Source organism: Candidatus Phytoplasma tritici (assembly GCF_000495255.1).
GTDB classification, from domain to species: domain Bacteria; phylum Bacillota_I; class Bacilli_A; order Acholeplasmatales; family Acholeplasmataceae; genus Phytoplasma; species Phytoplasma tritici.
The window spans coordinates 115343-173013 of sequence record NZ_AVAO01000001.1 but is presented as its reverse complement, the minus strand read 5'-3'; the positions used below and the strand labels follow the sequence as shown (position 1 = coordinate 173013).

Here is a 57671-nt window from a genome sequence, read left to right as displayed (position 1 = left end):
AACTTTTTTCAAATTATTTACAATTATTACTAAATTTTTATTCGAAGATTCTTTAACAGATATTTGACTTTTAAACTTATTTGAAGATGCGCTATTGATATTGATTATATCACAACATTTTTGAGTAATATCATTTAATTTTTCAACATCATTAGGATTTATTGTTATCCCTAAATTAAATAAATTAATTCTATTTAAAGCCAAGAGAGAAAAATTTTCACAATCCACAAAATTAAATTTCTTATTTTTTACTTCTAAAATTTCATTAGATTGTTTTTGTTGTATATTTGTTGTATTGTGCGCAAAAATTTTTTTACTAAATATTAATGAGGAAAAAATCATAATTAATGTTATTAAAATCAAAAAAACTAAATAATTATTTTTAACTAATTTTTTTAACAATTATAGATCTCCTTTTTTATTTAATTTTTATCAACACTTGAATTAAAATATCTTCATGTAATTATATTTTAACATATCTAATAATATTACAAATTAAAATATTGCACTGTTCCGTTTTTTTAGACAAATTTTGTCTCTAAAATTATTCTTTAAGACTAAAAAATTAATTAAATAATTTCATATCTTTTCAGACTAAAGAAAATATTTTTTTAAATTTCAAAGGGGGTGCGCAACTGGAGGGTTATTTTTATTCTTCTTTTATTTGTGTGTACTTATAATTTTTGTTAGCGCTTAAACGCGTTAAGGGATTGTGTTTGGTTTATTTAAAAAAATCTTTTTATTATAATGGAAAAGAAAAATAAGAAGTTATTTATATATCGAAAAATAATAATAAATAAATTATACAACAATAATATCGAGTATCGAGTATCATTCGAGTATCATTATCGATATAATATAATAAAAATATCATTCCTTAAAAAGGTTTGGTTTTGACAAAGAATTTTAGATATTGAAAGTGTTATAAAACTGTTAGTGAAGATTTTTATTGGAATTTGGATATATATTTATACATGGAATGTGTTTTTTTAACCCGATAGCTTTGTGTTTATTTTTGATTAAAATATTTTGATGTGTCGAACTAAACAATAATTTATGTCATTAAAATAAACTAAAAAGTAAGCTAAGTTCGCTTGCGAAAATTAGAGTTGAAATTGAACTTGGGACCAGTAGTTAACAGGGACTTCATGATAGGAAAAGAAAACATTCCAAGATGTTGATATTTTTTTTGTTTTCGTCAACATAAGGTTATTTAATTTCTAAAAAGTGTTGTTTTTAGAAATATATCTATCAAGTGATTAAGAAAATATTTAGACTTCATCATCCGTAAAGATTTTATCAGGAAAATTTAATTTAGTTGTTTTTTTCAAAGAAACTGCGTTCTAGTGGTTAAGTTTTATTACTGTGTTCAGTGTATTTATTGCTTGTAAAAGTTATTCCAAATATTTTATCATGGACTAATTTTTCTAAGGTTCTAATTTATCATTTCCAGTGATACTACCTATTTCTGATGCATTAATGTATTTTTGTCTATGTTTATACAATTGCGAGGTTCTCTTTAGTTTAGTTTGGTTATTTGCATTTTTTTGCTCCCTTTTTTAAAATTGGGTATAAAAAAAGACTCTCATAATAAGAGTCTTAGTTGGGATTTTAATAATTAGGGGGGTTTAAATAATTATTTTAACTGTAATTAAGGGGCAAAATAATGCACTTTAGGGGGGTTATTTTAGATTTTGGTGTTGAGATTATTATATAATTAATGGTTAAACACAAATTATAATTGTTTAGTCATATGATTTTATCCCCTTAATCTTGTTTTGTATGATTCTTCTTTTTTTAATTGGGTTGAAGTGGAGGTAACATATATTTGTGATTGTACTTCCATGTTTGTTTTCTTTATTAGTATCATATTCAACTTCATACACGAAAAAGTCTTTATCTTATTCTAGGAGATATTTAGGGCATTGGTAATTTAGTTCTATTTAGTGGTTTATTAAGTCTCGAATTAAAAGATTTTTAAACTGAGAATCATCATTTTTATGTTCGGGGGCGAATGTTCGAAAATAATCAATTCTAAAGTTTTTTACTTCCTATTTATTGAAAGGTTTTTTGATGAAGGGTTAATTAACTTCCAATCCCTAGACTCTATTTTACAAAGGGTCTTTTTTATTTGTCATTAAAAAATATAACATAACAAAACAATAAAACAACAAAATAAACAAAATACCTTCAATATTTCTAATAATCCATGTTATAATAAGGTGAATTACTAAAAATTATATATTATTTATTAACCAAAAATTTTTACCAATTCTTTAATAAAAAAATTAAAATATATATAAAAATAATAGGCATTTTATAATAAAAATGTTATAATAAAGCTGTAAATGCAAACAATGGAGGCAAAGATGTATCACATTCCAATAGGAATCTCAGGAAGACACACTCACCTATCACAAGAAACAATTGATATTTTATTCGGTCAAAAAAATTATCAACTCACTTTTTTCAAACAACTCAAGCAAACAGGACAATTTGCAGCCCAAGAAAAAATTGATGTTATTAGTCCATCAGGAAAAATTCTTCCACAAGTTCGGATTTTAGGACCCACAAGACCTTTTGACCAAGTAGAAATTAGTCAAAGTGATGCTCTAAGACACGGATTTACAGCTCCTGTTAGATCTTCAGGCGATATTAAAGGTTCAGGCAAAGCCACTTTAATAGGTCCCAAAGGTCAAGTAGACATCGAAGAAGGTGTTATTATTGCCAACAGACACATTCATTTATCTAACCAAGATGCAAAAAATTTTGGCATTACTGACAAACAAATGGTAAGTATTGAAATTGAAAGCACTAAACCTGGAATCTTAAAACAAGTTTTGTGCAGAGTCCACCCTGATTTTAAACTTGAATGTCACTTAGATACCGATGACGGCAGTGCTTTTTTACTCAAAAATGGCGATACTGTTAAATTACTGAAATAAATCATTAAACAAAATAAAAAAATAATTTTTTTAACTTAAATTCTTGCGTTATAAGGATCTTGCAACTAACCCCCAAAGACCTTATAACCTATATTTATTTTCACCCCTTAGCAAAACTAAAAACATAACTAACAATTATTTTATTTTTTTATTGAACGAAAGACATAAATTTCCTTTCATTTGTGTCTTTCGCTCAATAAAAACTATTCTTAAAAACGCAAACAACAAGAAAGAGGTAAAACGGATAAGGATAAAAATTACAAAACCCAATAAACTTAATTAAAAATTATCCTCAATAAAATCAATGCAAACAACCAATCCATCTTTTAAAAAGTTTCTCAGATCTGAAGTTTTTCGTGACCCTATCTACGGTTATATTTATCTGGAATACGAATTGATTGAAAAATTAATTGATACTTCCGTTTTCCAAAGATTAAGACGTATAAAACAATTAAGCGGTGCTAACATCGTCTTTCATGGAGCAGAACATTCTCGTTTTACACACAGTTTAGGTGTTTATGAACTTGCAAGACGGTTTTTAAAAATCACAAATATTAAAAAACACTTTTCTGAAACCCAAAAATTAATTTTACTAGTATCTTCTTTGTTACATGATATTGGACACGGTGCTTATTCTCATTCTTTTGAAACCTTATTTGACGTAAACCACGAAACACAAAGTGCACGCATCATAAAAAATAACAAAGAAATTAGAGATTTATTAGACAAAATAAGCCCTAATTTCAAAGATGATGTAGCTAGTGTGATTAAAAAAACAAAGAAATTTCCCTTAATAGAACAAATTTTAACTAGCCAAATTGATATTGACAGACTAGATTATTTAGAACGAGATTCTTATTTTACAGGTGCCACTTATGGGCATATCGATTTAGAACGTTTAATGCGTAGCATGATAATTGAGCCTCATCCTAGCAAAAATAACGAAAAATGTATTGCCTTTAGACAAAGTGGTGTTTTTGCTATTGAAAATTATTTAATTAACCGATATCATATGTTCTGGCAAGTATATTATCATCCAAAAGTAAGAGCTTATAGCGCTATTTTAGAAAAAATTTGTAAACGTTTATATGATTTACTACAAAATAACTATCCTTCAGACCCATACATCCAACCTTTTTATAATTTTGTAAACAATAAAACTGAACTAGATAAATACTTAGCAATTGATGATTATTATATGAATGGTTTAATTCTACATCTTAAAAATAGTAAAGATGCCATTTTAAAAAATTTATGTAATGATTTTCTCAATAGACGTATTTGGCACATTTTAGATGATAACGACCAAAACCAAGAACAAATTGCACACATTAAGCAACAATATCACAGTCAAAACCCCAATTATATTAAATATTATACTTCAAGTAATGCTGCTTTTCAAAATGCTTATTCCGAAAGTAAGCCTAAATTTGAAACCAAAATCTTAATTAAATCTCAAGGAGGACTCAAAAGTCTTAAAGAAGAATCCCCCATTATTAAAAGTTTAATCAAAAGTAGTCCTAAACAAGATAATAAATTTTTTTATCGCCCTTTATAAACTCGAAACTCCCCCAAAACAAATTACCCCAATTCGCAACTATCCTACAAACCCAAAAAGCCAACATCAATGTCAATTTTATTTAAGGAAATCAAATGCATCACACAAACAAAAAAAAATACGGTCAAAATTTTTTAACAGATGTTAATTTATTAAACAAAATTGTAACTAAGGCTTCCATCACAGACAAAAATGTTTTAGAAATTGGACCTGGCAAAGGTGCTTTAACCAAAATTATTGTCCCTCAAGCTAAACATGTTTTAGCCTATGAAATTGATGCTACTCTCAAACCTTTTTTAAATTTTGAAAATAATAACAATATTAATATTATTTATGATGATTTTTTAAAAAGAGATTTATTAAAAGATTTTGATCATTATTTTAGTACTAACTCTCAATTAAGTTTAATTGGTAACTTACCTTATTATATTACCTCACCTATTCTTTTTAAAATTATTGACACTCCCCAAATTAATGATGCTACTATTATGATTCAAAAAGAAGTAGGAATGCGTTTACTGGCTCAACCCAATAACAAAAATTATAACGCTTTATCTGTAATTATTCAATTTATATTTAGTATTGAAAAAATCCAAGAAGTTAAAAGACATATGTTTTTTCCCGCACCCAAAGTAGACAGTATTGTTATCAAACTTACTAAAAATAACAAAATTTGCCCTACTTTCTTGCAACAATTTATCAAGTTTGTAAAAACCTCCTTTAAACAAAAAAGAAAAACTTTACTCAACAACTTATCTTGTCAATTTTTGTTATCCAAAGAAACCATTATTCCTTTTTTCTTACAACATCACATCCCTTTACAAATTAGAGCCGAACAGGTAACTTTAGAAACTTTTCAAAAATTAACTGTTAAATGGTTTATTTTTTTTAATATTTCATAAATATAATAAAACTTTTCATATTTATAAAATAAATCACAAAACTAATTAGGAAATAATTTTCCCTTTTTTTCTGATATTAAACATCAATATCAAAAAATTAAATATTAATCTTTTTAAAATTAAAAAACCATTAAAATATTAACTGCATCAAATAATTATTTATATTTTATTTGTAATTTGTATCATTAAACAAACCATAAATAATAAATAACGAATAATAATTTAGCATTTAATATAAAATGAAGCAAAACTGGAGGCTTAAGAAATGAAAGTTACTGATGTAAAAATTAGAAAAATCAACGGTGAAAGTAGATTAAGAGGAGTTTCTTCAATCACTTTTGAAAACCAATTTGTAGTTAATGACATCAGAATTATAGAAGGAGAAAGGGGTATATTTATTGCTATGCCAAGTAGAAAAACTTCCAAAGGAAACTTTAGAGATATCGCTCATCCCATAAATTCAGAAACCCGTCAACTAATTGAAAATTGCATCAAAACCAAATACCAAGATTTGCTAGATAACCCTCCACAAGAAGAAGATTTTTCTCAAAATTCTGAAAATTAATAATTATTATCTTTAAAAAATTCCAGATTTTTTTGGAATTTTTTTTACATGTTTTGAATTCAAAACGCCATTTTATTAAAAAACTTTTTCAAATGCAAAACTAAAAAACACCAAACTAAAAACCCACTCATCACAAACACACTTTAAATTACTAAAATATTTATCCAAAAAAAATAAGCAAAGAGGTACAAAAAATTTGTTTTGTTGCAGAAATTCTTCATCCATCCAAAATCACGAAAACAACGATAAAAAAACATTAATTTGTTTTGTTATAGGAACATTTTTATATAGTTTATTTGCTCTATATTTGCATTATTACAAAAACACAAACACATTAATATTAGTCCTTGTTTCTTTGGCACTTTTATTTTTAATCGGCTATCATGTCATTTTAGAAGGTTTTATAGAAACTTGGCAAGATACTTGCAAATTTAAAAAATTCACTCCCAACATTCATATTTTAATGACTTTAGCTGCTCTAGGAGCTTTATATTTACAAAACTACAACGACGGAATTTTATTAATTGTCATATTTTCAGGAGCTTCTTTTTTAGAAGAATACGTCGAGGCAAAAAGTCAAAAAGAAATCAAAAATCTCTTAAAACTTCAAGTAGCAGAAGCAAGATTACAAAAAGAAGACGGCAGTACTGAAATTATTCCTTCCAAACTACTCAAAATAAATGATTTGGTCTTAATTTTACCAGGCGACCAAATCCCTACTGACGGCGTCATTGTTTCAGGCAACCCCAACATTAACGAAGCTAACATTACAGGTGAAGGCATTCCTTGCGACAAACAACCAGGCGATTTTATCTACGGCAGTACCATTAACGGCAGCAACCATTTTGTTATGCGTGTCACAGCTACTAACGAAAAGACTGTTTTTGCACAAATTGTAAGATTGGTAAGCCAAACTCAAAACAACATTTCCAAAACTGCTACTTTAATTAAAAAAATAGAACCAATTTACGTAAAAACTGTTATGGCAATAGTTGTTGTTGTTGTTGGTCTTGCAGGAATAATACATTTTGCTGGACCAAGTAATTCCAATTCCCAATTTAGCGCATGGTTAAAAAAAACAATAATTTTTTTAACTGTATCATCTCCATGTGCCCTAGCTGCCGCTGACATTCCTTCCACTCTTACAGCTATTTCTAACCTCACTAAAAAAGGGATTTTATTCAAAAAAGGCAGATCTTTGGAAAAAATGGCAAACATCAAAGCTTTTGCATGCGACAAAACAGGCACCCTTACTGAAGGCAAACCTCAAGTAACTGATGTTTATGTAGCAACCAAAATCTCTGAAGAAAAGTATCACAAATATTTAGATATATTATTAGGAATGGAACAAAAATCTAACCATCCTTTAGCACTAGCTATTAGAAACCATTTCCACCATAAATCTCATCTACAAATGGAAATTACTAACTCAGTTGGCATCGGTCTTGAAGCTTTTTATCAAAACAATCATTATAAAATTGCCAAAGCTACTGCTTTTACAAAAACCCCAATCTCTGAATCTTTACAAACCCAAACTCAAAAATTTTTATCAGAAGGTAAAACCATCGTTTATTTTAGTTGTAATAATCACATTATTATGGTTTTAGCACTTTTGGATAAATTGCGTCCTCAAGCTTATCATTTGATGCAATACTTCAACAATAAAAACATCTATACTGCAGTAATTACAGGAGACACCCAACAAAGCGCTTGCATATTACAAAAAAAACTTCATCTAAAAGCAGCTTGGGGAGATATTCTACCTGCCTACAAACTAGAAAAAGTTCAAGAACTACAAAAAGAAAAAGGCACTACAGTGATGGTAGGTGATGGTGTTAATGATGCTCCTGCCCTTACAGCTGCTGATGTAGGAATTGCAATGCAAAACGGTACTGATGTGGCAATGGATGTAGCAGATGCAGTTTTAATGAAAAATGATTTATCAAAAATTATCTATACTCACCAAGTAGCTATCAAACTACGCAAAATCATCTGGCAAAATATTATTTTTGCTATGTTAGTAGTTTGTATCTTGAATCTTTGTAATCTTTTTGGAGACATGAATTTACCTTGGGCGGTCACTTGCCATGAGGGAAGCACAATTTTAGTTATTTTCAATGGATTAAGACTTTTACAAAACCCCAAAAACCCCAAACTAAAAGACAAAAAGACTAATAAAAAATCTTTTAATAAATAATTTATTTAAAACAAAATAAAACTTTATTAACCTCATTATAAAAGAAAGTATAAAGACAAAAAAACCACCCCAAAAGAGTGGTTTTTTATTTACATATTTTAAGATAGATTAAAAGTATAATTTAAAAAGAGTATTAATTTTGAATAAAAGTTGTTACAATATATAAAATATATAAATTATTTAATCTTGTTCAAATGTTTTATCACGTTTTAATTTAAGATAAAAAGTTGCAAAAATTAATAATGTAATGATAAAACAAATAAAATTACTAAGAAAAATACTCAAACCTACTCCAATTACACCTTGATTTAAAAAGTGTTTGGAAAAAAGAACAATAAAAAAGATACGAATTAAAGTTCTTAAAAAATTCAGATAAACTGAAGGTCCTACGCGTTTGAAAGCTAATAAAAAATTAAACATAATAATAGAACCACACGATAACCATAAACTAGTTGTTTCAAAAAATAATAGTGTACGGAAAGCGTCTTGTTCCAAAATAGGAATATTTTCCCAAGGACTACCATGAAATAATGGCAAAATTATTTTATAACCAAAAATATTAATCAAAGAACCTATCAAAGCCAAAACACACATACAAAAAATAATTTTTTTGAATGCTTCAAAGACTCTATTAAGGTTATTATGGCCTAAATTTTGAGATATAATAGCATTTTGGGAATCAGAAAAAGAATTAAGAGCATTATAAAAGACATTATTGATAGTCACTGCTAAAGCTAAATTAGCTCCAATTTGAGAACTACTAATTCCTTTAGGATCACCGTACCATTCTTTAACAATGATACTTACAATTAATTTTCCAACACTATAAATGCTAATACTAGCACAAACAGGAATAGCTAATTTGGAAAGTTTTTTCAAAAATTCTTTATCAAAACTGATTTTGGATAAAATAATACGGAAGGGATTTTTACTATCAAAAAATAAAAACCACAAAGCAAATAAAGTAACAATTCCGTTAGAAATCAAAGTAACCAAAGCCAAAGAAACCATGGAAGAATTCCAATAATGAAAAAGAACAAAAGAAAAAATAATTTTAATAGAAGCGTTCAAAATATTTAAAAAAAGGGCAATTTTGTTATTACCTTTGGCACGCTCCAAACTTAAAAAAACTGTATTTATAATTATACAAACAAGTGACAATATAATAAGATTATAATATTTAATACCTTCATTGTTTTCAATTGCATTTTGACTAATTTTTAAAATATTAGTTGCAATAAAACTTTTGAAAACAAAAATGCATAAAAAAACTAAAATAAAACCTGTTAAAATGGAAAGAACAAAAGTTTTTGCCAAATAAAGGTGCATTTTATTAACATTATTTTGTCCATAAGCGCGCCCCACTAAAATAACCCCTCCTGTGGCAATAGAAATACCAAAAGGAATAAGAATACCTTTAAATATATGTACGCGACTTACAAAAGTGAGTTGATTATCTGAAATTTGATTTCTTTTTAAAATAAAAAGGTCAATAGCATCTGATGCATTTTGAAAAATCCAATAAATAATAATAGGAAAGGTAAAATAAAAAATGACTTTCCATAAGTTTCCTTCTAATAAAAATTTTCTATTTCTTTTTTCATTAATTAAAATTTGTGTTGTTTCTTTTGTTTTAACCACAAAAAACCTCCATCTAATATTTTGGTTAAGTCAAACAACTTGAAAATATGTGTAAATAAAAGCTATAACACATATTATATTTTATCAAAATTACAGGGATTTTGGGAGGCAAAAGGTTATATTTAGAGGGGGATGTATTAACTATTTTATTTATTTAGACAACTAACCATTTTTTACAGCTACCCTCAGTTTAGCCGAAATACTACGCGAATTATTTTGCATTTCTTCTTCATTTGGCAAAAAGGCTTTTTTAGTAATAACACTTAAAGGAGTTTGGGGCATAATTGTAATAGGTAATTTTTTAGGTAAAATAAAAGTACTATATTTTTTAAAAAAATGTTTAACAATTCGATCTTCTAACGAATGAAAACTAATAACTACTATCCTGGCATTTGGTTTTAACAAATCAAGACTTTGTTCCAAGGCTTGTTTTAAAGATTCTAATTCTTGATTAACTTCAATACGCAATGCTTGAAATATTTTTTTAGCACTATGTCCTTTTTGACGATTGCAAAATCGATCAGTGATGTCAACCAAATCATAAGATGTATGCAAAGGTCTTTGTTTAATAATTTCTGAGGCAACCAAAGAAGCATTTTTAACTTCACCATAAACCTTAAAAATATTTTTTAATTGTGCAAAGGAGTAATTATTTAAAATATATTGTGCAGTAATTGTTTGATTAATATTCATTCTCATATCTAAAGGAGTATTATGCAAATAACTAAATCCTCTTTGGAGATTGTCAATTTGACAAGAAGATAGCCCCAAATCAAATAAAATACCATCTAATTGAAAAACATTTCGTTGTGCTAATTGGGCTTTTAAATGCGAAAAATTGCTATGAATTATTTCAATTGGCAAATGTGGGGACAAGGTTTTTTTGGCATTTATGCAAGCTTCTACATCTTGGTCAAAAGAATATAAAAACCCTTGTTGCAAAAGATTTGTAATTTCTATAGTATGCCCACATTGTCCTAAAGTGGCATCTACATAAATACCTTCGGGCTTGATCTTTAAAAAATCTATGGCTTCCTTTTTGAGAACTGAAATGTGGTTAAAATGTGGTTTGTTCATGGATTTTACCTCACTTGCAAAGTTAAAAAATGTGATTCAAAAAAATAAATGATTAAAAAAAGAAAAGGAAAGTTAAATTACAATTATAAAAAAATAGTTAAATTACACAATATTATTTGTAATTTAACTTATTTTATCAATTGTGAAATAGTGTCTAAATATTAATTACTTAAAGACAAATTTAACTTTATCATTAATAATTTCTTCCAAAGCTTTACCAACTACTTTATTACACAAAAGTTCAGGCAATTCTTTTTTTTGAGATTCTATCACATGAGCAATTTTGCTTGCAATATGAACTAATTTGTATTTGGAATTAATTTTATCCAACAATTTATCAATCGAAGGATAGATCAAACCTTCCTTATTGTATTTTTTTTTATTTGGTTTACTATTGTTCTGCATAACCATTATCCTCCAATATTTTTAAATAATTACGAATACTGCGTTTCGTTTTGGCATGTTCTGCTCTAATAATTGCAATAATACGGTCAGCAGCATTAGATACTTCATCATTTACTACAATATAATCGTATTTGTGAGCTAAGTGAAACTCGTTATTTGCTTTGATAATTCGTTGTGCAATATTTGTTTCTTGTTCGGTGCCACGTTTTTTTAAACGATCATAGAGATCTTTTTTTTCAGGCGGAACCAAAAAAATAAAAACTGTGTTTGGAATACGCTTTTTTCTTAAATGAGTGGCTCCTTCAACTTCAATTTCTAAAAACACTTCTTTTCCTTGTTTTAAAAAATCTTGAATTTGCTTTTTAGGAGTGCCATAATAATGATCAATAAATTTAGCCCATTCTAAAAAATAATTGTTTTCAATCCTTTTTTCAAATTCTTCTTTAGTTAGAAAATGGTAATCTTTACCGTTTTGTTCACCTGGTCGCGGTTTTCTGGTAGTAGCAGAAACAGAATACACAAAATTATGATTAGTCATTTCAAACAAAGCTTTTCTCACAGTGGCTTTGCCAACTCCTGAAGGTCCTGAAAGAACTATTAAAAGTCCTTTTTTATTTAATTTCATGTTAACTTACCTTTTTTCTTAAATTTTATGAAAGTGCTTAATAATATTAGTTTGTGCTTAAATAATTTTAAAAATTAAAGGTTAAAATTAAAGTGGTTTGGATTAAAATACACAATCCCCAAAAAAAATCAATATTAATATTAATATTAATATTGATTAATTAACAATAATATTTAACAATTTGTTGGGAATATAAATCATATTTTTAATGTTTTTATGACACAAAAACTTATTAACTTTTGAATCTTGTAAAGCTAGAGTTTTAATTTGTTCTGAAGACAAATCACAAGGAAGTTCTAAAACAGCTCTTAATTTACTATTTACTTGCACAATAATTTTTACTTGCAGTTGTTCCAAATGGGTTTTATCATACAAAGGCCAAGTTAAAGCAACTAATTGGATGTTATTTTTCAAAATTGTTTGATTAATTTCTTCTGTCAAGTGAGGAGCAATCGGATTTAATAGTTGCAAAAAGGTCTGTGCTTGTTTTTTTCCTATTTTTTGATGTTTATAAACTTGATTGACAAAAATCATTAATTGACTAATAACTTTATTGAATTTCAATTTTTCATAATCTTGGGTTATTTGAAAAATGGTTTGATGATAAATAGCGTTTAGAGAAGTTTCAAAATTATTTGGCATTGCAAAAGAAAACATTTGATAAACTCTATTTAAAAAACGTTGTATTCCTTTGAAACCTTTTTCACACCAACTTTTAATATCTTCTAACGGACCCATAAACATGATATAAATTCGCAGTACATCGGCGCCATATCGTGAAAGCATTAAAGAAGCACTTACTCCGTTGCCTTTGGATTTAGACATTTTAGTGTGATCATGTCCCAAAATAATACCTTGATTAACTAATTTTTGAAAAGGTTCTTTGGTAGAAACTAAACCCAGATCGTATAAAAACTTATGCCAAAAACGTGAATAAAGCAAATGACCAACAGCGTGTTCTGTACCTCCAATGTATAAGTCTACTGGCAAATAATAGTCAAGTAGTTCTTTTGCTTTAGTGGTATTTAACGGGATTAGACCCAAATAATTTTTCAAAATATAGCCAATATAGTACCAAGAGCTACCTGCAAGTTGTGGCATGGTGTTAGAATCTCTGCGATATTTTTTGCCATCTTTTTCAAAATATAGCCAAAAATGGGCTTTAGATAGGGGTGATTCACCTGTGCCTGATGGTTTGATTTGTTCCAAAAAAGGAAGTTCTATGGGCAAGTTTGCATCGCTATCAGTATAAATTTCATTATTGGAATCATCATAATAAATGGGGAAGGGTTCTGCCCAATATCTTTGGCGCGAAAAAACCCAATCACGTAATTTATAAGTATAATGAGGATATCCATGGTTATTTTTTTCTAAAAATTGCAACATTTTAGTTTTGGCTTGTTCGTTATTAAGACCATTTAAAAAATCACTATTGATGTGAATCCCTTCTCCTGTATAAGCTTCGGTCAAGGGAGGTTGAGTTTGGTTGTTGGTAGGGTTTGCAAAATCAGAAGAAGGGGGAATTATAACTTGAATCATTTTTAAACCATGTTTTTGAGCAAACTCAAAATCTCTTTGATCATGATAAGGAACAGACATTAAAGCACCTGTGCCATAATGAGGAAGAACATAATCAGCAATCCAGATAGGAATTTTGGTGTTGTTGCAAGGATTAATTGCAAAACTACCTGTAAAAACACCTGTTTTGTCTTTGTTGATGTCTCTTTCTAAGTCTTTTTTTTGTTTGGTTAATTCCAAATAATTTTTAACTGCTTGTTGGTATTCGGGTTTGGTTAGTTGTAAGGCTAATTCGTGTTCAGGCGCTATTACTAAAAAAGTTACACCAAAAAGAGTATTAGGGCGAGTGGTAAAAGTTTTTAAAGTCATTTTTTGGTCAGAAACTAGGAAGGAGACGATTGCACCTTGTTTTTTACCAATCCAATTAACTTGCATTTCTTTAACATTTAAAGGCCAATTAACTAAATTAAGGTCGTCTAAAAGTCTGTCTGCATATTGAGTTATTTTTAAAACCCATTGTTTCATCTTTTTTTTAACAACTGGATGATTGTCTCTTTCAGAAAACATCCCTTTTTCATTAGAAATTACTTCTTCATTGGCAAGCACTGTTCCTAAATTAGGGCAAAAATTTACTTCTGTATTTTTGAGAACTGCTAGTCCTTTTTCGTAAAGTTTTTTAAAAATCCATTGAGTCCAGGAATAAAAATAAGGATCTGAGGTGGCAAGTTCTCTGTCCCAATCCACACTTTTACCAATACTTTGGATTTGTTTTTTAAAATTATTGATATTTTCATAAGTAAAAGTGCGGGGGTTTTTGCCTGTTTGCAAAGCATATTGTTCGGCAGGCAGCCCAAATGAATCCCAACCAAAAGGATGCAAAATATTAAAACCTTGCATGCGTTTGAACCTACTCATAATATCGCTTGCAGTATAACCTTCAATATGGCCTACATGAAGCCCTTCAGAAGAAGGATAAGGAAACATATCAAGACAATAAAATTTTTTTTTTGAAAAGTTATCTTGAGTTTTGAAAACCTTATTTTGTTGCCAATAAAGTTGCCATTTATGTTCTATTTTTTTAAAATCATAAATTAATTTTGTCATACTTGAAAGCCTTCTATATTTGTTTTAACTTTTATATAATGTGTTATAATGTGGGAATAAATTAATTAATTGTTTAAAATATGATTGAAAAAGAAAAAATGAGTTAGTTTAAGGGGTGTTTTTGGTGATGTAAAAAACGATATCTTGAACAGTTTTGAAATTTTGTAAAGTTGCATCACTAATGTTGATTTGAAATGTTTTTTCTACTTCCATAACTAGTTCTAAAGCGTCCAGCGAATCAAGTCCTAAATCTTCTCTAAAACGGGTGTCTAAAGTAATTGTAGAAGTGTCTAAAGATAATTGGGTGGCAATTAAAGCTTTAATTTTTTCTAAAACCATTTTTTATTTCTCCTTCAAAAAAGCAATAATTGCTTAATAATATTATACTAAAAAAATCTTTTTTTAATTGTTAAATTTGCCAAAATAAAAAAAAGTAAATGATTTACCTATGGTTTGGGTGTTTGAGTTTTAAAAAATAAGTTCTAAAATGAAATTATTTTGATTGTAAGTTATAAAACAGTTGTCCATGTCCATTTACAAGAAACAAACTAAAATATTTTATTCAAATAATTTAGTTTGCTAATGAGAAATTATTTAATTTTAGAAGTGTTTTTATTGAAATAAAATTTCGTTAACTTTTTTTTCGTCTAATTGATTTACTAACAAAGTTAAAAGTTTTACAGTGTTTATAATGTCTTGTTTGTGAACTACAGAAGTGTGAGAATGAATGTAGCGTACAGGAACACCAAAAGATAAGGAAGCCGCTCCTTCGCGCACTAAATGCATAGTTGCAGCATCAGTTCTACCACCACTGCCACTTATTTCTTGCACAGGGATATTGTTTTCAGCAGCAATTTTAAGGACAAAATTTCGCAATCCTTTGTGAGCGACTAAGCCCCCATCATAAACTAAAACTTGAGGGCCTTTTCCTAGAGTGTGCCCTTCTTTTTCGCCCCCTGGAACATCGTTTCCAATACCAGTATCAACAGCAATAGCAATTTGAGGGTGTACTTTGTGAGCGCTGGTTTGAGCTCCGCGTAGTCCTACTTCTTCTTGGGTAGTAAAAACACCAAAAAATTGATTATTAGTAGGATTGACATTTTGTAAAACTTGTATCACAATTGCAACTCCAACACGATTATCTAGGGATTTTGCAAGGAGGTAATCAGAATTTCCAAGTGTGCTAAATTCTATATAAGGAGTTACCATATCGCCAACGCGAACACCTAATTTTAAGGCTTCTTCTTTGTTTGCAACTCCAATATCTAAATACATAGAAGAAATGTTAATAACTTGATTGCGCTCTTGAAAAGACATTACATGCGGAGGTTTGCAACCAGTAACTGCTTTAAGAATACCTTTATCAGTATGAATTTGCCACACTTGAGCAAGCATCACTTGAGAAAACCAACCACCAAGAGTTTGGAATTTGATAAAACCTTCTGGAGTAATTTGCTTAACTATTAAGCCTATTTCATCCAAATGTCCTGCAAACATAATGCGAGGACCTGTTTTTCCTTTACAAGCAATCACAGAACCTAAATTATCATATTCTATAGAGTCTACTTGGTTTTGGATTTTGTCCACTACATAATTAGCAACTGCTTTTTCTTGACCTGGAATACCATTTAACATTGTTAAATCTTTTAATAAAGAAACTAAATCACTCATTTTTATTCTCATTTTTGGGTGCGCGTAAACTAGTGGTTTGGAATTGTTTAATTCCTGTAAATGTAAGATAAATACTGTGCATTAAAGATAAAAAAGCAAATAATTTTAAAATGATATCTTTTAATTTTTCAAATAAATTACTACCTAATCCGAAACAACCAAACCCAAATATTAAAAGATATAAAATGAAAAATGAAAAATTTTGTTTCTTGAAATAATTAATATTTAAATTGATGAACCCGTGAAAAACAAACATCAATGATAAACAATAGTTAAAAGTTAAAAGTTTGCCAACTAAAGGGTTTTTGGTTTTGAAATCATCAATATTTAACAAACCTAATCCTGGTAACAAAAAGGAAGTAACAATGACAAAAACAAAGACAAAAACTTCTAGAGCAAAGACAAAACGAAGCTTAGATAAAGTTTCTTTGTATTTTTTAAAAACTACTAAATAAGTAAATAGCGATAAAAGGACACCCAAGAAAAATAATCCTAGTTGGAATTTCAGACTTCCAAGTTTGAATGTTTGGTCAAAAAAACAACATCCAGCTACCAAAAGGAAAAAAGTTGCCATTAATAAAGAGTAAAATCCTTGTAAACGTTTTTGTTTCATTTGATTCATTATATTATATAACTCCTATTTTATTTTTTCTAATTATTGAAAAATGCAAAATTAAAAAATAATTATTCATGAAAAAACATACAAATCAAGTTTAAAATTAAAAAATGAAAAATCATGAAAATACGTATTTTGAAATTTTTAAATTATTTTTTATCAAGAGCTTTTTTTAAAATTGTAACAATTTCGGCTTTTTTAAGTTTATTAAAATTAGGAACTTTGTGTTCTTTTGCTAATTTTTTTAACTCAGCAAGAAGCATTTTAGATAAATCTAAAGAAGGTTTTTTTACTTTAACTTGGTTTGTTTGTGGTTGTGTTTCCAAAGTATCATCATCGGATTTTTCCTCAGAAAGTTCATTAGATAAAACTTTTTCAAGTTGTAGAGAGGTTTTTTCTTCGATTTGTGCAAGTTGATTTGATTGTTCTTCTTGTAATTTAGTTGCTTGCGCTTCTTTTTGTTTTAATGTTTGTTGAAATTTCACTAAGGCTTCTTTTGCTAATTGAACATATTTTGCGAAAGTTTCTGGTTGTAAGTGTGCTAAATCTGCTAATACTTTACGATTAACATCCACTTTTGCCAAAGCAAGTCCGTGCATTAAACGAGAATATTGAATGCCGCATAAAACAGCACCAGCATTAATACGGGAGATCCATAATTTACGAAAATCTCTTTTTCTTTGTTTGCGGTCTCTATAAGCGTATTGCAAAGAACGCATTACTTGCTCATGAGCTGTTTTGTAAAGAGTGCTTTTAGAACCAAAATATCCTTTTGCCATTTTTAAAACTTTTTTGCGACGACGGTGTCTTGCAGGAGTAAAACTAATTTTCGCCATATTATTTTTCCTTTCTATAATCCTCTAATGAGAGTTTTTATTCTGTTGTAATCACAAAGTTTAACACAAGTAACTCCTCTTAGTTGGCGGTTTTGTTTGGTAGTTTTGGAAGCTGCAAGGTGATTTTTGTAGGCGTGACCTCTTAATAATTTTTTCTTTTTAGTAATTTTAATGCGTTTTTTAAGCCCGCTGTGGGATTTTTTCTTAATCACTTTCATCATTTCCTTTCTTATTTTGTTTATTTTTAATTGGGTGTAAAAAAATATTTTTGGGTTATGAATTAGGGTTGAGTCGTTTTTTTTGGTAATGTTTCAGCCATTCGAATACCATTAAAGGTTATTTTAAAGGTGACAGAACTGTTGTTAGTTGATTGCCTTGTAATTTTAAAGGAGTCTCAATTTGAGATAGGTTTTTTAAATCTTGCATAACTTGTTTAAAAACTGTTTCTCCTAATTGAAAATTATTAATCATACGACCACGAAAACGCATACTAACTTTTACTTTATCGCCTTGTTTTAAAAATTTTTGGGCTTGTTTAATTTTAGTAATTAGATCGTTTTTATCAATGGTGGGATTGAGGCGAATTTCTTTTAAAACACTAATTTGGGTTTTCTTTTTGGCTTCACGAAGTTTTTTTTGTTGGTTATAACGATGTTTTTGATAGTTCATCAGTCGCGCTACCATCGGTGAGGCATCTGCGTTTACCACCACAATATCAATTTCTTTTTGTTCTGATAATTTTAAAGCTTCCTTTTGGTCAAAAACACCTAATTGTTCGCCTTTTTCATCAATAATGAGATATTTTCCTTGTGGGATATTTTCATTATATAAATCGGAATTGGAACTTTTTTTAAATTTGTTGATTTTAATATTTAAAACCTCCTTGGGTTTTGGGATTGTTTTGTAAAAATAAAATGAAATAACATAACGCGGGGGGGACGAAACAAAGAAAAAAGAGAAAATAAAAAAAAAGAGAAAATAAAAAAAAAGAGAAACGCCCAAAGGAACATTTCTCTTCTCTAAAATAACTAACACTAAATGTTTATGTGCCATTTGCCTAAAAACTAATTGTTAATCAGGCGAGAGAAAAACTCTTCTTTTCACGTTAATATCATAAGATTATTACAAAATCTTTGATAATTTTTATAATTATATTTTGAATATTATATAAAATAAAACAATAACAATACCGTCCTAATTATATAATAAAAAGTGAGCTTTGTCAATAGTTTTAGGGGATTTTTGGAAATTTTTATCGGTTTGGTGTAAATAAGAAAAAATAGTAAAATAAAATGATTTAGCGAATAAAAAAATACAGATGATGCTAACATTTTTTAAATGAAATAAATATTAAGTTATCTAAAATTTGTAATCAGTAAATATACGTATATAAATAAAACCATATTAAAAAATAATAAAATAAATTGCAATAAAAATAATAAACAAAGAACTAATAATAATCCATTCATATTTTTTAGGTGTTTTGATTTGTATATAATAATCGAATTTTTCTAAAATTGAAACTCACATTACTATTACTATAGTGATGATTAAAATTAAAATAGCCGTAATTGAATTTATTATTAAATAATAATAAAAATATTAAAAAACTTATGAAAAGAAAATAACACAAAAAAACATTAATTTGATATTTTTAAAGTTGAATTTGGTTTCTTCTTTTTGTGGATTAATTGCTAATTTGGGTATTACATTATAATATAGATAAGTGGCAATCCCCACAAACAAAACTGATGATAAAAAAGGAATGACAATAACTAAGATAATAATTTTTGCCATAATAAAAGCTATATTTTTTTCTAATACCCCTTAAAAACATTAGTAAAACTGCCTAAAAAATAAAACCTGTTAATATAGGACATTAGATAAGTGCTTATAGGAAGTAAACGATTAATGCCCAAATAAAACTATTAACCAAAAAAACCTATAATAGAAGACAGCATACCTTTTATTAATAACAAAATTGCTAAAATTTTATTTTTTTTGGTATGCATTCATTTATCCATTTAAACAATTATCTAAATCACTGCTAAAAATTTACCTATAAATTCAATTTTTTTAAATGCGTGGCAAAATAATAATTTTTTCTTAGGGAATTTAAATTAATATAAATAACTATAAAACTTAAAACTATAAGAAAAACTAATATAAAAATTTAGACCAAGCACTACGATAATTAACTATATTTTGGGTTTTATAATCTAAAATCCTTTTTTCTTTTAAGTTTGGCATCCTATATTTTAAATATTTGATGAAAAAAAAATTATAACCCTCCAAAAATCCCAAAGCTTTTTTTAATTTCTTAGAAGGATATAATAAAAATTTTAAAAATTTTAAAAATTTTAAAAATTTCATAAAACACACCACCCTTGAAAATTGTCACCAAAATATTTAAAATACTTTTTTATTTGAAAAATTCATAATAAAACATTATTTCAATTTTTTTGAGTTTTTATTTTGATAAAAAAAACCAAATTATATAAACAGTTTAGAGTTTGGAAATTTGCGTTATGATAAATTTATTTGTTTTTTTATTGTTTTTTTTACAATTAAGAGGTTATTTTTTTTGCAAAACTTGATCTTTTAATAAAGAAACAAACTCATCAACTTTAATTGTGGTTTGCAAATGAGATCCATATTTTCTAAAAGTAATTAAATTGTTAGTCATTTCGTGGTTGCCAATTACAACTTGATAAGGAATTTTTAATTTTTGTGCTTCTCTAATTTTATAGCCTAAAGTAGTATCTTTGGAATTAATTTCTACTCTGAAATTTTGTAATTGTAATATTTCTTTAATTTTTTGGCTAAATTCCAAATGTAGAGGAGCAGACACAGGAATTAAAAGTACTTGTAAAGGAGCAAGCCATAAAGGAAAAGCACCCTTAGTTTCTTCTATTAAATTCGCTAAAAATCTTTCCATAGTAGAAACAACTGCGCGATGAATGACAACAGGACGATGGTGTTTGTTATCTTCTCCAATAAAAGTAAGATCAAATTTTTGAGGAAGCAAAAAATCAAGTTGTACTGTTGATAGTGTTTCTTCGTTGCCTAGGGCAGTAAACACTTGCACATCTAATTTAGGACCATAAAAGGCAGCTTCTCCGATAGCTTCTTTAAAGGGTAATCCCAATTCTTGAATAGTTTCTTTGAGGGTTTTTTCAGCGTGATGCCACATTTGGTCGTCATTAAAATATTTTTCTGTGTCCTTGGGGTCGTGATAACTTAGACGCAACTCATAATTTTTAATATTAAAATCACAATAAACTTCTAAAATTAAATTAATAATTTTTTTCATCTCTTCTTTGATTTGGTCAGGACGGGCAAAAATATGAGCATCATTAAGAGTCATTTCTCTTACTCTTTGTAAACCAGAAACAGCTCCTGATTTTTCAAATCGATGCATCATTCCTAATTCAGCAATACGTAAAGGTAATTCCTTATAACTATGAGGAGTTTTTTTATAAATCATCATGTGATGGGGGCAATTCATTGGTCTTAAAACTAGTTTTTCGCCATTTTCCAAAGTCATAATGGGAAATATATTAGAAGAGTAATGGTCCAAATGTCCTGAAATGCGGTAAAGTTCTGTATTTGCCATAATGGGTGTGTAGACATGATGATAATCATAGCTTAATTCTTTGTCAACGATATATCTTTCAACGATACGCCTTACAGTAGCTCCTTTAGGAAGCCAAAAGGGAAGTCCCAAACCAACTTCTTTATTAAACATGAATAAATCTAGTTTTTTATTAATTTTTTTATGGTCGCGCTCTTTTCTTTCTTTCAAAAGTTGCAAGTATTCCGCAAGCGCTTGTTTTTTAAAAAAAGAAATGCCATAAATACGGGTCAAAGTTTTGTTTTTAGCGTCTCCTTGAAAATAAGCTCCTGATATTTTTAAAAGTTTAAAATGTTTAATAAGACTTGTTTTGGTTACATGACCACCAAGACAAAGATCAAAAAATTCTCCTTGATAATAAATACTGATAGCCTGGTCGCGAAATTTTTCCAGCAAAACTTGTTTATAAGGGTTGCAAGCAAATAATTTTTGGGCTTGTTCGAAAGAAACTTCTTCTCTTGTGATTGTATGGTTTTCCAAAGAAATTTGATGCATTACTTTTTCAATAGCAAGAAAATCTTTTTCCGAAATAGTGTGATTTTGAAAATCAATATCATAATAAAATCCTTCTTTAATGGCAGGTCCTACTGTAAAAAGGGTATCTGGATAAAGTCTTGCAATAGCTTGCGCCATAAGGTGAGCGGTGCTATGGTTAAGAACTTCCAAAGATTTAGGATCAGATTCGGTTAAAATTTCTAAATTGCCATTTTCTTTCAAAGGAAAATCAAGTTCTATTGGTTGGTCGTTGAAAAGGGCTGCAACTGGTTTTTTGAAATGTGCAGATAAATATTCTTTCCAAATTGCCAAAGGAGTTGTACCTGAAATAAATTCTTTTATTTGATTGTCAAAAAAGCTGATTTTAATCATAAAAACCCTTTCTTTTGTATTTTTTAGTTTTTTGATCTTTTAAGAAATTGGGAAAAACAAAGATGAACAAAGATAATGAGGCAAAATAATAAAGGGTGAAAAATTTTATTTAAACAATAATGTGCTATTTACACTAAAAAATTAAATAATATATATAATAACTATAACACAAATCACAAAAAAAGGGATTATTTTTTTAGTAATTGGTTTGTTGGTTTTTATTATTTTGAATCTAAATTTTTAAGTTTTTTTGAAAAAGGGTGCAATTTCTTTTTTTATTTTAGCAACAAAAGGCAAAATTTCTTTTTCGGATGGTAAAAACATACTACAAGCTCTTAGGTGTCCTTTACAACCATATTTTTGAACAATATGATAAATTTGAGGTCCGTTAGAACAAATACGAACTTGAATTTTAGAATCAGAACGTTCAAAAAAAAGAGCATAAAAGGGGAAATTTTTAATATTAGATAAAATATTAATTGACAAAAAAACCTCTTCTAAAGTAATGTTGAATTGTTCAATGATTTGTTGATTCACATAAACATAGGCAAATCCTTCACAAGCAACAATATTTTGACATATATATCCTTGATATTTTAAAAAATTAAGCGTTACTTTATTAATATTTTGTTCCACCAAAGCAACATCAATACCATAATTAATTAATTCTGAGGCAATTCTTAAAGTTTGGGCGCTTACTCTATGATACCTAAAATTACCAGTATCTGCAATTAAACCCACATAAATAGCCAAAGCACCTTTAAAAGTTAGGTTTAGGTTGAGTTTTTCTTTTAACAAATAAATCATCTCAGAACACGAACCAAAAGAATCATCAACCCATTGATAATTACCATAATTTTCAATTAAAATATGATGATCAATTCGAATAACGAATTTTCCCAGTTTAAATCTTTGGTCGCTGATGGCTTGAGTAGTACCGCAGTCAACCACAATTACTAAAGCATTTTGGTAAGTTTCATCAAGTATTTCATCCATTTGACCCAAAAAGGTTAAATTATCTTTGGTTTGACCCACCACATAAACATTTTTATGAGGAAAGGTATTTTGAATCATATTTTTTAAACCTAGTTGAGAACCATAACAATCACCATCAGGATTTTTATGTCCGTGAATAATGATAGTATCAAAGGTTTTAATTTGGGTTTCAATAAATTTCATATTTGTTCCTTTCTTTATATTTGTTAAAATATTAAGTTTAGTTAAAATGATGTTAGTTGTTTTGTTTTTTATTTTCCTAAACAAAATTTAGAAAACAATTCTTTAATTAAATTATTTTCTTGATTATCACCTATAATTTGTCCTAACGCTTGATAGGCTTTGGTAAGATCAATAGAATAAATATCTATTGGCATTGATCGCAAAAGGGCTTGTTTCAAATCTTGGAAAGATCGAAGAGCAATTTGAATTTGATTAATGTGTCTTGCATTAGAAAAATAATTAAAATCTTTAGACTTAATGTCATTTAATTGAAATTTTTCTAAAATTTTTTGTTGCAACTCTAAAAACCCTGTTTTATCCAAACTTGAAACTGAAATAATTTCTTGTGTAGCTAATTGGGAAGAGTAATCATAAAGGGAAGAAATTAATTTATCACTTTTCAAATCCACTTTGTTTCCTATAATAATACGCGGATAATTTTGAGTTAATTGCAAAAGTTGGATATCTTCTTCTTGTAAATGTTTGCTTTGGTCTAAAACTAATAAAATTAATTCTGCTTGTAAAAGCATTTTTTCTGTTCTTAAAATTCCTATTTTTTCAATGGGATCATCAGTTTTACGAATGCCTGCAGTATCAATTAAATGAAGAGTAATGCCTTGACAATTAAAATAAGCTTCAACAAAATCTCTAGTAGTGCCTGAAATATCAGAAACAATAGCTTTAGTTTCATTTAAAAAAGCATTAAGAAGGCTTGATTTACCAACATTAGGACGCCCAATAATTAAAGTTTTTATTCCTTCTTTAAGATATCTATTTTTATGGGAGTGACTCAAAATATTTTCTAATTGTTGGATTAAACTTTGGACTTCCAAAGCGATTTTTTGTTGGGTGATTTGAGGAATATCATCATATTCAGGATAATCAATATTAACTTCAATTTGAGCAATTAAATTAAGAATTTGTTCGCGCAAAGAAATCACTAATTGAGAAGTATATTTTTGCAAACCAGAATGAGCAATTTTAATGGCATTTTCATTAGTGGCATGAATTAAGTCCATAATGGATTCAGCTTGAATTAGGTCCATTTTTCCATTAAGATAGGCTCTTTGACTAAATTCACCTGGAAAAGCTAATCTAATATCTAATGACAAAATTCTTTCTAAAACCATTTGCGTAATTAAAATACCGCCATGAGCATTAATTTCTACGACATTTTCGCCAGTAAAAGAATTAGGAGTTTTAAAAACAGAAATCAAAACTTCATCTAAAATAGTTTGGTCTTTGTTAAGAATAAAACCGTGATTAATGGTATGTGTTTTGGCTTTGATAAGGTCTTTTCCTTTAAAAATTTTATTTATTTCTGCGATAGAATTGTTGCCAGAAACCCTAATTACACTAACTCCTCCTGTTCCTAAGGGAGTTGAAATAGCAGCAATAGTATCAAAAAACATTTATGGTAACTCCTTTCTTTATGATTTTTGTAATCTTTTCATTTATTGAATATTGTTTTAAATTGATATTTATCATTTATAATATGAAAATAATTTACAACCAAAAGGAAAAGGGGAAAATAATTACAAAAATAAAAAAGTTTTGTTGGGTTAATTTTATTGTTAATTAGTTTTTAATTAATTTTGGTTTTGTGATTTGGTTTCAAAAGCTTTAATTGAATCTTTTATTTTAGATATGAAAAGAGTCATTTCTTGATTGTTATTTAAAATAGCACCACAAGCTCTGAGATGACCTCCACCTTTAAATTGTCTAGTAATGGAGTTAATTTCAGGACCACGAGAACGAATGCGAGCTCTAATTGTTAAATTTGGTTGTTCTAAGAAAAAAGCCCAAACTGGATGATTTTCTAAATGACCCAAAATATTGACTAAACTTGCAGCAACGTCAATATGTAAGTTAAATTTTTTCAATATTTCTTGAGAAATAAAAACGTAAACAAAACCTTGGGAAGTAACTACATTTTGATAAATATAGGCTTTATATTGAAACAAGGTAAGAGTTTCTTTGTTGAGGTGAAAAAAGATTTGTGATACATCAAGATCAAAAGCAAGTAAGGAAGCAGCAGCTTTGAGAGTGTTTTGGTCAACTCTATCAAAACAAAAATTACCAGTATCAGTTACCATACCTACATAAATAGCCAAAGCACCTTTAGAAGTTAATTTCATATTGCATTTTTCTTTAAATTCAAAAATCATTTGAGAACAAGAAGAATAATTAGCATCTACCCATTGATAATTGCAGTAATTATCTATTAATAAATGATGATCAATTCTAATTGTATCTTTGGCTAATTTAAATCTTTGATCACTAATTTTGTTTTCTTGACCGCAATCAACAACAATAGCAAGAGCGTTTTGGTACAAAGAATCACAAACTTCATCCATCACACCTACAAAAGATAAAGAAGGATTTTGTTGTCCTACTGCATAAACTTTTTTTTGGGGAAAAGTTGCTGTAATTGCATCTTTTAAACCTAGTTGAGCTCCGTAACAATCACCATCTGGATTTGTGTGTCCATGAATAATAATTATTTCAAAAGTTTTAATTTTATTGTAAATAATTTTCATAATTTTCCTTTAATTTGTTAATTTTAATAAGTTTTTAGGAGTCTGCTTTTTGTTGGGCTTCGTTAAATAATGTATCGATGTTTTTGTCTAAGTCTTTATCTAAAAAACAATCTATTACTAATTTTTCTACAACTATACGAGACATCTGGGATTTTCTAAAAGTGGGAGAAAAAAAATAAATGGGATTACCTGTTTTAGATGATTCTTTGTCTTTTTCTCTTTCATCTTTCATAAATTCAAAAATATCTTTATTTATTTCTGGATTTTTAGAATCTTTATTTTTGTAAGAACTTTCAGAATTTGTTTGTTCTGGTTTAACGCTTTTTTCATAACAAGGACGAGTAGGAAATTGACTAAGTTTTTTGATTAATTTTTCGTTTATTTCTTTGGAAGTTAAATATTTTAAAAACAACCAAGAAGCAAGCACTTCATCTTTATCTTTTTTATAAAATAAATTAATATTGGATCCTTGTTGTAAAACTTTTCTTTTACCTGACTCAGGACCTTGTTTTCCTTTTTTCCAATAAGGAACTGAAGTTACTCCTACTTTAAATGGAGCTTTAGAAACATATTCAAATCCATTAGAAGAAGAAATATCCATTAAAATTTTTTGATTCATAAATAAATGAGTAGTATAACTTTCACCAGATAATTTACGAGTAATTAAATATTTGTTATCATAAAACTTTTTAAAATCTTTAATCATTTTTTTAGCATCTGGATTATTAAAACGCACTCCTACTTCACGACTTGATGGATCTTTTTTAGTTGGTGAAGTTGTATATTCAATTCCTCTTTGTTCGGAAGATACAATAAATAAATTAGATTCAGAATCATAAGAAATAGGGATTTTTTCAGGGTCAATTTGTTTAATTACTTTGCATAACTTTTCCATTTGTTCCCATGTAATACCATCTTTAAGTTTACCTTCAAAATTAGAGTCATAATTTTCAAAATAAGATTTAAAATCAGAATCGATTTCAATTTTTTGTTCTTTAATTGTTTCTTTTAAATGTTTAAAATAATCTTGATTATAATACATCAATTCAATAGATTTAGAAAATGGCAAGGAATACCATTTCCCTGGTTCTTTTTCATCACCCAAAGGCAATTGAGCCTCATCTTCAAAACTGGAATAAAAATATGTTTTTTTTTCTTTTTTGAGATTTGTTTTTTCTATACAAGATTCTAATTGAATTTCTAAATTGGTGTGATCTTTAAATCCATCAAGGGGAACTAATTTACCTGATTCATAATAATTTACTAAATGATCAACATAAGAAACAATTAAATGAGGTTCATTGTTGGCTGGAAGAGCTACATTAATGTTTTTAACAATCCCACTCCAACTAGGTTTATATTCTGTTTTTACTTTGATATTAGGATAATCTTTTCTAAATTTTTCAATAATTTCTTCTAAAGCAGTTTTCGGTTTTCCTTTTTCTTTTTCAGGATCTAAACGATGCCAAAAAACAATTTCGATGGGTTTTGCTAGGAATTTTTTCCATGCTTCGCTATCTTTATCTTTATATTTTATAAGCATTTCATTTAATTCTTGTTCATGATTATTTCTTAAAGCATTAGAATCAATTTTAGGAAATAATACAATAAATGCTAAAATGACAAATAAACAAGTAAAAAAACGAATGATTTTTAATTTATCCTTTGATACCACTGTTTAATTTTCCTTCTAAAACATATCTTTTACAAAAAATGAACAACAAAACTAAAGGTAATGTCATCAAAACAGTAGCTGCCATTTGTTGATTGACTAAATGTTGGTTTTTTTCAGAGTCAAAAATATTTCTAATCACATTAGTAAGCAATTTTCCGCCTACAAGTTCAGGCCATAAGTAAGCATTCCAAGCAGCAACCACTCTAAAAATAATAATGTTAATGATGTTATCTCTTAAAAGTGGAGTTAAAATTTTATATAAAAAAATCCAATCACTACTACCATCAACTTTGGCAGATAAATAGAGTTCTTTGGGAATTTTTTTGATATTTTGCATTAATAAAAAAATATGAAATACATTGATTAGAAAGGGAAGTACCATTGCTAAATAAATGCCACCAAAAACACGAGTACCTTGACCAGAATCAACAAAACCTAGGCGTGCAACTGTTTGATAATTAGTTAAAAACATACTTTCAGTAGTTATCATAGTTGTAATTAGAAAGACTCCTAATATAATTTTTTTAGTTCTAAATTCTAAAATACTAAGAGCAAAAGCAGTTATAACAGAGACAAAAATACCTAAAACAGTAGAGAAAAAAACAACAGCAAGGGTTTTAAAAAAAGTTGAAAACAAACTATAACGGGTAAATAAAAAAGAAAAGTTATTCCACGTTAAATCTTTAGGGAAAAAACTAGGACAAGAAGGATTGTCTTGTAGAGCTAAATTTAACATCCAATAAAAAGGGATAGTCAAAAAAAGAGCAAAAAAAGACAAAAAAAAGTATTTGGTAAAAGTGGCACAAACTTTGGGTAAATGTTTTTTAAGTTTAGTAAAAATGAGTTTTGTTTTATTATTTGACATAATTATCAAGGTTCGATCCTTATTTATTATTTATTTAGTTTCTTTTCAAAAAAGAAAAAATTAATAGCAGTAAAAAGAATAGAAATTAAAAGCAAAATAACAGTAGCTGCAGCGCCTCTGGAATAAGAATCCATTAAAGTTCCTTCTAATTGTTGATAAATATAGCCTACCACAGTATTTACCTTGGTAGTATCAGAACTACCAAAAACTCCAATAACAGATTCATATTCTTTAAAAACTTGAATTATTGCAATGATAAGTTGATAAAGAATAGTAGGAGCAAGTAGGGGAAGAGTAATTTTTCTAAAAATAGTTATTTTGGAAGCGCCGTCAATTCTAGCAGCATCGTAATAATCTTTACTAATGTTTTTTAATCCCACACTAAAAATTAAAATTTGGAAGGGGAGGGATTTCCACACTACATAAAAAATTAAAACAAACATTTTATGCGAATAAGGAGCTGCAATGTTAATCCAATCTTTTTGGAGCCCAAAAAAAGAATTAAAAAAGCCTTCGGGACGCATTTGGATGCCAAAACTATTGTGATAAAAAAGAACTGCAAAAACCATTCCCATAATAACAGGATTTGTTAAATAAGGGAGGAAAAAAATGGTTTGAAAAACATTTTTAAAAAAACGATTATAAATACTGTTAAGTGCTAAGGTAATCATTAAAGATAAAAAAATAGAAATAGGAACAGCAGCAAACACCAGTAAAAAAGTGTTAAAAAGAGCGGTTCTAAAATTAGGATCACAAAAAGTAGTAGTATAATTGGAAAAATTAAAAGAATAAGAAAATGTATCTGCAAATTTATTATATCTACTATCCAAAGAAATAAAAAGAGTTTTTACCAAAGGATAAAAATTAAATAAAACCATAAGAATTAAGGCAGGAGCCAAATAATACCAATGATTTTGTTTGGAATATTTAGTGGAATTGTGATGGAAAAGTTTTTTTAGGAATGACATTTAAAAAATCCTATTTTCGGTTTTTTTATCAAAAAGAAAACACTTATTTTCTTTAATTTGGAATCTAATTTTTTTCTTGGAAATAAATCCTTGGGGAAAAATAATATCTTTACTTTTTTCATCAAAGACAAGGCGGAAAGTTTTTTTAACAGCTTGAGGATGTCTTGCTAACATCATTAAATTTCTGCCAACATTTTCTAAAAAGAGAGGTTCGATTTCAAAATTACCTTTTGTATCAAACCAATAACTTTCGGGACGAATGGCTACATAGATTTCTTGATTTAGATTTTTTAAAGTTTTGTTAGAAGAAAAATCAAAAAGAAGTGAATCTCCAATAGTTACTTTTCCAAAAGTAATTTTTCCTTCAAAAATAGAAATGAGCGGATTGCCTAAAAATTTGGCAACAAACAAATTGTTAGGATTGGCATAAACTTCTTGAGGAGCACCTTTTTGTTGGATTTGTCCTTTATTCATTAAACAAATTTCATCACTAATAGACATCGCTTCTTCTTGGTCGTGTGTGACAAAAATAGCAGTTATTCCAGTTTTTCGTTGGATTCTTCTAATTTCTTCTCTAGTTTTAAGGCGTAAACCTGCATCTAAATTGGATAAGGGCTCGTCCAAAAGCAAAACTTGAGGTTCTTTTACCAAAGCTCTAGCAATTGCAACACGTTGTTGTTGTCCGCCTGAAAGTTGATGGGGTTTTTTATATAAATGATCGGTAATTCCCACTAACTTGGCAATTTCTTCTACTTTTTGAACAATAATGTCGCGTGCAAATTTTAGATTTTCTAGTGGAAAAGAAATATTTTGTCTAACTGTCATATGAGGATATAGGGCGTAATTTTGGAAAACTAAACCAATACTTCTTTTTTCAATAGGCAAGTGAGTGACGTCTCTGTTACCAAAAAATATTTTTCCAGCCGAAATATGATGAAGTCCTGCAATCATGTAAAGAGTAGTTGATTTGCCACAACCCGAAGGACCTAAAAGACTTACCAATTTTCCTTTAGGAATGTTGATGTCAATTTTTTTTACAGCATAAGTTTCTTTTTTAGTTTGTTTATCGATGAAAATTTTAGAAACTTGTTCTAATTTTATACCCATTTTTTGTATTCCTTATTTTAGCTTTTTGGCTTTTAATTTTGTGATTGTGATTTTGGTTTGGTTTTATTATTTTAATTTTATTATTTTTAACTTTTTTTATTATTTTTGTTTTTGGTTTTTTTGTTTTTTAAAATAAGTAAAAGCAAATTTCCCAACAAAAAATAAAAAATGTTTTAAAAAAACATTTTAGGATTAAAAATATTTAAGAAAAGGATTAAAAAAATTTTAAAGTTTTTTTTAAATTGATAAATAAAAAACGATACTACTAATTAAAAAACTAAATTATGATAAGTTCTTGGAAAAGCAATTACATCACGAATATTGTCTAATCCTGTTAAAAAAATTAGCAGCCTTTCAAATCCTAAGCCAAAACCTGAATGAATGCATCCCCCAAAACGGCGTAAATCTAAATACCATTCCAAATCTTTTTGAGAAATTTTCATTTGTTTCATTTTTTCAATTAAAACTGATAAATTTTCTTCTCTTTGCGATCCACCAATTAATTCTCCTACACGAGGAACCAAAAGATCTATAGCGGCTACTGTTTTTTGATCGGGATTATTTTTCATGTAAAAAGCTTTAATTTCTTTGGGCCAATCAACAATAAAAACTGGTTTTTTAAAGTATATTTCGGTTAAGTATTTTTCGTGTTCGGTTGCCAAATCAGCTCCATAAAAAAGGGGATTTTCAAATTTGGTGTTACTTTTTTGCAAAATTTCTAAAGCTTGTTCATATTTTACTGTCAAAAATTCTTTTTCCTCAGCGATGTTTTGTAATTCTTCAATTAAACCGTTTTTTTCTGTCTTATCCAAAAATTCTATATCTTGATAATTTTGTTCCAAACATTTAGCAATAACGAATTGTAACATTTCTTGGGCGACTTTTAAATTTTGAGATAAATCACAAAAAGCCATTTCAGGTTCCAACATCCAAAATTCAGCGGCATGTCTTGGAGTATTTGATTTTTCAGCTCTGAAAGTAGGACCAAAAGTGTATACTTTATTTAAACCCAAAGCCATCGCTTCTGCTTCTAGTTGGCCTGTTACTGTTAAAAAAACTTTTTTGCCAAAAAAATCTTTTTGATAATCAATTTCATTTTTACTGGTAGTCTCATCGTCAGGTTTGGAAGCGTTTGGAATATTTTTTGTTTGTGGCAAAACTTCTAAATTAAGGGTTGTAAGTTGAAATAATTCACCCGCGCCTTCGCCATCATTAGAAGTGATAATGGGGGTGTTGATATGAAAAAAACCTTTTTTTTGAAAAAAACTGTGCAGGGCAAAAAAAGCGGTATTTCTAATTCGAAAAACTGCTCCAAAAAGTTTGGTTCGCACTCTTAGATGAGATATTTGTCTCAAAAAAGCCTTCGAATGTTTTTTGGGTTGAAGCGGATAAGAAAAATCACTTGCGCCCAAAAGAGAAATATTTTGGGCACTAATTTCAAAAGGAGTTTGGGGATTATTAGTTACTTTTAGAATACCTTCTACTTGCAAAGAAGCCCCAATTTGCAAAATTTCTTTTAATTTTTCTAAATTAATTTTATTTGGAGATTCGTTGTTGGTATTGACTTTTTGATTTTCTTGAAATTCGGTAATTTTGGCGGTTTCGGTTTTTTTGGTTTCTTTACAAACAATTTGTAAATTTTCCAGAAAAGTACCGTCATTTAAATCAATAAAAATTAATTTTTTTTGATAACGGCAATTTCTAACCCAACCATTTAATAATATTTTTTTTTGATAAAATAACTCTGGTTTTTGAAAAATATCTTTGATAGAAATTTTCATTGTAATTTACTAATCCTTTGTTTTTATGTAATGTTGTAATATTTTGGTTTTAAATAGAAAAAAGCGAAATGAAACGAATAAGAATTAAAAAAGTGGTAAATATAAAAAGAAAAAATGATGGTAAAATGTTTTAAAAATTATAAAAGAAAAAAGGAGAAGAATTAGTAATATGAAAAATAATTTTTTGTTTATTTTTTTTTAATTAAAATAAATCTTAATTAAAAAAGTAAAAAAATAAAAATATTTCAAAAAAACATTTAAAATAAACATTTAAAATAAAAATAAAAAAATAAAAACAATTACAAATTTATTTTATCATTTTTAAGTTATATTTTGATATTTTTTTGAAAAAAACGCAATAAATTAGAATAAAAAACAATAACAAAATAAAAATAAAAGTTAGGAAAAAATAGGTTTAAATGTTCCTAAATTTTAAAAAAAGTTCCTAAGTTTTAAAAAAGTTTAATTTTTAGTTGTAAAAAACTAACTTAAAAAAGTATTAAAATAAAAAGTTAATATTTCCTAAAATTGTTCCTTATTTTTTAAAAAGAAAGGTTTTTCAAAGTTAGGAAAAAGTTATCTTTTTGTTCCTAAAAACTGTGGCTTTTTATGTTATTATTTTATTGAATAATTTTATTTTTTTTAGAAAAAATGTAAAAGCAAAAAAGTTTTAAAAATAGTTGTTAAAAATAAATTGTTTCTAACTGTTAAAAATAGTTCCTAAAATGTTACTAAATTTTTCCTTAATTTAAGGAAAAAATAAAGTTAAAGCGATGTTTTTTGAATTTAGGAACAAAAAAATATGCTTCATAATAATAATAAATTTAATAAAATAATAAATTTAATAAAATAATAAATTTAATAAAATAATAAATTTAATAAAATAATAAATTTAATAAAATAATAAATTTAATAAAATAATAAATTAATAAAAAATATTAAAGGTAATATTAAAGGTAATATTAAAATGAATAATTATACTAAAATTTGGGAAATAATTTTAAATGAACTATCAAAAATTTACAGTGATGAAGTTTTTAGAGAAACATTTTCAAATATTAAAAAAATAAACCAAATTGAAGAAAAAATTATAATTTCAGTAGAAACTGAATTTATTAAAAATAAAATATATAAAATGTATTTTGAAAAAATTCAAAAAATAACTAAATTGAAATTCGAAGAAAAAATTATAATCGAATTTGTTTCAGAAAAAAATAAAAAAAATTATAATTTTGATGCTGAAAAAAATCATTTAGAAAATATTAAAGAAGAATTTAAAAATGAAACTGAAAATGATTTTTGTAAAATTGAAAATAATAATAAATTTAAAAATAATAAACATTTTGAAAAAAATGAAGAAAAACAAATTGAAAATAAAACTAATAACGAAACAAATGTTGAAATTGAAAATCGAAAAATAAGTTTTAACAAATACAATTATGGAAATACTAATACAAAATATAGTTTTGATAATTTTGTTGTGGGAAAAAGTAATAATTTTGCGTTTAAAATTGCCAAAAAAATTGCTGAAGAAAAAAAAGTAACCACAAATCCACTCTATATTTTTGGAAAAGCAGGAATTGGAAAAACCCATCTAATTCAGGCAATCGGAAATCATATTTTGAAAAAAACACATTCAGCCAAAAAAATTCTATATGTAAAAGCTGATGGTTTTATTGAAGAGTTTACCAACCAATTAAGAAAAGCCAAAATGGAGGATTTCAACGAAAAATACCGTGATATTGATCTTTTATTAGTTGATGATATTCAAATTATGGCAGGTGCTACAAGAACTCAAATGGAGTTTTTTAAATTATTTGATTATCTTTATTTAAACCAAAAACAAATTGTAATTACAAGTGATAAACAAGCATCAGAACTAAAAAATATTATGAGTAGATTAACTTCGCGTTTTGAAGCTGGTCTTATGGTCGATATTCAAAGTCCTGATTTTAATCATCGTCTCAATATTTTGAAAAAAAAAATATTAGAATTTGAACCACAAAATCCTTTGAAAATAAAAAAAGATGTCCTTGAATTAATTGCTTCTTCTTTTGTTAATAATGTTCGTGAAATGGAAGGAGCTTTATTAAGATTATTGAATTATGCTCAAATTTTTGGTTATGATATTGATATTAATATTGCCAATGAAGCCTTAGAACTTTTGATTAAAAGCAAAAAAAGTGTTTCTTATGATGAAGATGTTTTGGAAAAAATCAAATTAGTTGTTAGTAATTTTTTCAATATTTCAGTTCGCGATTTAATGAGTAAAAAAAAACAACAAAAATATACTTTTCCTCGTCATATTGCTATGTATTTAATAAAAGAATTAAAAGATATTCCTTATAATATTGTTGGTAGTTTTTTCAAAAGAAACCATTCTGCAGTTTTTAAAGCTTATCAAAAAATTAAAAAAAATTCTCAAAGTGATTATGAATTAAAAAAATCCTTAGAACTTATTTTGAAAAAAATTAATTCTTAATAAATTAATTAAATAATAAATGAAATTAAAAATGAATTAATAAATTATCTATATTTTAAAAAATTATCTTTTAAATATTTGATGATTTTTAACTTTTTTAGTCTGTTTTTGAAATTGTATAATATAAAAAAATATAATTAAAAGTAAGTTAAACATCAATTAAAATAACTTTAAACGCCATTATATAAAATATTAATAATAAAAAAATAAAAGTTAATGCAAAATATTAAAATAAAGATATAAAACAAATAATAACAAAAAATTAAAATAATTACTACAAAAAAAGATAAATGAGGTTTAATAAATGTATTTAGAAATTAATAAAGATATTTTTTTGGAACAACTTTTAAAAATACAAAAAATTTTACCCCAAAAAACTTTTTTCCCTATTTTTAATGCTCTCAAAATTCAAACACAAGAAAATAACTTAATTTTAGAAGCTAATAATGGTAATATTGCAATTAAAATAGAAATTAAAGATAAAAGTTTAAAAATTAAAAAACAAGGTAAAATTGCTTGTTTAGGAAGATATTTTATTGAAATAATTAAAAAAATTAATGATTCTTTAATTAAAATTACCGTAATGGAAAATAATTTTTTAGTAATTAAAACTAGTTTTTGTGAATATAAATTAAAATTAATGGATGTTTCTGATTTTTTAGAACTTGATTTTTCTTTCCAAAAATTAGATTCTTTCCAAATTGAAACTCTTTTTTTTAAAAATATGATTAAAGAAGTGAATATTTCTACTTCTAAAAATGAAAAAAGACCTATTTTAATGGGACTTAACTTGATTTATCAAAACAATCTTTTAAAAGCTTTTGCTACTGATTTTTTTCGAATGAGTCAAAAAAAAATTAATCTAGATATTAAATATCACAATTTTAATATTGTTATTCCTAATAAAAGTTTAGAAGAATTAAGTAAAATATTAGAACATTGTCAAAGTAAACATTTAAAAATTTATTCTGATGCTCAAAAAATCTTTTTAGAAATTGATAATTTATGGTTTCAAACTTCACTTTTAGAAGGAAATTATCCCCAAATTCAAGAAATTAAAATTACAAATTTTCCTTTTTCCATTCATTTAAATAAAGATGATTTAATTAAAGCCTTAGAAAGGGTTTCATTGTTGTTTTCCAAAGAACAAATAAATACCAATGTTATTAAATTTATTTTAACTGAACAAAATTCAATTGAAATTTCGTCTTCTAGTGAAATTTTGGGAACTGCTTTGGAAAAAATTACTCCTTTAAAAGTTAGTGCAAATAGTTTTAAAATTGCTTTTAATGCTAAATATTTAGAAGATGTTTTAAAAGTTTTATCAGTTAAAGAAGTAGTTTTTTATTTTGATAATCCCTTAAAACCATTTATTATTACGACTTTGGAAAAAGATAGTTCTATTTATTTGATTTTACCTATTCCTTTGGAAAATGATTGATATTATATATTTTAAGTTTTTTTATTTTAGAATAACTATTATTTAATTTTAAATAATTACCTTTTTAAATGAATTAAATAAAAAATAAATATTGATATAATTAAAGCATTTAATAATGCAAAAAATAACAAATCATTTTCTTTTAAATTCTTTTTTGCATTAATCCTAAAGTAATCATTATCAATTTTTATAAACACAAACATTATTACAAAATAAATTAAAAAGTAAATTAACTCCCCACATAATTTTTAATATAGATAAAAAAGCATTATATAAAAAAATATTTTCAAAAGAAAACATCACTAATGATTACAAAATTATAATTACACAAAATTTAGATTTGCTATACAAAAACAATATTATTATTAATTTATTATTGATGATAATATTATAATTTAATTAATAAAAAAAGATTTTTTGCTAAAAGAAACGATATTTGAAATAATATTTTAAAATAACTAGTAATCGCCTACAAAAATAACTTGACACTTGGAAAGGTTCAATTATGCCTTTTGTTTTAAAAATTGATAGATCTATTAATCAAAAAGTTAAAAAATTAAATTCTTTGTTAAAAAAATGATTTTAATTAAAATGAAAAGATAAAATATGTTAAAATGTTAGTATATTAAAAAATCATTCGAAAGGAACAAGAACCTATAATCAAAATTAAAAAAATAATTAAATGTTTTTTTTGAGTTAACTCTCTTTTTCATCATTTTTTTAATAGAAATGAACATCATTAAATTACTGAAAGAATAAATCCCTAGTTTAAAAGAAACCAAATTCGAAAAAACTAATGAATGGTATGACGAAAAACAAAAATTTACAACGATTGAAGCCAAATATACTTTTGATGACCTTAAAACTGGGTTAGTTATTATTAACAAAAAACTCAAGACAAAAAAAGAAGTTTTAATAATGATATTTTAATCGTTTAAGAACGACCTCGAAACCCAAAAAAAGAATCCTTCTTAAAACTCACCTAGTTACATCATAAAACACCATCCTTTCGACCGTTTGTGAATAAAGATTGGTTATACTTCTTATTACCATACTACTTTAAAAGGATTCAAAAATGCTCAATTCAATACTAAAGATAATAATTATTTATGGCGTTATATTATAAATAATTCAAAAAAACAACGACACGAAGGCCCAGGTGTCAAATATTCAACCGTTAAATACAAAATTCTTAAAAACTTCTTAGACTACAACAAAGACTATTACATTGGACGTACTAGTTTCGGATGATTCCAATTTCGTTCGAATCAATCCCTGATTTTCACCTCCATTTCAACCATGTTCGTAAAACTTTATCTATTTTTCAAAATAAACACAATTAACGATAAAAATCCAAGAAGCCGAAAATGATAAAAGAAACAGCTCTGATTGGTGATAAAATTTAACAACTTCCAATATTTTAAATTTAAAAGAATAAAAACAAAAAGGAGATTTAATTAATGTTTAAAATCAAAAATAATTTATTATTGTTATTGAATGCATTTTTTTTATTTACTTTCTTAGGGTTATTTTTAATTACTAATAATCAACAAGTAATGGCCGCCCCTAATGAAGAGTTTGTTGGCGATATGAGAATCGTTAATGTAACTGTATCAAATATTGATATTCTTAAAAAACATGAAACATTTAAACAATATTTTGATTTTACACTAACTGGACCGCGTTATAATGGAAACATAGTAGAATTTGCAATGATATGGAAAATTAAAAATCCACCTATTAATTTATTAGGTGTTTTTTTTGATAATGGCACCAGAGATGATGAAGATGATAAATATATATTAGAAGAATTAAAAAAAATGGGTAATGGAGCCAAAAATATGTATATTTTTTGGAAATATGAACAAAAATAATTTTTCTGAATTAGAAAAAAGAGTTAAAATAATGTTTAAATTACAAAATCAATTTAAAATAATAAGCATTTTTTTATTTGTTTCTTGGGATTGTTATTTATTATTGTTAATAAATAATATACTTTTCCTGAAATAGAATTAAACGTAAGAAAATCAACCCGAAGAAGAAAAAAATAATTCAATCTCAGAATTAAATAACGTTTTTAATGATATGAGTTTAGATTCTCAAACACGTATAAACAGAATGAGTATAATTTCTGAAATAAATAGATATTATAGGAATATTGTAGGAAATGAAATCTAAATAATAAATCAAAAAAATATCGAATATGATAAAATACAATCTATAAAAAGACAAAACAACCAAAATCAATCAAATGAATAATAGAAAACATTAAAATAATTAAATTTTTACCGAGTGATTTTATCTTTTGAATAATTAACTTATTTTCTATTTATTTGGATTATAATCGTTTATTATGTCATTAAATTCTACCTTTTTAACCGTAAAAATAAAGTATTAACCTAATTTTAAAACAAGAAGGAATGTTGGTTCAATTTTATCAACATTTAACCACAAAGTAACCCAATCATTATGTGGCGGAATTTAATTAATAATTGGTTGTTAACTAAGTTAAATAACATGCTTAAAACTATAAAGCGATTATTTCTCTATTTATCAAAATCAATGGTTAAACTTATTTTTATTAACAATTATCTTACTTTTTCTTTCTCATTTCTTATATTTAATTGATTTTCTTTTTAAATGTCTTTATCACTTTTTTATTTTCTTTCTTATTTAGGAAACATTATTAAAGAAAATGTTTAAAAAAGAGTAATTATTATTCGCATCAAAAACTTAAATCAACGCACCAAATTATGGTACCAACACCGAAAAAATTATTAACACTTCTGAAATCGCTTCAATTAAGGGTTTGGGGATGCTTTTCGTTCCATATGTGGAAAAATTAGTCAATGATAAACTCTTTGGGATAACCTTTACCACTAATTGATGTATACAATACAAAAAGGAAACAATATTAAAATTACTGATTTATAACAAAAAAACTTTTAACGGAAGACATTACCAAAAAAAGTTTATACTATTAATAAAAAAATAAAAGCTAAATTAAAAGTAGTAGACGATTTAATCAATTAAAGGGGAATAGGTTATAATTACTAAATAATTTGAAAGTTATTGGTTTTTAATTTGGGAATTAAAATTTATAACTAACCTTTTTATTATCCTAAAGATCTCAATTCCCGAATAAGCAACCATGCCAAAATCAATTCCTGTAACGGTTTTAAATCAATGTAAACGCCATTAGTTCTAGTTTTACAAAAAAGCTCTCTTCAGCAGCCGCTCCTCCAAGAGGACAAACTATATTATATTTTAGTTGATTTTTGGTATAACAAAAAAATCTTTATCAGAAAAGTAGGCCAAATATAACCTAACGCCCCCACTTATTGGATTGATTGTAAGGGTTCTTACTTTTTCTGAACTATGAGGGTGTTTTTCATTACAATTGCAGCATGCCCTGCTTCGTGATAAGCTGTCATTTTTCTTTCTTTATCATCGATTTTGAAAGATTTTTTGGCAGGACCCCTCATATATACTTTGTCAATGGATTCTTCTAAATCTTACATTGTAATTGAATCTTGTTTTTGGTTGATAAAATTAGTTGCCTCATTGAGTATTGCTGCAAGTTCTGCTCCTAACATGCCTGGGGGGGTAGTTCGGGCTACTTTTAACAAATCAACATCCTCATCTAATTTTTTCTTTCTGGTGTGTACTTTGAAAATAGCTTCGCGCGTGCTTTTCTAAATCACGTAAGCTAATAGTTACTTTGCAGTTAAAACTTCCTATACGCAGTAAAGCAGGGTTAAAGATTCGGAATTATAATTTATTCTGTTATTATAAAACATTATTTTAGAATTATTTGCAAAAATCCAAGCAATAAAAAAATATAGCAGTAATACATAAAACTGTAATTAGAAAAATAATTATATATGTTGTTTTGTTATTTTTATTTTGACGATACATATTATTAAAAACTTATTTAAAAGATTTTTTTAATTTTGTAATTATTTAATTTATGAGAAAAACTAAAGAATTATTTATTATTAATTTAAAAAACTATAATAGCGATTAAAAAGTATTTGCTATTAATTTCATTTTATCACAAAAAAACGATAAAATTTGTTCACTAATCCTTATATCTTGAGTTTTTCCTTGGCAATTTGATAATTAAAAAATAGACTTTTTGAAATTTATATTTATTTTGGCAAAATATTTTAATTATTCAATAATTTTAATTCTAAATTGATAACAAAAAAATAAATTAAAATATATTTATCAAATTCTTAATTTAGTAACCAACATATGATTATCTTTGATAATTCTTTCTATATCTATTTGTTGTAAAAGTTTTTTTTGGTCTATTTCTTTGGCAATAATATCTAATAAATCTTTATTATTTGCAACAATATTACAAGCTTGTTGAAATAATTTATTTAAATCTACTTTATGCAATTGATTATTTTCCATTAAAAGTTTTTCTATAAATTGAAAATCATCTTCAATTCCTGAAAATATTTTTTCTTTTGGAATTTTGCCTTGATTAGCTAAATACTGTTGCGCAGCTACACCTCCAAAAGCTTGTAAAACTAATCTTTGCCAACCACCTTGATTTAATTTCGGATACCTAACAGCTGTTTGTCCAAAAAAAAACATCGAATCAGTGGTTGTTTCTTGAATATAAATTTTTGTCACCGAACATAATGCAAAAGGAAATTGCAAAACTATTAAGGCATGTCCTGCTTCATGATAAGCTGTTAATTGACTGGGAGTAAGGGATGTTGTTTGAATCATAGAAAAATGCAAAATATGAGAAAAATCAGGTTTTAGGATTTGTCCGTTAGAAATCAAAATTTCTTTAATAGTTTGTATATCGTCTTGTGTTGGCATATAATATTTAAAAATAGATCCACTCGGTAAAATCACTTGTGTAAGCAAACGAGAGTCTAAAAAACCTTCAATAATTATTCCATTTGGTTGAATTTCTCTTAAAATATTTTTTTCTTCTTGGAAAATGGAACAACTAAACTTTTTATTTTGGTGATCTTTGGCTTGTGTGGCAATTTGCATCACTTTATTATCGCGGTGTTCTTTTCCTTCTTTTATTAATTGAGTTTCCAAAAGTTCAGGCATTAAAGGAATGTATTTTTCATCAGTATAAATATTATAATTAGGTCTTGCAGAAGATAAATGGCATTTTTTTAATGACATATTTATAGAATGTTTTGTAAAAAAAGCCCCTACAGGAACAACATCATAAATAATATGGGTTTTGTTGGTATTTAAATTAATTGGCAATTTTTTTGGCAAATCTATAAATTCTTTTATTCCAATTACTACAAAAATAATAATAGCAATGTTTATCCAAAATAATTTTGGGTTTTTAGTTTTAGAAATCATATTTAGTTTTTATCTCCTTAAAATTAAAAAAGTTAAATTTAAAATTTAACATAAAAAAATAACATAATGAAAAATATTAATATTATTTAAAATAATGAAGTTATTGTTTCGATGATATAAAATAAAACCATATAACAAAAAATGTGCTTTATTAATGGATGATAAATTTTTATACTTGATAATTAGTTATTAAAATGATATGCTACAAATAAACAAATATTAAAATTTTGTATACATATATTATTATATTTTATAATATGGATTTAAGAATTATAAATTTGAATGATTTATATATTTAACAAAAACTACTTTCAAGAAGTTTTATAACTCGTTTCCATCATTAAAAATTTATTATTTTGTTTCATCCAATCCCAAATCACTCCAACGTCAAAAATTAAATAAAAAACGGATACAAAAAAATAAAAATTTTTTTCAAAATTAACCCAATTACACCCAAATAATTCTAAAATAGGAGTTTTTAGTTCCAAATTCTTAAAATAATGCATTTTTTTAACATTTATTATTAACTTTTATTTTTTGTTTTGTTATAATTTATTCAGGCTTATAAAAAATAATTGATCATCAAAAGAAAGATGGCTAAAATAAATGAACTAAAAAAATAATTTAATTTTGCAAAATTGACCCAAAATAATACTTTATAACTTTGGTTGTGGCACTTTTCTGATTTATTTTATAGTAGTATAAAAACGATATAAATAATTTATTAAACTTGCAAATGCAAAACAAGAAGGCAAGAATAAAAAAATAAAAATAACTTTGCATATAAACAAGACTAACTAACCACACATAAACCACATAAACTCAAAACCTTAACCAAACTCCCCTACCAAAAAAAATATCTTACTCAATTATAGCATCCTTATTATTTTTAATTCCTTTATTCCATTTAATTTTTATCCACCATTATAGCCTTGCAAATATTTTTTATATATCAGTTATAACAAAATACTAAAATATAAATTTAATCAAAGGAAAAAACTTTATATGAACAAAAAAGAAGAAATTTTGCAAATTAGTCGTCTTGATAAAGATGCTGTTGTCAAACATCTAAACACTGATGCTTGCGGACTTACTGATAAACAAGCCCAAGAAAGACAAACTCTCTACGGTAAAAACATTATCAAACAAGGCGAATCTTTTCCGTTTTGGCAACAATTAATCAAACAATTTACCTCAGTAATGGCTATTTTATTATGGATAGCAGCATTAATGATTTTTGTAATTAATCCCAAAGAAGCAGCTATCGGTATTTCTATTATTTTAGTTATCATTGTAAACGGATTATTTTCTTTTTCCCAAGAATACAAAACTGATAAAATGTTGTCTTCTTTAGGTAAAATGATTCCTAAAAAAGTTCAAGTTTACCGCAACAAAAAAATAGAATTAATGGATGTTATTGAACTTACTATTGGAGATGTTATCTTTTTAGAAACAGGAACCCAAGTTCCAGTGGATGCACGTATTATTCAATCTAATAGTTTTTTTGTTGACAATTCAATGTTATCAGGCGAAACTGTTCCTTTAAACCGTACTGAAATGCCAAACCTCGAAGATAATCATTCAATTGCTGAAATGCCTAATTTAGTTTATGCAGGTACTACAGTTACTCAGGGTAGTTGTTTTGCAGTTGTTTATGCTATTGGAAACAACACCCAAATTGGAGAAGTTTCAAGTATTGCTCAAAGCATTGAAAAAGGCAAAAACCTTCTAGACCAAGAAATGCACCACATTGTTAAAAAAGTAAGTATCATTGCTTCTTGTGCAGCTTTAATTGTCTTTATGATTTGTTTTTTTAATGCAGAACAATATGATATGACAACTTTTAAAGCAGCAATTGTTTGTTCAGTTGGTATGTTAGTTGCAAACATTCCTGAAGGTTTACTTCCTACTGTTAATCTAAGTTTAGCAGTTGGTTCTCAAAGAATGGCTAAACAAAAAGCTTTAGTTAAAAAAATCTCTTCCCTAGAAACCCTCAGTTCTACTACTGTTATTTGTACTGATAAAACAGGAACTCTAACTCAAAACCAACTTACAGTAAGAAAAATTGTAACTCCTGATGGCACTATCAAATTAAAAGGTTCTGGCTATAACGACGAACAAACATTTATTGTTGACCCAAACAATACTGCTTTCAAAAAAGGAATTGAAAAATTCTTAATTGTATCAGTTCTATGTTCTGAAGCTAAATTAGTTCCTATGCCAACTAAACCCCACCAATTTGAATTAATCGGCAGTCCTACTGAAGCAGCTTTATTAATTGCTGCTAAAAAATACGGTTATAACATTGAAGAAGTAAAAAATAACTTAGAAATCCTCCAATTAAACCCATTTACTTCAGAACGCAAAAAAATGAGTGTCTTAGTTAAAAACCATCAAGAACCTGCATATGACATCAATTCACAATATCTCTTTATTAAAGGAGCTCCTAATATTATCCTTGAACAATGTCAAATGCAATACAAAGGCTCTCAAGTAAGTCTTTTTAGCCCTCATGAAAAAGAATCATTCCTTAAACAAAACGACCAATTTGCAAACCAAGGATACCGCGTTCTTGCTCTTGCTTACAAAAAAATTGAACAAAATCCTGCTCTAGAAGAAGATATGGTTTTCTTAGGGTTTGCAGTTAATTACGACCCACCAAGAGAAGAAGTTAAAGAAGCAGTTAAAAACTTAACTCAAGCAGGACTTAAAATTACTATCATTACAGGAGATTATAGTCTTACTGCTGCTGCCATTGGCAAACAAGTAGGAATCATACAAGATGAATTCGTTAGTTTGGACGGCTGTGACCTTGACAAAATGTCTTTAGAACAATTACAAGAAGTCCTTAAAAGCCCTCATCCTGTTGTCTTTTCGCGCACTACTCCCAAACATAAATTAAAAATTGTTCAAGCATACCGCAAAAATGGAGAAGTAGTAGGAGTTACTGGCGACGGAGTTAACGACATTTTAGCTCTTAAAGCAGCTCACATAGGGATTGCTATGGGAAAAGCAGGAACTGATGTTGCTCGTAATGCTGCTGATATGATTTTATTAGATGATAATTTTGCAACTATTTCCAAAGCTGTTTTAGAAGGACGTTGTATTTACGAAAACATCAAAAAATTCATGACTTATGTCTTTGCTTCTAATATCCCTCAAATCTTTCCTTTCGTTGCTATTACTTTTTTAGGAGTTAAAGATCCTTACTTATATGTTTTACAAATTTTAGCAATTGATCTTTTAACTGATTTAATTCCTGCTATTGCTCTAGGAGCCGAAGAAACTGACCCAAGTTTATTAGTCCAAAAACCTCGCACTAAAAACGACCATCTAATGGACGCTAAAGTATTAAAACGTAGTTATGGTTTTTTAGGAATAGTTGAAGGCTTAATGTCTTTAGCATTTTTTTGTGTAGTTTACGATTTTGACACAAAAGACAAATTCTACCTAGCTTCTACTATGGCATTTGGAGCTGTTATCTTTGCTCAAGTAGGAAACGCATTTGCTTGTCGTTCTAACAAACTTTACTTTTGGCAAACTATCAAAAAACCTAATAAAATATTGTATTGCGGTATTATAATTGAAATATTATTCTTTGTATTAATTACTAAATTTAGTTTTTTAAGTGATATATTCCATACTAAGGATATTAATATATATCATTATTTATGGTTATTATTATGTCCTTTAGTTATGTTATTATTTGATACCATATGGAAAAAATTGTTTGTATTTAAGAACCAAAAACAATCAAAAATAAATCAATATACTTACAATTAAATAATTTATAAAATAAAGACCTCTAAAAAAGAGGTCTTTATTTTTATTGGTATTGATTATTATTAAGTCTCCTCCTAAATGAAAAAATCTCATAAAATTATTTTTTATCCTACAACTGTTCTTTGTCCTAGTAATATTGAATTACAAAAACTTAAATTAAAACTTAAAAAAGATTATGGAAAACAAGATATTAAAACATTAAATAAAGTTGAATGTCAATATTAGTATAGATATCTTGAAAATAATTATATTCAAAGTTTTCAATCTTCTCCTTAATTTAATTTGATTTAAAAAAACTTAAAAAAACTTCAAATTATTAAAATTATTAATGTTATAATATAATTAATAGAAAAAAGATTTTTTTAAAAGAAACAATATTTTGAAAAAAACTTAGTAATCGCCTCCCAAAATCCCTTGAAAATGCAATTGAAGAAGCCAAAACAAGAATTGAAAAAAGATTTAAAACAAAACCTACTTTCAAATTCTAAAATTGAATAGTTAATAACACAAGAAAAAATTTAATAACTAAAAGAGAAATCGATATATCATACAAACAAACAAAACTAGCCAAAATAAACTAACTACTCAAAAACTAAATTATACCCCTAACACATTATCCCTCCCAATATATTTTAGGTATAAAATCCAACCAACCACCAAACCAAATAATATACTAAAATATAAAAGAAATGAGGTATAACAATGAATTTAAACACAAATCACAACCCCTCCAAACTACTAAGTATATAATATTAAGCATTTAGTTATAATAGCTATTTTGTTAACTAATACTAATATTTATGCCGATTACGAAGAAGACATTCAAACATTCCAAAAATAAATCGATAAAGAAAAGAAAAAACTTAAATTTTTATTACATTTAGACGCTCAATTTGATTGAGATGGTAGATTCTTTGATTGATTATGCCATCAAATCTATCCTTAACTACCACATAGAAGTTAAACCATTAGATATAAATGGTAGAAAAGAATTCTTAAAATTCTTAATTAAAAAAAATACCAATTACATAAAGTGAATACAAAAAAATATTTATTAGGAATAATTAATGGAATATCTATTAGATGATGCAATTATCAATGCTTGTGTTAATACCAAAAGAATGCGACAAGAAATTAGAGTTGAAGATTTACAAAAATCTTTTGAAGTTATTTACGGACCACTATTAAACTAAATATTAACATTCATTAAAGTTAATTCACAACTTAATATTTTTTTATTATACCCAATAACAATAATAACTTCTTATAAATAAGAAGTTATTTCTTTTAATAATATTAATCATATATATAATAAAAACAAGTTAAGTAATTAACTTGTTTTTATTATATCTTAATTTAATTGTATATAATGTTTTTCTTTAGGTTTAACTTCTTTTTTAGGAACACTTAATTTTAATAAACCTTGTTCTAAAGAACCTTTAATTTCTTCTAAAAGAAAATCATCACCTAAATAAAAACTACGTCTCAAAAATCCTTGAAATCTTTCTTTACGTATAAAATTAGCTTCTTTATTTTGAGTTTTTTTAGAATTTTTAGCCTCAACCACTAAATAGCCTTCTTCTAAAGCAACTTTAACATCTTCTTTTTGAAAACCTGGTAATTCAATAGTAATAAGGTATTGATTATCTTGTTCTTGAATATCAGTTTTCATAATATTATTATTGTTAGTTAAAGAATTTGTTTTAAAATCTTCAAATAAATTTTCTAATAAATCTTGATTTTGATTAATTAAACTAAATAGCATTTTTATCACTCCTTTTTTCTTCTTTTATAACTTAAAAATTAAAAAAAGATTTTCTATAATTTGTTAATTCGAACTTAAAGCGACTTTAAATGAAAATATAAATCTTTTTTGATAATCTCTTATATTTATTTTATTTTTTATAATATGTATAAAACATTCAATTCTTTAAGCTCAATTTTATTTTAACAAAAATTTTTGGCACTGTCAATACATTAGTGCTATTTTTTTTACAAACTAATAAATAAATTTTAGGGTAAAATAATAATGAAGGGTATTTTGCATTTTGAAATAAATCCAAAATAAAAAAATACTTATATTTATAATTTATTAAACATCACTCATAATTAGAAAAAAGAGTTTTATGAAAAGAATTAATTTTTATCGTAAATTTATCTTATTTTTTAGTATATCTATTCTTTTTTGGCTAAGTTTTATTCAATTACAAAATTACTCTTATACTAGTCAATTTATGAATAATTCCTTATATTTTGATAAACTAAATGAAAATATCCAAACCAAAACTATTAAAAAAACTATTAAAGCTTTAGAACAAGAAAAAGACATTTTAAAAGAAAGCATTAAAAAAGATATTAAGGAAGAACAAATTAAAAATACTAATCAAATACAAACAAACAAAAACCAAATTTGGCAAATAAATACAAATGATAAAACTGCTTTAGGAATTATTTTTTATAGTTTAAAAATCACAAACAATAACGACAATCAAAACAAAAATGCAAATAAAAAAACACCATCGATTAACAATTCAGAACAAAAAATATATTTTGCTCTTACTCCTAAAAATATCATACAACCAAACGAAATTATAAAATTATCAAATCCCCAAGGAGAAGAATGGGGCACTATTCAAAATCAACTATTAACTCAATATAGTATTTTTATTCCCTTATTAAAAGATTTTGATATTATCACTTTTAAATCCCACAAACAATATACAATTACTCCTTTACAAAGACTCAATAAATATCGCCAAGGACAACTAATTCATTCTTTTTCTACAACTATAACAAAAACAATTGCCTTTCAACAAAGTCATATAAGCGAAGATATTGAAGTTAATAATGAATTAGATGAAATATTTATTGCTATTTCTAGTCGTTGCAATTCCAACAACAAACAAACTATTTTTTGGACTGAAAAAGGCAATTTAATTGGTTTTTTAACATCTTCTGAAATGAAAAAAGAAAAAGGAATTAAATATATTAAAGTAATTCCTTCCATAAATTTTAATAAACCTATAATAAATAACGAACAATCCCCAATAATAAAACTTATCAACGCAATTACCAACTCCAATAATATAGTAGATATAGAAACAAAGACAAAGGAAAAAGAACCGCCCAACAATCAAATACTCCAAGACCTCAATTTAATTACTTTATTTATCAATACTGGTTATAATTTAGGAACAGGAATAATTGTTCATAAAGAACAAATAAATACCAATACTACATATTATGCACTAACTAATCGTCATGTAATTGAAAGTTTTTATTATACATCAAATCCCCAAAAACAAATAACAATAAAAAACAATCAAGGATTAGAAAGTCAAGCAAAACTATATGCTTTTATTGATAACAATTGCGAATACGACGATATAGCTATTATAACTTTTACTATTCCTAACTCCAATACTTCTCAAAAATTAAATGAAGTTCTTGCCAAATACATTAATTTTGATAAAGACATACAAATACCTATTCATCAGGGAGAACAAGTTTGGGTATTGGGTTGCCAAAAAGGCTTACAAACTAAACAATTTCAAAAACCAATAAAACTAAAATGGGAAAAATGGTATTTTAATTTAATGCCTCATCAAAGACCTCAATTTAAACAAAATTTATTTAAAACAGGAGTTATTGCTTTTCTTAATGAAAAAGAAATTAACTCTGATATGACTCTAGATTCAGGCAATAGCGGAGGACCTCTTTTTAATGCTGAAGGAAAATTAATAGGAATAAATAGGAGTTACCATAAAATTTTGCGTATTTCTCAATCAATTAACATTAACTATATCAAACAACAATTTCATAATTTACTAAAATCCAAAAAAGAAAACATAGCAAATAACAACCCAAATAATATTGCATTACAAACGACTAAAACTAATAAAAACAATATTGCACACGAACTTAACGCTTTACAAAATGAAAAACTAAACGAACAAAAACCTTGCATTAAAACCCAAATTTTTTTAGAAGACCTATATAATTATATAAAAGAACAACCAGAAAAAAAAATAATTTTTCAAAATAAATACAACCAAGAAACTCTTCTTACAATAAATTGTCATGGTTTAGAAACAATACAATTAGTTAATTTTGATACTCACAAATACCAACAACTAGAAATTAGTTTAGTAAGTACTAATCAATTTATTATTTATTTACAAATTCAAATGTTTGATTATAACAATACAAAAACTTATGAAGAAACAATTCAAATCCCTAAAATTGAAATAGATAAAATGTTTTTATCATTTATTAAACAAACTTTTTCTTATCACCATATTTTGGAAAGCCAACAAAAGATTTTAGAAACCAATATCAAATTAGCCAAAACCGCTTCCAAAAGACAAATAAAGCCAAATATTTTTTATAATCTTTTTGATAATAAAGGACAAATAATTAAAGAAGATATTTTAAAAACTATAGTTTTATGCCAAGATTATTACAATTCCCAAAATATTAACTTAGGAGTTATTATTAACAAAAAAGCTGTAAATAATTCCGATAATACTTTTATATATACTGTCATTTTGCAAAAAAATGGAAAAAATTTAGATACTTCTTATCTCTTAGATACTTTCCAAAATATTTGTAACGAAAACGTTAAAATAACTATCCAAACACCTTTTGGCTTACAAAATGAAAAAGGAAAGTACCAAACCATAGCCACCCATAATAATCCTTTTAGCTACATAACTTTTGAATCTAGAACAAATTATCCTGTTTGTGCCTTTAATCCTGATAAACAACTTTTGTTAGGAGAAAAAATATATTTAATTAGTAATCATAATAACATCTCTGATAAAGCATTAGCACCTCATATTTTTCAAAGCCATTTAGCATTAATAGATAACCAAAACAACCAAACAATTACAATAGATAGTACTTTTTTAGAAAATTATTTTAACTTAGAAGAAAGCCTTTATTATAATAATTGGTTTACCTTTGATTCTCAAGGAAATCTAATTAATATTTGCTCTCAACAAGATATTTATCATCTAAACAAAAGTCAATTTCCTTTTATTACATTTCCCAAAAATAATTTTTTACTAAATGAAATGTTAAACATTACCAATGCCAAAATATCAATATTTTTAATATGGACTTTTATTTGCATTATGGTTTTTATAATAATAGATATTAAAAGTTTTAAAGATAAATACAGTATTGTATATAAATTATAATATTTTTTTACTTTATAATTAGAACCAAATAAACAAAAAAGAGACTTAAAAAGTCTCTTTTTATCTTAATATCTTGTTTTTATTTTAAACTAACTTCATCCCAACCATTGAACTAATTATAAAATATTTTTAAAAATATTTAATTGTTTAATGTTGAAATTTTGGCAATACTATTATCAACAAAAAGTATTTTTGGAAAAAGGATAATAAAACCTATCATAATGGCACAAAATCCACACACCAAGCAAAAAGAGTGCCAACCCTAATAAAAAAGTAAATAAATCAAGAATACTAAAAGATTTTTCATAATACCAAGTTCTTTTTTTATATTTACCAAAACGCCTCAATTTCATAGCATTAGTAATTATATCAATTTTATCTAAATTAAAAAAAATCAAAGGAGGAATAATAAGGGTAATTCTTTTAATATCTGCAATAATACGAGCTACAAAATTAGTTTTTTTAACAACTTTAATACCTCGTACTTGTTGATTGAGAGAAATATTTTTAAAATCTTTTTGAATTTCAGGAATATAGCGAATAGTAAGAGCAAAAGCATAACTAATTTTATAACTAACACCTAATTTATTTAAACTAGCAGCTAATTGACTTGGATTAGTAGTTATAATAAAGATTAAAAATAAAGGAATGATACAACAATATTTTAACAATACATTAAATTGATAAAACAATTGTTCTTGGGTTAAAAGATTATAAAATAAAGTAATGGGAGTTTTGGAGTTATATATTTTAGTACCGTAATTTCTAAAACAAATAATAATAATAATATTGTTTAAAAACAAAAAAAAGAAAGTTCCTTTAACTACAAACGCCACTTGCTGCCATTTAATTTGAGCACACCAAAAAAAAAACAAAGACAAAAGGGCAAGCCCTAACAAAAACCATACATGATATACCATCATACAAACAATTGATACCGAAATTAAAAACAATAACTTAGTTGCTCCTTGGATTTTATAAATGAAATTATTATGTGGTAAATATTGCAACATACTATTTGCCATAACAATAATCCTCCTTTAAAAAAGCCAACATTTGAGTTAACAAAACGTTTTTTTGTTCTAATGTAAATGGCAATTTATTGATAAGAACAATCAAACTAATCGGATTGAGAGAAGTTTTTTGCATTAAAGACATATCTGTAAAAATTTTTAAAGGATTAGTATTTGCAATAATTTTTCCTTGTTCCAAAACCAAAGTTCTTTGAGTATAATTAAGCATTAAAGACACATCATGAGTAATAATTACAATGGTAATCCCTTTATTATTTAACTTTTGTAAAAAAGTCATAATTTGTGCGTGATGTTTTAAATCTTGTCCTATTGTAGGTTCATCCAAAATAAGAATTTGTGGTTGCATTACTAAAATAGAAGCAATGGTAAGTCTTTTTTTTTGTCCGAAACTAAGAGCAGAAATAGGCCAGTTAGCAAAACTGTCCAAATTACAATTTTTCAAAATGGCGTGCACTTTGGTTTTGATTTTAGTTAATGAAAGTTTTTTACCTAAAAGACCCAATGCTACTTCTTCAAAAACATTTTTTTGGGAAATCATATGATGGGGATTTTGCATGACAAAACCAATTTTTTCTGATCTTTGTTGTAAAGATAAACATGAAATATTTTGATTATTTAATAAAATAGTTCCTGTTTGAGGAGTACAAAAACCACAAATAATTTTGGCTAAAGTAGATTTACCACTACCATTTTTACCAAAAATACTAATCATTTCTCCTGGAAATAAATCAAAAGAAATGTCATTTAAAATATTGGGTTGTTTGGATTCATAGTGATAAGAAATGTTTTGTAATTGCAAAATTGGGCAAAAAGGTGCAAATTGTTTGGAAAAGGAAGGCAATAATTGAGTTGTGGCATTTTGATAAATAGAACATTTTTTTAAATTTATTAATTGATTGGAAAAATATTGAGAAAAATCCGAGGATTGCAAAGAAGGCAAATTTAATAAATGGGAAAGGCGTTCCAAATTAACACCAATCTTTTTTAAAGCACTAATATAAGTTGGTTCTTGAATACCTTGTTTATTTAAAACATTTTCTAAAATTAATTTTTGGGGAGAATTGTCATAAATAATCTTTCCATCTTCAAATACTATTATCCTATCAAAAGAATCATCTAAAATATCTTCTAAATAATGTTCGATAACTAAAATAGTCGAATGGTATTTTTGATGAATATTTTTTATTAAGGCAGTCATTTTGGCTCTTGAAACAATATCAAGATTGGATAGAGATTCATCAAATAACAAAATAGAAGGATTATAAATTAAAACTCCTGCTATCGATGCTAATTTATTGTGACCTTCGGAAAGTTCTTGCGGTTTGTAATCTAAAAAGGATTTCAATCCTAAATCTTGTGCCCACATATTTACTTTTTGATATATTTTACTTTGAGGCAAAGCGTCGTTTTCCAAGGCAAAAGCTATATCTTCTGCTACTGTTAAACCTACAAATTGATTATCTGTATCTTGCATAATGGTACCCACATCCAAAGATAGATCAAAAATATTTGTTTGTGTTAAAACTTTATCCTTAATAATAGCGGTCCCTGTAATTTTTCCTTGATAACTATGAGGAATCAAACCATTAATACATTTTAAAAAAGTAGATTTGCCGCTACCATTTTTGCCCACAATCAAAACTTTTTGTCCTTCATAAATAGTTAAATTGATTTGATTTAGAGTAGGAGTTTGTTGGCTATAATATTGAAAACTAAAATCTTTAAAAATGATTAATGGTTTTGGCATAAAGTTCCTCTTTGAAATTATAAAATGAAAAAAACTAATAAATAGATTAGTGGTTTGTTGTGGTTTTATAAACAAAAAGCACATGATTAAAGATGTTTAAAAATATTTAAGAATTATTAATTTTAATTAAAGTAGCTTTTTTAGTGTAATGACAAGAATACATAGACATTAATTTAATTCCTACTATACTATAAGCTAAAATATTAGAAATTACTATCAAAAAACTTTGTAAATAAACTAGTTTAGGTGGTTGTCCGTAAATCAATAAATCACTTTGAGGAGCAACCCCCCCCCCAAATTATAAAATTACAAGCAACCTGATAAAGCCAAAAATAAACAATTTTTTTCTTTGTAAATACTTGATATTTAAGATCAATTATTCTATGTGGTAACCCGTAAATAAATCCAATAAGAGCAGAGCATAAAACCCAATTCCAAGAAACATTTCCAAACAAAATAAAATCTTTAATGGTGTGTCCTATAAGTCCTACATAAAAACCAACCGAAGGACCAAAAGCAACAGCAATGAAAGCTAAAAAAGCGGATGAAGTCTCAATACTTACATTAAACCCTAAAGGAATAGAGGCAAAACAACTTAAAACAAAAAAAATAGCAGCGCTCAGTCCTATAGTAACAGTTTTTTTAATATAATCGTCTTTTGACATTGGTTAGTTCCTTTAATGAATTGTTTGGATTTGGAAAATATTAGTTGGTTAGTTTTTTTGCGATTTTGTTTGCAATGTTTTTTTTAATTTCAAAACTTAAATTATTTATAGTTTTATTTAAATTTTTTATTTTTTGTTTGAATTTAGCGGATTAGAATTGTTTTTATTTTCTAACAATTTTTGATATTGCTTGCAATAACTTTCATATTTCTTTTTTTCAATTTCAATTTTGGAACTTGCGGCTTTTTGTAAGAAGGATTGATTATTTAAAATGGTCTCACTTCTTTTAATTTCTTTAAGAAGGGTATTTTTTTGTTGTAAAAAATTACTTTCAAATTTAGTTTCATTAAGTTCATTGAGAGTTTTGCGGTCAATATAAAGACTTAAATTTTTTTCAATTAACCAAATAGTTTTTTTGGAATTGTTAACTTTATTAGTAATTTTAATTTGTAAAGTTTTGAAAAATTTTTCTAAAGCTTTTTGCAAACTTACAAAATCTTTGAGGGGTGTTGAAGATTTAGATATAACTTCTAATTCTAAATTTAATTTACAATTGATATTGGATTCTCGTTTTAAATGACGTGTTTTAATAATTAATTTTTTAAGATTTTCAAAATCATCTAAGGCATCTAAATTACAATAAGAAGTTTTTTGCAAAGTAGTTTGTGTAATGTTAGTTTTGTTTTCAAAATTTTCATAAAGAGCATCAGTTACAAAAGGAATAAAAGGATGTAAAAGTTGCAAAATGTATTTCATCACATAAACTAAAAATTTTTGACTATTGTGTAAGTTTGTTAAATTGGAGTTTTTTTTATCTAAATCATGTTTGGCAAATTCTAAATGCCAATTAGCAAAATATTCCCAAACAAATTGATATAAAATTTTTCCAATTTCTTTTAATTCATATTTTTGATATAAAGTTGTTAATTTTTGAGTTGCTAAATGCAATTGCGTTAAAAGAGCTTTTTGGGGCAAAGACAAAAGATTGATATCAAAATCGGTGTCTAGGGTGTTGGTGTTTAATTTTACAAAACGACTAATATTCCATAATTTATTAATAAAATTCCAAGATGAAGCAACTTTAGTTTCATCATAGAATAAATCAGATCCAGGAGCAGCGTTAGTAGTTAAAAACCATCTAAGAGCATCAGTACCATATTTGGCAACAACTTCCAAAGGATCAATACCGTTACCTTTTGATTTAGACATTTTTTGCCCTTTGTTATCTCTTACTAAACCATGTAACAAAACATCTTTAAAAGGGTCTTTGTGGGTTAATAAAATACTTTGAAAAACCATTTTTGATACCCAAAAAGTCAAAATGTCATAGCCTGTTACCAAAACATCAGTAGGAAAGTGGTTTTGAAATAAAGGAGTGTTGCAATTAGGCCATCCCAAAGTACTAAAAGGCCACAAAGCAGAAGAAAACCAAGTATCCAAAACATCACAATCAAGGCTCCATTCTAGACCAGGACTTTCTATTTGAACCTTAATTTCTTGTCCTTTGTGCCAAGCAGGAATTTGATGACCCCACCATAATTGACGCGAAATACACCAGTCTTCGATATTTTGGAGCCAATTATTAAAAATATTTTCAAAACGAAGCGGAAAAAAATTGATTTTGTTCGTTTTTAAAGCAGTTTGGGCGATGGCTTTGGTTTTTAAAAACCATTGTAAAGAAAGACGTGGTTCAATGATGGAATCAGAAATACTTGAATATCCCACTTTATGAAGGTGGTTTTCGGTTTTTGTGAAAAATCCTTTTTGTTTAAGAGTCTGAACTAATTTTTGACGACAAGTAAAACGGTCTAATCCTTGATATTGCAAAGCTAGGTCGTTCATAGTGCCATCTTCATTCATACATAATAAAGCTTTTAATTGGTGTCTTTTAGCTAATTCAAAATCATTAATATCGTGTCCAGGCGTCACTTTTACAACCCCTGTACCAAAATTCATATCTACGTAATTATCGCTAATAACAGGAATTTGAATTTTAGTATCAGGAATAAAAACTTTTTTGCCAATAAAAGATTGATATCTAGAATCGTTAGGATTTACAATTAAAGCTTGGTCGGCAAACATCGTTTCAGGGCGAGTGGTTGCAATTTCTAAAAAAGAAGGAGCAAAAGAGCCATTAGACAAATTGGAATTAGTTGAAAAATCAACCAAAAAATATTTAATATAATATAATTTTCCTTCAGTTTCATGGTAATTTACTTCTACATTAGAAAGGGCTGTTTTAGTTTCTGGGTCCCAATTAATAATTTTATAATCTCTGTAAATTAATTTTTGTTGGTATAATTTAACAAAAACTTCTTGAACTGTTTGACTCAAATCAGGATCAAGGGTAAATTTTTCAAAATTATAATCCAGATGAAGCCCTAAAACTTGCCATTGTTGCCTAATATTTTGGGCATGTTTTTTTTTCCACTGCCATGCGTATTTTAAAAAAGTTTCTTTGTTTAAATTTTTGTTCAAAAGCCCTTCTTGTTTTAATTGTTCTTTGATTTTATTTTGAGTGGCAATTCCTGCATGATCCATCCCAGGCAAAAAGAGCACATCAAAGCCTTGCATTTTTTTAAATCTTATAATAATGTCTTGAATAGTGTTATTCCAAGCGTGTCCCAAATGAAGTTTTCCTGTTACATTGGGAGGCGGAATTACAACAGTAAAAGTTTTTTTAGTGGGGTTTGGATTGGAACAAAAATATTTTTTTTCTAACCATTGTTGGTATCTTTGATGTTCTACTTTTTTAAAATCATATTTAGTTTGCATAAAGTTAGCTTCTTTCTATTTTCTTTTTTAGGGTTGAAGTTTTTAAGTTTTAAAAGTTTTTTTGGATTTTGAAAATTTTGAAAATGTTTAATCGGATTGAAGGAAATAAAAAAATTACATTTTTTTTGCAAAATGAAAAATTTGGAAAAACCAAATTTTAATTATTGGTATTTGGATACATTAATTGATTTAAAAAAAGTTTTAATTCTTCTAACCCTTCTTGTTGTTTTGACGAAATCAAAAAGAAATATTTAATCTGGGAAAAGTGATTAACAAGTATTTTTAATTGTTTGGGCACAAGATTTTTTTTAACTTTATCTTTTTTAACAAATAATAAGACCACCTCAAAACCCACTTGCAAAAGGGCTTGATGGATTCTATCGTCTTCTTTGGTAGCACCCACTTTAAAATCAATTAGCTGAAAGATGAATTTGAGATGAGAAGTTTGTTCTAAAAAAGAAATAATCATCGGTAATAACTGTTTTTGAATTTTTTTACTTTTTTTAGTATAACCGTAGCCAGGAGTATCGATCAAATAAAAAGATTCGTTAATATCATAGTAATTTAGGGTGATTGTTTTGCCAGGCGTTTGAGAAATTTTAGCTAATTTTTTTCTTTGAGTTAAAACATTGATGAAAGTGCTTTTGCCAACGTTGCTTCTACCCATCAAAACAATTTCGGGTTGTTTTTTTAAAGGAATATCTTTAAAATTAACAATACTACGCACAAAAGTGGCTTTTTTAATCATTTTTGCTTTTTCCTTTTCTTTTTTTACTTTTGTCTATAATTTTTTGGATAGTTAGGTTTTTGAAGGTTGTTTACAAATATTATTATAGCAAATTATTATTATTTGTTGTTTTATATTTTGTGATATCG

General features: G+C 26.5%; 41 protein-coding genes and 1 pseudogene (1 of these 42 cut by a window edge). 11 read left to right on the top strand and 31 right to left on the bottom strand.

Features of this window, described 5'->3' with window-relative positions:
• On the bottom strand, positions 1–402 hold the 5' portion of the coding sequence (locus tag N747_RS0100880; protein ID WP_024563420.1) for a hypothetical protein. The gene continues 219 nt to the left of window position 1, outside the view; 402 of the gene's 621 nt are visible here — the first part of the coding sequence; it begins with the start codon at positions 400–402; its stop codon lies off the left edge, out of view.
• Between the two features lie 1967 nt (positions 403–2369).
• Between N747_RS0100880 and N747_RS0100870 the strand changes: the two genes are divergently transcribed.
• The 5 genes from N747_RS0100870 (at position 2370) to N747_RS0100850 (ending at position 8167) form a co-directional block, all read left to right on the top strand.
• Positions 2370–2945: a phosphate propanoyltransferase gene (locus N747_RS0100870; RefSeq protein WP_240992284.1), complete on the top strand. Its 576-nt coding sequence runs from the start codon at positions 2370–2372 to the stop codon at positions 2943–2945.
• Between the two features lie 304 nt (positions 2946–3249).
• Positions 3250–4503 carry an HD domain-containing protein gene (locus tag N747_RS0100865; protein ID WP_024563418.1) on the top strand — a complete coding sequence of 418 codons (1254 nt, stop codon included), beginning with the start codon at positions 3250–3252 and terminating at the stop codon, positions 4501–4503.
• A gap of 95 nt (positions 4504–4598) precedes the next feature.
• The gene (gene rsmA, locus N747_RS0100860) at positions 4599–5405 is read left to right on the top strand and encodes a 16S rRNA (adenine(1518)-N(6)/adenine(1519)-N(6))-dimethyltransferase RsmA (RefSeq protein ID WP_024563417.1); all 807 of its coding nucleotides are present in this window, start codon (positions 4599–4601) and stop codon (positions 5403–5405) included.
• A 265-nt stretch (positions 5406–5670) separates the two neighbouring features.
• Positions 5671–5970: a septation regulator SpoVG gene (gene spoVG, locus N747_RS0100855; protein ID WP_011161074.1), complete on the top strand. Its 300-nt coding sequence runs from the start codon at positions 5671–5673 to the stop codon at positions 5968–5970.
• A gap of 196 nt (positions 5971–6166) precedes the next feature.
• Entirely contained in the window at positions 6167–8167 is a 2001-nt protein-coding gene (locus tag N747_RS0100850; protein ID WP_024563416.1) for a heavy metal translocating P-type ATPase, read from the top strand.
• Positions 8168–8347: 180 nt separating this feature from the next.
• Here N747_RS0100850 and N747_RS0100845 read toward each other — a convergent pair whose 3' ends face one another.
• From N747_RS0100845 to asnS, 22 genes are all read right to left on the bottom strand, one after another.
• On the bottom strand, positions 8348–9808 hold the full coding sequence (locus N747_RS0100845; RefSeq protein WP_024563415.1) for an MATE family efflux transporter: 1461 nt from the start codon (positions 9806–9808) through the stop codon (positions 8348–8350).
• A gap of 162 nt (positions 9809–9970) precedes the next feature.
• The gene (rsmH, locus tag N747_RS0100840; RefSeq protein WP_024563414.1) at positions 9971–10885 is read right to left on the bottom strand and encodes a 16S rRNA (cytosine(1402)-N(4))-methyltransferase RsmH; all 915 of its coding nucleotides are present in this window, start codon (positions 10883–10885) and stop codon (positions 9971–9973) included.
• A 165-nt stretch (positions 10886–11050) separates the two neighbouring features.
• Positions 11051–11296, bottom strand: a complete 246-nt coding sequence (locus N747_RS0100835) for a DNA-directed RNA polymerase subunit omega (RefSeq protein WP_024563413.1) — start codon at positions 11294–11296, stop codon at positions 11051–11053.
• A complete protein-coding gene (gmk, locus tag N747_RS0100830; RefSeq protein ID WP_024563412.1) occupies positions 11277–11915 on the bottom strand; it encodes a guanylate kinase in 639 nt (212 codons plus the stop codon). The genes N747_RS0100835 and gmk overlap by 20 nt, the downstream gene beginning before the upstream one ends.
• 156 nt (positions 11916–12071) lie before the next feature.
• Positions 12072–14537 (bottom strand): leucine--tRNA ligase, encoded by a 2466-nt coding sequence (gene leuS, locus N747_RS0100825; RefSeq protein WP_024563411.1) that lies wholly within the window; start codon positions 14535–14537, stop codon positions 12072–12074.
• Positions 14538–14645: 108 nt separating this feature from the next.
• Positions 14646–14876 (bottom strand): acyl carrier protein, encoded by a 231-nt coding sequence (gene acpP, locus N747_RS0100820; RefSeq protein WP_024563410.1) that lies wholly within the window; start codon positions 14874–14876, stop codon positions 14646–14648.
• A 273-nt stretch (positions 14877–15149) separates the two neighbouring features.
• Entirely contained in the window at positions 15150–16208 is a 1059-nt protein-coding gene (locus N747_RS0100815; RefSeq protein WP_038251658.1) for a M42 family metallopeptidase, read from the bottom strand.
• Complete coding sequence (locus tag N747_RS0100810) at positions 16201–16830, bottom strand: hypothetical protein (RefSeq protein WP_024563408.1); 630 nt, start codon at positions 16828–16830, stop codon at positions 16201–16203. Before N747_RS0100810 ends, N747_RS0100815 begins: the two co-directional genes overlap by 8 nt.
• 143 nt (positions 16831–16973) lie before the next feature.
• Positions 16974–17660 carry a 50S ribosomal protein L20 gene (gene rplT / locus N747_RS0100805; RefSeq protein ID WP_024563407.1) on the bottom strand — a complete coding sequence of 229 codons (687 nt, stop codon included), beginning with the start codon at positions 17658–17660 and terminating at the stop codon, positions 16974–16976.
• A gap of 14 nt (positions 17661–17674) precedes the next feature.
• Complete coding sequence (rpmI, locus tag N747_RS0100800; RefSeq protein WP_038251656.1) at positions 17675–17881, bottom strand: 50S ribosomal protein L35; 207 nt, start codon at positions 17879–17881, stop codon at positions 17675–17677.
• Positions 17882–17996: 115 nt separating this feature from the next.
• Positions 17997–18713 (bottom strand): translation initiation factor IF-3, encoded by a 717-nt coding sequence (gene infC / locus N747_RS03760; RefSeq protein ID WP_024563405.1) that lies wholly within the window; start codon positions 18711–18713, stop codon positions 17997–17999.
• Between the two features lie 558 nt (positions 18714–19271).
• Positions 19272–19457, bottom strand: a complete 186-nt coding sequence (locus N747_RS0100790; RefSeq protein WP_024563404.1) for a hypothetical protein — start codon at positions 19455–19457, stop codon at positions 19272–19274.
• A gap of 363 nt (positions 19458–19820) precedes the next feature.
• On the bottom strand, positions 19821–20033 hold the full coding sequence (locus tag N747_RS0100780) for a hypothetical protein (protein WP_024563403.1): 213 nt from the start codon (positions 20031–20033) through the stop codon (positions 19821–19823).
• A gap of 202 nt (positions 20034–20235) precedes the next feature.
• A complete protein-coding gene (gene thrS / locus N747_RS0100775) occupies positions 20236–22161 on the bottom strand; it encodes a threonine--tRNA ligase (RefSeq protein ID WP_024563402.1) in 1926 nt (641 codons plus the stop codon).
• A gap of 240 nt (positions 22162–22401) precedes the next feature.
• Complete coding sequence (locus N747_RS0100770) at positions 22402–23340, bottom strand: DHH family phosphoesterase (RefSeq protein WP_024563401.1); 939 nt, start codon at positions 23338–23340, stop codon at positions 22402–22404.
• 68 nt (positions 23341–23408) lie between these two features.
• Positions 23409–24791 (bottom strand): tRNA uridine-5-carboxymethylaminomethyl(34) synthesis GTPase MnmE, encoded by a 1383-nt coding sequence (mnmE, locus tag N747_RS0100765; protein ID WP_024563400.1) that lies wholly within the window; start codon positions 24789–24791, stop codon positions 23409–23411.
• A 177-nt stretch (positions 24792–24968) separates the two neighbouring features.
• Positions 24969–25919: a DHH family phosphoesterase gene (locus N747_RS0100760; protein WP_024563399.1), complete on the bottom strand. Its 951-nt coding sequence runs from the start codon at positions 25917–25919 to the stop codon at positions 24969–24971.
• A gap of 34 nt (positions 25920–25953) precedes the next feature.
• Positions 25954–27594 (bottom strand): extracellular solute-binding protein, encoded by a 1641-nt coding sequence (locus tag N747_RS0100755; RefSeq protein ID WP_024563398.1) that lies wholly within the window; start codon positions 27592–27594, stop codon positions 25954–25956.
• The gene (locus N747_RS0100750) at positions 27578–28459 is read right to left on the bottom strand and encodes a carbohydrate ABC transporter permease (protein ID WP_024563397.1); all 882 of its coding nucleotides are present in this window, start codon (positions 28457–28459) and stop codon (positions 27578–27580) included. Before N747_RS0100750 ends, N747_RS0100755 begins: the two co-directional genes overlap by 17 nt.
• 26 nt (positions 28460–28485) lie before the next feature.
• On the bottom strand, positions 28486–29427 hold the full coding sequence (locus N747_RS0100745; protein WP_024563396.1) for a carbohydrate ABC transporter permease: 942 nt from the start codon (positions 29425–29427) through the stop codon (positions 28486–28488).
• Positions 29428–30534 (bottom strand): ABC transporter ATP-binding protein, encoded by a 1107-nt coding sequence (locus tag N747_RS0100740; RefSeq protein ID WP_024563395.1) that lies wholly within the window; start codon positions 30532–30534, stop codon positions 29428–29430.
• Positions 30535–30803: 269 nt separating this feature from the next.
• Positions 30804–32315, bottom strand: coding sequence for an asparagine--tRNA ligase (gene asnS / locus N747_RS0100730; protein WP_024563394.1), 1512 nt, complete (start codon positions 32313–32315; stop codon positions 30804–30806).
• A gap of 967 nt (positions 32316–33282) precedes the next feature.
• Between asnS and dnaA the strand changes: the two genes are divergently transcribed.
• From dnaA to N747_RS0100715, 3 genes are all read left to right on the top strand, one after another.
• Complete coding sequence (gene dnaA, locus N747_RS0100725) at positions 33283–34797, top strand: chromosomal replication initiator protein DnaA (protein ID WP_024563393.1); 1515 nt, start codon at positions 33283–33285, stop codon at positions 34795–34797.
• Between the two features lie 304 nt (positions 34798–35101).
• A complete protein-coding gene (gene dnaN / locus N747_RS0100720) occupies positions 35102–36238 on the top strand; it encodes a DNA polymerase III subunit beta (protein ID WP_024563392.1) in 1137 nt (378 codons plus the stop codon).
• Between the two features lie 1460 nt (positions 36239–37698).
• Positions 37699–38112: an SVM family protein gene (locus tag N747_RS0100715; RefSeq protein ID WP_024563391.1), complete on the top strand. Its 414-nt coding sequence runs from the start codon at positions 37699–37701 to the stop codon at positions 38110–38112.
• Between the two features lie 1488 nt (positions 38113–39600).
• Here N747_RS0100715 and N747_RS04205 read toward each other — a convergent pair.
• Complete coding sequence (locus N747_RS04205) at positions 39601–39723, bottom strand: hypothetical protein (protein ID WP_275039425.1); 123 nt, start codon at positions 39721–39723, stop codon at positions 39601–39603.
• 745 nt (positions 39724–40468) lie between these two features.
• A complete protein-coding gene (locus N747_RS0100695) occupies positions 40469–41590 on the bottom strand; it encodes a hypothetical protein (RefSeq protein ID WP_024563390.1) in 1122 nt (373 codons plus the stop codon).
• Positions 41591–42595: 1005 nt separating this feature from the next.
• Here N747_RS0100695 and N747_RS0100685 point away from each other — a divergent pair.
• Both N747_RS0100685 and N747_RS04200 read left to right on the top strand, forming a co-directional pair.
• Positions 42596–45373 carry a cation-translocating P-type ATPase gene (locus N747_RS0100685; RefSeq protein WP_024563388.1) on the top strand — a complete coding sequence of 926 codons (2778 nt, stop codon included), beginning with the start codon at positions 42596–42598 and terminating at the stop codon, positions 45371–45373.
• A 1067-nt stretch (positions 45374–46440) separates the two neighbouring features.
• Positions 46441–46566 carry a hypothetical protein gene (locus N747_RS04200; protein WP_275039424.1) on the top strand — a complete coding sequence of 42 codons (126 nt, stop codon included), beginning with the start codon at positions 46441–46443 and terminating at the stop codon, positions 46564–46566.
• 158 nt (positions 46567–46724) lie between these two features.
• On the opposite strand, the gene N747_RS0100665 is transcribed toward N747_RS04200, so the two are convergent.
• Positions 46725–47138 carry an Hsp20/alpha crystallin family protein gene (locus N747_RS0100665; RefSeq protein WP_024563387.1) on the bottom strand — a complete coding sequence of 138 codons (414 nt, stop codon included), beginning with the start codon at positions 47136–47138 and terminating at the stop codon, positions 46725–46727.
• Between the two features lie 469 nt (positions 47139–47607).
• Here N747_RS0100665 and N747_RS0100660 point away from each other — a divergent pair, with 469 nt between their 5' ends.
• Complete coding sequence (locus N747_RS0100660) at positions 47608–50574, top strand: S1 family peptidase (RefSeq protein ID WP_240992283.1); 2967 nt, start codon at positions 47608–47610, stop codon at positions 50572–50574.
• A gap of 176 nt (positions 50575–50750) precedes the next feature.
• Here N747_RS0100660 and N747_RS0100655 read toward each other — a convergent pair whose 3' ends face one another.
• From N747_RS0100655 to yihA, 5 genes and pseudogenes are all read right to left on the bottom strand, one after another.
• Complete coding sequence (locus tag N747_RS0100655) at positions 50751–51599, bottom strand: energy-coupling factor transporter transmembrane component T family protein (RefSeq protein WP_024563385.1); 849 nt, start codon at positions 51597–51599, stop codon at positions 50751–50753.
• Positions 51589–53355, bottom strand: coding sequence for an ABC transporter ATP-binding protein (locus tag N747_RS0100650; protein ID WP_024563384.1), 1767 nt, complete (start codon positions 53353–53355; stop codon positions 51589–51591). Before N747_RS0100650 ends, N747_RS0100655 begins: the two co-directional genes overlap by 11 nt.
• A gap of 106 nt (positions 53356–53461) precedes the next feature.
• Positions 53462–54020: pseudogene (locus N747_RS03350) on the bottom strand (ECF-type riboflavin transporter substrate-binding protein).
• Positions 54021–54146: 126 nt separating this feature from the next.
• Positions 54147–56795 (bottom strand): valine--tRNA ligase, encoded by a 2649-nt coding sequence (locus N747_RS0100640; protein ID WP_024563383.1) that lies wholly within the window; start codon positions 56793–56795, stop codon positions 54147–54149.
• 157 nt (positions 56796–56952) lie between these two features.
• Entirely contained in the window at positions 56953–57543 is a 591-nt protein-coding gene (yihA, locus tag N747_RS0100630; RefSeq protein ID WP_024563382.1) for a ribosome biogenesis GTP-binding protein YihA/YsxC, read from the bottom strand.
• Positions 57544–57671 lie beyond the last annotated feature (128 nt).

Bases quoted from the DNA above. Each gene is read 5' to 3' on its own strand.
- N747_RS0100835 (WP_024563413.1), bottom strand. From the start codon at position 11,296: ATGGTTATGCAGAACAATAGTAAACCAAATAAAAAAAAATACAATAAG.
- mnmE (WP_024563400.1), bottom strand. From the start codon at position 24,791: ATGTTTTTTGATACTATTGCTGCTATTTCAACTCCCTTAGGAACAGGA.
- N747_RS0100760 (WP_024563399.1), bottom strand. From the start codon at position 25,919: ATGAAAATTATTTACAATAAAATTAAAACTTTTGAAATAATTATTATT.
- N747_RS0100655 (WP_024563385.1), bottom strand. From the start codon at position 51,599: ATGGCAAATAGTATGTTGCAATATTTACCACATAATAATTTCATTTAT.
- gmk (WP_024563412.1), bottom strand. From the start codon at position 11,915: ATGAAATTAAATAAAAAAGGACTTTTAATAGTTCTTTCAGGACCTTCA.
- thrS (WP_024563402.1), bottom strand. From the start codon at position 22,161: ATGATTAAAATCAGCTTTTTTGACAATCAAATAAAAGAATTTATTTCA.
- acpP (WP_024563410.1), bottom strand. From the start codon at position 14,876: ATGGTTTTAGAAAAAATTAAAGCTTTAATTGCCACCCAATTATCTTTA.
- N747_RS0100865 (WP_024563418.1), top strand. From the start codon at position 3,250: ATGCAAACAACCAATCCATCTTTTAAAAAGTTTCTCAGATCTGAAGTT.
- N747_RS0100790 (WP_024563404.1), bottom strand. From the start codon at position 19,457: ATGGCAAAAATTATTATCTTAGTTATTGTCATTCCTTTTTTATCATCA.
- N747_RS0100745 (WP_024563396.1), bottom strand. From the start codon at position 29,427: ATGTCATTCCTAAAAAAACTTTTCCATCACAATTCCACTAAATATTCC.
- N747_RS0100870 (WP_240992284.1), top strand. From the start codon at position 2,370: ATGTATCACATTCCAATAGGAATCTCAGGAAGACACACTCACCTATCA.
- dnaN (WP_024563392.1), top strand. From the start codon at position 35,102: ATGTATTTAGAAATTAATAAAGATATTTTTTTGGAACAACTTTTAAAA.
- yihA (WP_024563382.1), bottom strand. From the start codon at position 57,543: ATGATTAAAAAAGCCACTTTTGTGCGTAGTATTGTTAATTTTAAAGAT.
- N747_RS0100650 (WP_024563384.1), bottom strand. From the start codon at position 53,355: ATGCCAAAACCATTAATCATTTTTAAAGATTTTAGTTTTCAATATTAT.
- N747_RS0100815 (WP_038251658.1), bottom strand. From the start codon at position 16,208: ATGAGTGATTTAGTTTCTTTATTAAAAGATTTAACAATGTTAAATGGT.
- infC (WP_024563405.1), bottom strand. From the start codon at position 18,713: ATGGCACATAAACATTTAGTGTTAGTTATTTTAGAGAAGAGAAATGTT.
- rplT (WP_024563407.1), bottom strand. From the start codon at position 17,660: ATGGCGAAAATTAGTTTTACTCCTGCAAGACACCGTCGTCGCAAAAAA.
- N747_RS0100750 (WP_024563397.1), bottom strand. From the start codon at position 28,459: ATGTCAAATAATAAAACAAAACTCATTTTTACTAAACTTAAAAAACAT.
- leuS (WP_024563411.1), bottom strand. From the start codon at position 14,537: ATGACAAAATTAATTTATGATTTTAAAAAAATAGAACATAAATGGCAA.
- N747_RS0100640 (WP_024563383.1), bottom strand. From the start codon at position 56,795: ATGCAAACTAAATATGATTTTAAAAAAGTAGAACATCAAAGATACCAA.
- N747_RS04200 (WP_275039424.1), top strand. From the start codon at position 46,441: ATGGAATATCTATTAGATGATGCAATTATCAATGCTTGTGTTAATACC.
- N747_RS0100685 (WP_024563388.1), top strand. From the start codon at position 42,596: ATGAACAAAAAAGAAGAAATTTTGCAAATTAGTCGTCTTGATAAAGAT.
- rsmH (WP_024563414.1), bottom strand. From the start codon at position 10,885: ATGAACAAACCACATTTTAACCACATTTCAGTTCTCAAAAAGGAAGCC.
- rpmI (WP_038251656.1), bottom strand. From the start codon at position 17,881: ATGATGAAAGTGATTAAGAAAAAATCCCACAGCGGGCTTAAAAAACGC.
- N747_RS0100715 (WP_024563391.1), top strand. From the start codon at position 37,699: ATGTTTAAAATCAAAAATAATTTATTATTGTTATTGAATGCATTTTTT.
- N747_RS0100740 (WP_024563395.1), bottom strand. From the start codon at position 30,534: ATGGGTATAAAATTAGAACAAGTTTCTAAAATTTTCATCGATAAACAA.
- N747_RS0100780 (WP_024563403.1), bottom strand. From the start codon at position 20,033: ATGAAATTTTTAAAATTTTTAAAATTTTTAAAATTTTTATTATATCCT.
- N747_RS0100810 (WP_024563408.1), bottom strand. From the start codon at position 16,830: ATGAATCAAATGAAACAAAAACGTTTACAAGGATTTTACTCTTTATTA.
- dnaA (WP_024563393.1), top strand. From the start codon at position 33,283: ATGAATAATTATACTAAAATTTGGGAAATAATTTTAAATGAACTATCA.
- spoVG (WP_011161074.1), top strand. From the start codon at position 5,671: ATGAAAGTTACTGATGTAAAAATTAGAAAAATCAACGGTGAAAGTAGA.
- rsmA (WP_024563417.1), top strand. From the start codon at position 4,599: ATGCATCACACAAACAAAAAAAAATACGGTCAAAATTTTTTAACAGAT.
- N747_RS0100660 (WP_240992283.1), top strand. From the start codon at position 47,608: ATGAATAATTCCTTATATTTTGATAAACTAAATGAAAATATCCAAACC.
- asnS (WP_024563394.1), bottom strand. From the start codon at position 32,315: ATGAAAATTTCTATCAAAGATATTTTTCAAAAACCAGAGTTATTTTAT.
- N747_RS04205 (WP_275039425.1), bottom strand. From the start codon at position 39,723: ATGAGGGGTCCTGCCAAAAAATCTTTCAAAATCGATGATAAAGAAAGA.
- N747_RS0100695 (WP_024563390.1), bottom strand. From the start codon at position 41,590: ATGATTTCTAAAACTAAAAACCCAAAATTATTTTGGATAAACATTGCT.
- N747_RS0100665 (WP_024563387.1), bottom strand. From the start codon at position 47,138: ATGCTATTTAGTTTAATTAATCAAAATCAAGATTTATTAGAAAATTTA.
- N747_RS0100770 (WP_024563401.1), bottom strand. From the start codon at position 23,340: ATGAAATTTATTGAAACCCAAATTAAAACCTTTGATACTATCATTATT.